This is a genomic window from Vibrio cincinnatiensis, from assembly GCF_022113815.1.
In the GTDB taxonomy this organism is placed as follows: Bacteria; Pseudomonadota; Gammaproteobacteria; order Enterobacterales; family Vibrionaceae; genus Vibrio; species Vibrio cincinnatiensis_A.
Genome location: NZ_SGOM01000002.1, coordinates 403699 through 461369, shown reverse-complemented (window position 1 = coordinate 461369; position 57671 = coordinate 403699). Strand labels below are relative to the sequence as shown.

Below are 57671 nucleotides of genomic sequence, written 5' to 3'. Positions count from 1 at the left end.
CGATCCATCATCAATGGGCCTTTTACTTCTTGGTAGCCATATTCATTCAATTTATGACGAATAAAGACTTCAAGATCGCGGAAAATGGACCACCCATTATGATGCCAAAACACCATCCCAGGAGCTTCTTGCTGCATGTGAAACAAATCAAGCTGTTTACCAATTTTACGGTGGTCACGCTTAGCCGCTTCTTCTAAGCGAGTAAGATGTGCTTGTAACGCTTTTTTGTCGTGGAAAGCGGTGCCATAAACACGCTGTAGCATTTTGTTATCGCTGTTACCACGCCAATAAGCGCCCGCAACATTGAGCAATTTAAAGTGTTGGCAAAAACCCATATGTGGAACATGAGGCCCACGGCACATATCAATATATTCTTCATGATGGTAAAGACCTGGGCGATCATCTCGTGCCACGTTTTCGTCCAAGATTTCCATCTTATAAGGTTCACCTCGAGATTCAAACGTATCTCGAGCTTCCTGCCAACTGACTTTCTTTTTAACGACTTGATATTTTGTTTTCGCCAGCTCTTTCATTCGAGCTTCAATGGTGTCGAGATCTTCTTGTGAAAGAGAATGATCGAGGTCAATATCGTAATAGAAGCCGTTATCGATCGTTGGGCCAATTGCCATTTTTGCTTGTGGATACAATTGTTTAAGAGCATGACCTAGCAAGTGTGCACAAGAGTGACGGACAATTTCTAACCCATCAACGTCGTCTTTTGTGGTGATGATTTCAAGGCTTGCGTCATGTTCAATTAGATCGCATGCATCAACACGAACGCCATCAACACGGCCAGCAATGGTAGCTTTCGCAAGACCAGGGCCAATAGATAGAGCGACATCCATAGTAGAAATAGCTTGGTCAAACTGACGTTGACTGCCATCAGGAAGAGTAATAATAGGCATGATAAATCCTTACAGTGGTGTTGCATACCAAGCAACACGTGTTCAGTATGTGGAAAATAAACATCGATGGTCACTCGGTAACACGAATACCGGATCATCAATGGGCGTGAATTGTACCTAGGTCACATGAGTAATGTAAAGAAGGAATCATAAAGAAACGACAAAGCCCGTAGTTTAAACTACGGGCTTACTGGTATCGCTAAAGATTATGCTTCGCTACGACGACGAGTACTCTGCCCTCGCTCACCGGTGCGCTCACCGCGGAAGTTTCCGCGATTGTCGCCACCACGATTACGATCAAAACGACGTTCACCATCACGAGCAGGACGAGAAGAATCACCACGTCCACGGCCACCACGGTAACCACCACCTTCTCGATTACCTTCTGGGCGACGACCACGTGACTCACGGAAGTCATCAAAATCGCATACAACCGCACCCACTTCTTTTTGACGAATACGTAGTTTACGAAGTTTACCGGTTACATCAGCGGACATGCTTTTTGGCAGCTGAACAAATGTATGGCCTTGAGCCAGTTTAATTGCACCGATTGAACCTTTGGTCAAACCAAGTTCATTGGCTAAAGCTCCCACGATATCTTTTACTTGAACGCCTTGATCACGGCCTACTTGCAACTGATAAGTATCCCAATCGACGTTACGAGCACCATCACGTGCACCAAATTCACGACGACTACCACCGTCACGGCGATCACCATCACGACGATCACGACGACGTAACTTATCACGTTCAATCATAGGGTCTTCACCCGTATAGAATAATGGGCGTTTACCTTGTTGACGTTTCAGTAAAATTGCGGCAAGTGTTGTTGCATCAATTTCTAAAGAAGACTGCAGTTTTTCCACTAATTCTACAAATTTTTCTAGTGCAACATGTCCTTTATCAGCTTCAAGTTCCACCGCAAGTTTTGTTAAACGAGATTCAGCAACTTTATCACGATGAGGAAGCTGAATTTCTTCCATTGAAGAACGTGTAACACGTTCAATTGTACGTAGCATACGGATCTGGTTAGTACGAACTAATAGAATCGCTTTACCTTTGCGTCCAGCACGCCCTGTACGGCCAATACGGTGAATATAAGATTCTACATCAAATGGAATATCGTAGTTAAACACGTGAGTAATACGCGGAACATCAAGGCCTCGAGCAACAACATCCGTTGCCACTAAAATATCAATGACACCTTGTTTGATGTGATCAACGGTACGCTCACGTAAAGATTGAGGAATATCACCATGTAGTGCAGCCGCTTTAAAGCCTCGAGCACTTAACCAATCAGCTAAACGTTCAGTATCTTGGCGAGTGCGAACGAAAACAATAGAAGCGTCGGTTTCTTCTGTTTCAAGCAGACGCGCCATTGCTTCGTCTTTTTCAACGCCTTTTACCACCCAGTATTGTTGTTCAACTTTCGCAACCGTCTGGTTTGAGCCAGCAACATCAACACGCGCAGGATTACGTAAAAAGCGATCAACAATGTCTTTCACCATCGGTGGCATTGTTGCAGAGAAAAGAACGCGTTGAGCCGTATCTGGTGATTGTTCCATAATCCAAGTAACGTCATCGACAAAACCCATTTTAAGCATTTCATCGGCTTCATCCAAAACAAAAGTATGACATTCATCAAGATGTAAACGTTCACGAGTGATTAAGTCTTTCACACGACCAGGAGTACCCACAACAATATGAGCTCCTGTTTTTAAAGCACGCATCTGATCAACGATGGAAGCACCACCGTAAATTTCTAACACTTTTAGGCCTTTAATATTTTGACCGAGTGTTTTAACTTCAGCTGCAACTTGAATGGCCAACTCGCGGGTTGGGGCCATCACAATTGCCTGAGGTTTATATTGATTAAGATCCAATTTGTTCAATAGTGGCAAAGAGAACGCGGCGGTTTTACCCGTACCCGTTTGAGCTTTACCTAACGCATCACGGCCTTCAAGTAGAAAAGGAATGGCAGCAGCTTGGATTGGAGTTGGTGAAACAAAGCCCATTTCGTTTAGGGCGGAAAGGATGGCACTGTTTAGTGCTAAGTCACTAAATTGAATGACGGTTTCTTGCATGGGGTTCCCACTAAAATAAAAAATAACTAAGGTCCCACGTGCTATACCATTTTCCAACCAATCCTAAAGAAGAGCTGATTCCGTTCAGATGCGGATGAGTATTAAAAAGCATCAAGCCACTAGGGACATCTAAGGGACGCGGATTATTCCTTAAAAGCATAAAAAAAGCCAGAAAAAATTGAAATTCATCACATATTTTTTCTTAATGACGGAAAAACACTTAAGTCATTGGATCTTGTTTATATACATTCATCACCTGATTTATTGATTCTTACTCTTATGTCTAATTCAGCTTGGTACTATACTCTTCTACTCCCACTTTACCGATTTAACCATGACATTGGTTGATATTTCTAGCCCCTTTCTTTACCCAATCTCCCCTCCACTTTTCAAGTGAGATAATACGTAAATGCTTCATAAGATAACTATACTTTTCTAGCTTAGCCCAGTACCATAACCCCGCAGACGCGAGCCGCCTTTCCTCGAAAAACTCAAGCGTCATACGCTGTGGGGTATGCCTATCGGAGAGGCTGAGGAAACCGAATCTCCTAACGACAAATCATAGGTTTATAAATAAGCATGTTCCAAAATAACCCGCTACTTGCCCAGCTCAAACAACAAATTCAAGAAAATCTCCCTAAAAAAGAGGGCCAGATCAAAGCGACAGATAAAGGCTATGGTTTTCTTGAAGTAGATAATAAAACCAGCTTTTTTATACCACCACCTTATATGAAAAAGTGCCTACATGGCGATAAAGTCGTCGCCATTATTCGTACCGAAAACGAGCGTGAAGTAGCGGAGCCACAAGAACTGCTAGAGCCAGCTCTGACTCGATTTATTGGCCGGGTTAAGCTTCATAAAGGGAAACTTAATGTAACGCCAGACCACCCTCAGTTGAAGAAAAACACCTTCAAAGCCAAAACACAAAAAGGCCTAAACCCAGAAGAAATCAACGAAGGTGATTGGGTCGTAACAACACTCACTCGTCATCCGCTTAAGGGAGATAGTGGTTTCTTTGTCGAAATTACAGAAAAAATTACTGACGCTGACGATAAAATTGCCCCTTGGTGGGTCACATTAGCGGAAAACGATTTGCCAAATTCAGAACCTGCTGGGTGCGACCACTGGCAGTTACAAGATGACGACGACTTACAACGTGTCGACTTAACTCATCTACCTTTTGTGACGATTGATGGTGAATCAACCAAAGACATGGATGATGCACTGTATGCTAATAAGCGGGAAGAAGGAGGTTTTGAAGTCACGATCGCTATCGCCGATCCTACTGCTTATATTACCGCGAATAATCCGATGGATAACGTTGCCCGGGAACGAGGATTTACTATTTATCTACCGGGGAGAAATATTCCGATGCTCCCCCGTGATTTAGCCGATAACTTATGCTCTCTGATCGAAAATGAAATTCGCCCAGCGCTTTGTTGTACATTAACCGTCAATGAAGATGGCACTATCAATGATGATATGCATTTTTTTGCTGCCAATATTCGCTCACACGCTCGCCTCGTTTACGATCAAGTCTCTGATTGGTTAGAAACAGGTCACTCAACTTGGCAACCCTCTGAGACTATTGCCCAAGTCGTCCAAGACCTTTATGAATTTTCTCAGCTACGATCCGCTTGGCGTGAAACCCAGGCCGTTGTATTCCCTGATCGCCCAGACTACCGCTTTGAATTAAGTGAAGACAATGACGTAATTGCTATTCACGCCGATCTAAGGCGTAGTGCTAATCGCCTAGTAGAAGAAGCGATGATCACAGCGAATATCTGTGCGGGTAAAGTATTACAGTCAACGTTTGGTTGCGGCGTATTTAATACTCACGCAGGTTTTAAAACCGACAAAATCGCCGATGTGGTAACTCTGGTGAAAAACCATGGGGCGGAGTTTGATGAAGCCACCCTGACAACCCTTGACGGTTTTGCTGCTTTACGTCGCTGGCTTGCGAAACAACCTACATCATACCTTGATAACCGAATGCGAAAATTCCAAAGTTACAGTGAAATTGGCAACCAGCCATTACCTCACTTCGCTATGGGGTTAGACATTTATGCGACGTGGACTTCACCTATCCGTAAATATGGCGATATGGTGAATCACCGTATGCTTAAAGCACACATAATGGGAAAACAACCTGAACAAATTCCTGATGAAAACCTAGGAGAAGAGCTGGCCCTCCACCGTAAACATCACAAAATTGCAGAACGAAATGTGGCCGATTGGTTATATGCCCGAACACTGGCGGATGAGCCGAATAAGCAAACCCGCTTTATGGCTGAGATCTTTGATATCAACCGACCCGGGATGCGTGTCCGTTTATTAGACAATGGCGCAATGGCCTTTATTCCTGGAGCACTGATTCTTGATAATAAAGAACGTATTGTCTGTAATGGTGAAGAGGGAACGGTAACCATTGATAATACTTTAGTTTATCAGTTAGGCGATACCTTAGAAGTCGTGTTGAGTGAAGTGAATCTAGACAACCGTAACATTATCGCGAAACCCACTCAGGTCTTTGCAGATTCTCCTTCTGCTCAAACTGAATCAGCCAGCCCGGCAGCATAAATAACATCACCAATGTTCGCTTACCACCTAAACAGGCACTATATGTGCCTGTTTTTTATTCAACAATTAATAAAAAGTTAGTAAAACAACATTCCTATGACCAAAAATAAGATTTGGGGTCTTTTTCAATTTCACGAATCAGAGCGGTTAAATCAATGCTTTTCGATAAATAAGGGTAGGGAATCCATTGATACTCAGCCCCTGTTGGCTCAGCCGGTACATACAAAGCCCACAGGCTATCTTCTTCTTCCCAAATCACTCTGGCAACAATACTGGTATAATCACACTGGTTTGAGTCAAGCTTGTAGTGATGCAAGATAAACTGCACCCCATTATCAATGGGCTCGTAGCTTGATTTCCCCAATTCTACTGGCAAACTTTGGTTTCGGCTTTGGCAAACCCATTCCGCCCTTTTCTCTATCTGACGTTGCAGCAAATTAATGACCGCCATAACTCCCTCTGATGCCATTGTGTTTCATTGAGTATCACCCGAATAAACAAAAGAGTCTATGATCCGAATACGATTATCTCATTCATACAATAAAGGGGAGCCTAAGCTCCCCTTCTAATGCTATATCTAAATTAAAAATGTAGCTGGATCACAGAAACCACAATACAAGCTGGCCGCCGAACTCCTTCAATCTCCACCTTAATCTCACGCTCAATTTCTAACCCTTTTCTCACAGGGGTCACTTTTGACAACGTGCTCACAGCCCGAAGACGATTACCCGCCTTAACAGGATAAGGAAAACGAACGGAATTCAACCCAATATTAACCACCATTTTAGCAGAAGGAAATAACGGTTTATCCGCATCAACACTGTCCGTTAATTTAGGCAACAATGCTAGCGTCAAAAATCCATGAGCAATGGTCGTCTTAAATGGGGACTCTAGCGCCGCACGCTCAGGATCAGTATGAATCCACTGCAAATCTTCGGTTACATCACCAAACTGATTGATACGCTGTTGATCGACCATAAGCCAATCTCCAGTATGAATGACTTCACCCAGCTTACTCGTCAATTCTTCATAAAGCGCTTGAGCTTCTGGCTTTAATTCAATCTCAGGAACCAGATTGACTTCTTCATTGGCGGGCTGGTGAAATTCTTTTACCCATGAAAAAAGCTGACGACTGTTCGCTCTATCTAAAAAGCCATCCCAATACTCACGTACGGTTGGCGACATCCATTGCTTAAATTCCGTGTTCTTGACCAAATTTTCAGCTCGATGCTTTAAAAGATCGGTAACTTTCATCAAAACCTCATTCTTAACAAAGAAGCACTGCTAATGAAGTAATTTTGAAGTACTTCACAGTAATTCGCAAACACTTTATAGCGTACAAGTGTATACCAAACCACTATTTATTCTTAATAAACAATTGGTTATTAATAAAACATTATTTTATTAGAAACTCATACTTTAGCGTGCTTACTTAATTGATTTATACAAGAATCAGAATCTTGAATAAAAAGAGTACCAATCTATTTTTAACTTGAATGTACCTATTTTCAACAAATCACAACGATAATCCGATGAACAGCTTTACAAACCATATGCCAATCAATATGATAGCACCCGAAACGGAGAGATGGCTGAGTGGTTGAAAGCACCGGTCTTGAAAACCGGCGTACGTTAATAGCGTTCCTAGGGTTCAAATCCCTATCTCTCCGCCACATTCTAGCCCTTGATTTATCAAGGGCTTTTCTCGTTTTTAAGCAATCAAATGTCACCTAACACACATAGGTGATACATATGTATCGGACGAAATTGCACAGCAACTAATTGGTTTTTTATTATCTATAAATCTAATTTAGGCTGAATAAAATCGATAAAGGCAGAAATTCGCTTAGCAACAGAAGAAGATTTATAGTAAACCGCGTTAATTTGCTCCCTACCTGAGTTACCCATTTTTTCGCCTTCCAACAAAGAAATTAATCTTCCATCAGCAATATCTTTCTTCACCATAAACCCTGATAGGCACGCGATGCCATTTCCCATTAACGCGAGCTGTCTTACTGTTTCTCCATTACTTGAGAGCAGCGTTGGCGTCTGGCGCATAAATCCTTTAAGAGGCCAATCATTGAGTGTTTTCGGTGTTGAAAACCCTATCGTTTCATGATGAGCTAAGTCGCTACTTTTTGTTGGAAAACCCCGCTTTGCTAAATAGTCAGGTGAAGCAACAATATAAAGTAAACTTCTGCCGAGTGGCCTAGCATGTAACGTTGAGTCATTTAATGCACCAATGCGAATGGCGATATCGGTTTTCTTTTCTAGCAAATCGACAAAACCTTCATTAGAGGTTAATTCCAACTCAATGTCAGGGTAGGCTTGATGAAATCGCTGTACTAAGGGAACTAACTGATGAAAAATAAACGGGCTGGCGGCATCAACACGCAGTCGCCCTTTGGGTAATTCCCCACGAGAGATGATTTCTTCTTCTGCCTGCTGTAACTGCATTAAACCTATTCGAACAGAATCAACAAATTGCCGCCCTTCATCCGTTAATTCGATCCGTCTTGTGGTTCGGTTTAATATCGTTACTCGAAGTTGGTTTTCTACCTTGCTCACGGCTCTCGATACCCGTGCGACTTGTATACCAAGGCTTTCTGCGGCAGATGAAAATCCACCGGTATCAACAACGGAAAGTAGAATTTCTAAATCATCCGATTTTGTTCGCATACCGCCACTCCATGTATTTTAAATTTCATTAATTATTGCATTTATAACAAATATCATTTGTTAAATGTCCTATTTTTTACAATAAAATTTCCACGCAAAATACCTCTCTATCGAATCACGACACAACCATACTTTGATGGACAAATACGTTGTTGTGTTTTAGAACCTAACAAAAAAGAGTAAATGATATGCCTTTAGCACTACTTGCATTGACGCTCAGCGCCTTTGCTATCGGAACAACAGAGTTCGTCATCGTGGGGCTGATCCCAACTATGGCTTTTGACTTAAATGTCTCATTACCATCTGCAGGACTACTCGTGAGCCTTTATGCTCTTGGGGTGGCGATTGGTGCGCCAGTTTTAACGGCTCTAACGGGAAAGTGGAACCGTAAACATGTACTACTTGCTGTTATGTCATTATTTGTCATTGGCAACTTATTGGCATGGCAAGCCCCCGGTTACAATACCCTTATTGTCGCTCGTATTTTGACAGGTTTAGCCCATGGTGTATTTTTCTCCATTGGATCAACGATCGCCACTGGGCTCGTATCAAAAGAAAAAGCGGCGAGTGCGATTGCGATAATGTTTACGGGATTAACCGTTGCTCTAGTCACCGGAGTTCCATTAGGCACTTACATCGGTCAAACCTTTGGTTGGCAATCGACTTTTCTGATTGTTGCATTGTTAGGTATTATTGCTTTGATCGGCAGTGCTTTCTTAGTTCCAAGTAACCTCAAACAGCCTGCTGCAGCGAAATTATCCTCTCAACTTAAAGTGCTGGCTCACCCCAGATTACTACTCGTGTATGCGATCACAGCACTAGGTTACGGCGGTACATTTACGGCGTTCACTTTTCTTGCTCCGATTTTGCAGCAGGAGACAGGGTTTAGCGCTAATGCCATCAGTTTAATCATGTTGATATACGGCGTGTCAGTGGCGATAGGCAATATTTGGGGAGGTAAAATGGCCGATAATATGGGGCCGATAAAAGCACTGACAGTTATTTTTGTAGGACTCGCAACTGTCCTAGTGGTATTTAACTTTACTGCCGTTAACCCTATCGCAGCAGTAGCGACCATCTTGGTTTGGGGAGCATTTGCTTTTGGTAATGTTCCTGGCCTGCAAGTTTATGTTGTCAAACTGGCTGAAAAATTTACGCCAGATGCTGTAGACGTTGCATCTGGTTTAAACATCGCAGCATTTAATGTTGGCATTGCTTTCGGCTCTTGGGGCGGTGGTGTGATTGTGTCAAAAATAGGATTGATGCATACCCCTTGGATTGGTGCAGTGATCGTCCTAATAGCGCTGATTTTAACTCGAATGAGTGGCCGCCTTGATAACCGTACAGCAAATTATTGGGCACACAAAAGTGTGCTTATGAAGTAAACGTCACGGCTAGCACTTCCCTCTTTCCCTGAATATGGAAATACTGTAGTGAAGTAGTGACGATTTAGTTTGTACAACATTCCATCACTCATGTTGAATTAGGTTTAGTAAGATAAAATCATAGAGCAACGTTAGAACTCATAATGGTGCTGTAACGAAATATGATAGAAGCATGCTAGCCATGTTTACGTCGACATTTAGCTATAACTGATATTGTTTTACTAAGCTTAATTTTTTCTGATACGACTCCATCAGTTCTTCTTTGCTTTTCCCTTCATTATGGAAAAATAAAGCATCTTGTTCTTGAAGTAGCGGATAGAAATTGTCGACCATCTCAAGAACGATATTGACTCGTCTGATCGTGGTTGATGTGCAGCTTTTACCATTGAGGTCATCTTCTATATCGAAAACATGCGAGCGGAACATCTCTACTGTAAATAAGTTTTCTAAAGCCTCATGGCTTTCAAGGGCGGTTAGATATTGCTTTCTTAATGACTCTACACAATCTGAGATAGCACTATCGGCATGATGACGTTGAAGCCATAATTTCTTTTCTTCTAAAACAGTTACTGCTGCTTGTTTGACGTAACGAAATATCTCGATGGACTGGCGGTGTGAATATCCTTGCTCGAGTAACCAACCAGAGAAGAATCGAGTTTCAAAACGCTCACAAAACTGGAACAAAGGAGCATTGACTCCATCACTATTAAACTCAGTAAGTGGATCAAATTCATACATATAGCCGAAATCAAATAGCCATAATTTCTGGTTGCTATCGACTAATAAGTTCCCAGAACATAGATCCCACTCGAACAAGCCAACTTTTTCACACTCCGTTAATGTAGAAAAAAGTTGCGATAACAGGAGCGGCGTAATCTTTTTTATTGGTTCACCTTCAATCCAATCGGACAAGATAATACCAAGGCGATAATCTGCGTAAACCGTCTCAACGATGCATCTGAATGCTTCTGATGTTTGAGGATCATCTTTAAGCTTTTGAAAATCTGAGCGCCGCTGCACTTCATTAAGAAAAGAGAACTGACCATCAAGGTTTTGCACTCGAGCCACTGGACGCTTCTTCTTTAATGTGTAGTCCTGTCCATTAAGACGGATACGATAGACTTCTGCTGTCAAACCATGTTTGAATGTTTGCACTACGTATGGTGAATCACTGGTGGTTAATGCTAGTTGCTTAGGTGATATCGGACTTTTTTCAATATGACCAACGATCAAATTAGCATCACTTTTCTCAAATTGTTGTTGTTTTTTGCGACGTTTATTCATTCTACTTTCCATAGTTGCACGTCTTGGAATAACGACGTTACAGAAACAACAACAGTGACACATCACCCACCATCATGATCCGTTAGGGCTTAGATATGGGGAGGAATGGGATGATACATGGGTTGGTTTTTCTTCATTGCATCAGACCAAAAATGAATATTGAACTGCGCATCCTCACTCAGTTCAATACGATGCCAATATTGCGGTGGACTAGTCGCAAATTGCCCAGCATTAATGACCACCACAACTTCAGGTTCTGTTGCATGCTCATCGGAAAAACCATAGTAAGTCACTTGTCCTTCCATCACACACAACAGGCCAAATACCCCTTCCGCTGTGTTGTGGTAAGAAAGTAAAGCTTGAGGCACATTCTCTTTGGTGAAAAAAGGTGTTGAGCGTTGAACGGTCCAATTTTTCGGAATACGTAGATGTGACATAGTCATCTCTCCTCTCATTTTATAATAGAGCCAGCTTAAGAATAAACAGTGGCTTGTGATAGCTCACGAAGTAATGGAAATGCCTGTTTGATTTGTTCACCAGTAACAATGAAACCAACGAATTGCTCCATGTCATCTTTCGCTTTCGCCACAACACCAGACATTGAAATGCTTACCTCCCAATGCACAACATCGTTTATCTTTCCTGCGAGTTGAATTGGGTAGTGAGGCGTTTTTACCTTGATCATCATTGGTGGCAATACCAGTTGTGCCTCTTGGCCAAGTAACTGCTTACCTAACACATTGGCGCTTAACACAATAGGCTGAAGGTATGGCATCATTCGTCCTTGAATTTCAGCGCAATCCCCCAATGCAAACACATTCTGAATGGAAGTTTGTAAATGATGATCAACAATGATGCCTTTGTTTACTGCGATAGTAGAATCTTGGGCTAATTGCGTATTAGCACATAAACCAGCAGCCGAAATCACAGCATCGGTTTCAACGATTTGTCCACAACTCAATGATACTGCTAATGCGTTCTCTGAATGATTGACTGCAACGACACTATTTTCTAACGCAAGTTGAACGCCTTGCTGTTTAAGCTGCTTCTCAAGCGGTAGAGCAATAAATTCAGGGATCAAGTTCATGAGTAAGCGCTCATTGGGTTCGACAATGGTGACGTCTTTCCCACTATTGGCTAGGTCCATAGCGATTTCAACACCGATTAACCCGCCACCAATCACCAACACCTGCTTTGCTCGGCTAATGTACGCCTCAGCAGCTTGATACTCTTGCAATGAGTTCAACGTCAACACCTCTTCCACAGCATCACCACTCATTGGTGGCACAAACGCTTTTGCACCGGTAGCAAACACCAATTTGGCATAAGGGTAAATCCCCCCATTTGCTGTCACTTGTTGAGACTGAACATCCACCTTTTCAACCATGGTGTTGGCAAACAATTCGATTTTGTATTCTTGGGCAAACGCCTCGCCCGTTTTGACGACCAAATCCAATGCTGTTTGTTTTTTACTAAAGACATGGCTCAAGTCTGGTTTGTTATATTCCGCCCCCTCTTCAGCGGTAAAGAGTTGAATTGGAATATGTGCGTCCATACGACGCACAGTTTTAACTAATTGGTAAGCAGCAAAACCACTACCAATAATTACGATGGGTGCCTGCATGCTGCCTCCTTATGATTTATGCTCAATAAAAACGTCTTTGCCTAAGTGACATTCTGGGCATAAGAAGTCATCGGGTACGTCAGACCAGACAGTTCCAGGCTCAATACCTTGGTTAGGCTCACCTAACGCAGGGTCATACACCCAATGGCATACCGTACAAATCATACATTGACAGCCTTCAGGATGCGGCTGTTCATGTTGAACAACAGGCAGAGCCTCTTTCGCCTTTTGTGGAATCACTTGAAGAGCCGGAGATTCGTGGTCAGGCTTTGGAGAAAAAACCTCGGTAAGTTTTGATAAATCGTTATTGGCCCACAACTTAGCAATGCTCTGACCGTGTTCACGGCATTCGCGCATCGCTTTTCCATCTGGTCGCCATTTGGTTTTCAAGCTGATCGCCGTTTCAAACCCAGCATCGGTCAAACGCGCATGTATACGATCAACCGCACCACCATTCCAACCATAGCTACCAAAAGCCGCCGCTTTTTTTGCTTTAAAACGAAGCCCTGTAATTTCTTCTAGCATGCCTGCAATTTTTGGCATCATGACATTATTCATGGTTGAAGATCCCACCAGAATGCCTTTAGAGCGGAAGACATTCGCTAGAATTTCGTTCTTATCATGCTTAGAGACGTTAAAGACCTTAACGGCAACAGTAGGGTCAACATCATGAATGCCTTGAGCTATAGCGTCTGCCATCATACGTGTGTTATTCGACATCGAATCATAAAAAATGGTAATTCGATCTTCTTGATAGTTATCTGCCCACGCTAAATATTGCTCAATAATTTGAGCCGGGTTGTCTCTCCACACAATGCCATGGGAGGTTGCAATCATATCGACAGGGAGATTAAAGCTTAATACCTCTTTAATTTTTGCCGTCACGAAGCGGCTAAATGGCGTTAAGATGTTGGAGTAATAACGCAAACATTGTTCCATCAGTTCATTCTGATCGACTTCATCGTTAAACAATCGTTCATCACAATAGTGCTGACCGAAAGCATCGTTACTAAATAGCACCGCATCACCCGTTAAGTAAGTCATCATACTATCGGGCCAGTGAAGCATTGGTGCTTCAACAAAAACTAATTGTTTACCGTTACCAATATCAATACTGTCACCTGTTTTTACCGTTTTAAAATTCCATTCAGGATGATGGTGATGCCCAACAATCGAATCTATTGCCGCTTCGGTACAATAAATCGGCGTGTTTGGGATTTTCTCCATTAATGCGGATAAAGCGCCTGAGTGATCTTCTTCAGCGTGATTAACAACGATAAAATCAATAGACTTAAGATCAATTTCCATCTCAAGGTTTTGTAAAAACTGATGACTGAATCTATGGTCAACCGTGTCAATCAGTACCGTTTTTTCTTCACGAATGAGATAACTGTTATAGCTGGTACCTTTGGTCATTTTGTATTCTGTACCATGGAAGTTCTGTACTTCCCAATCGCGTTGACCGACCCAATGAATGTTGTTTTTTACGTGAATTGTCATAGTGACTACCTTAGGTGACGATTTAAGTTAATTGAATTCTTGAACACCTCCAATACTGCACACGCCGTGCCAGAATTTTTAATTATTAAAAATCAATCAGTTAAAACAAATCACCCAATGGAATTGTCAAAATGACAATAATTGACTTCTGTCAATATAACAGTAACATTGTCATATTGACATAATTGGTATCAGCTATGACCTCATTAATCGCCCAATGGTTACATATTACTCAAGATCTGAACTCCGCACTCACTCGACAAGCACGTTTCGACACCTTGTTAACCACCATCCGAGAGGTTTTAAAATGCGACGCATCTGCTCTACTTCTTTATGAAAATCAGTTATTTAAACCACTAGCCATCAATGGTTTGGCAAAGGAAGTGTTAGGTCGCCGCTTTTCTATTGATCAACATCCTCGGCTAGAAGCCATCGCCCGAGCTGGCGATATTGTCCGTTTTCCATCCGACAGTCACTTACCGGATCCCTACGATGGCTTGATCCCCAATCATGATGATAAATTGCATGTTCATTCATGCATTGGATTGCCGTTATTAATTGATGACCATCTGATTGGTGCAATCACCATTGATGCTTTTGACCCAAATCAATTTGATGGGCTTTCAAACCATGAATTACGTTTTATCAGTGCGTTAGCTGCAGGTGGACTTCATACCGCATTACTTCTTGAACAATTAGAAACACAAACCAGTTTGCCAAGAGAATCGTATACCGAAAAGCGGGCATTGAATGATGACATCATTGGTGAATCAAATGGAATCAAGTCACTACAGCAGCAAATTGATGCCGTTGCTGATACTGAACTGTCCGTATTAGTCATGGGTGAGACTGGGGTCGGAAAAGAATTGGTCGCCAATGCTATTCATCACCGGTCTCACCGAGCAGATAAAACATTGGTCTATCTAAATTGTGCGGCTTTACCTGAATCCGTGGCAGAAAGTGAGCTGTTTGGACACATAAAGGGGGCATTCACAGGCGCAATCAGTAACCGAAAAGGCAAATTCGAGCTGGCTGATGGGGGCACTCTCTTTTTAGATGAAGTGGGTGAACTCTCGCTTGAATTGCAAGCAAAGCTGCTGCGAGCTTTGCAGTATGGGGACATTCAACGTGTCGGAGACGATCGGCATATCCGTGTAAATACTCGTATTGTGGCCGCGACCAACCGAGTTTTACATGAAGAAGTGACCGCCGGGCGATTTCGAGCCGATTTATATCACCGCTTGAGTGTCTTCCCACTTCACGTCCCTCCACTACGTGAACGTGAAGAAGACGTGATATTGCTAGCAGGCTTCTTCGCAGAGCAGTTACGAAGCAAATTAGGGCTAAATAGCATTCGTTTCTCACCCACTCTGATTCAAGTATTCAAACAATATTCATGGCCAGGAAATGTGCGAGAGTTGGAGCATATGATCAAACGCGCAGCGGTATTGTCCAGAGCTCGCACGCAGTCTACAGACATTGAATTGTTAGCGTCAGACTTTGATATCGATACCTCATGGCATTCAAATTCAGGTGGATTGAATACGCCAGAAATTCCGCTGATGACCCAATCCAATTTGAGCCTTAAAGACGCAACCGATCGGTTTCAAAAAAACGCAATTATTGAAGCTCTCAACCATAATCAAGGAAATTGGGCAGCAACCGCTCGTCAATTAGTATTAGATAGTGGAAACCTACACCGTTTAGCTAAACGTTTGGGTATTAAGTCATGATTATTTAGAGATACTTAGTACGCATGAGGCTTATGTAAAGGTCGGAGATCGGTTACTTACCACCTTATAGCTCGGTAACCATAGCGCCCAATAAAGAAAAGATAATTTGATCTTAATCAATCATCAGACATTGCGATTGAACGTGACACGATTTTGTAAGAAATCATTCATCTTTGTCACTTAGCGTGTTGAATAGAAACCACACTAACAGCATGGAAATAGCGTAATGTCAAAATTTAACTATGCCACTCTCACGGCACTGACCTTATTAAGTAGTTCTGCATTAGCCGATGCACCCAAACATGTCATTTATCTGATTGGAGATGGCATGGCCACAGCCCAACGCCAAGTCGCAGAGTATTATCTGCAAGAGAAAACCGGCGATAAAAATACACGTTTAGCCATGAACAGCCTGCCAATTACCGGAATAAACACGACACACTCAGCCGACTCCCTTGTCACCGACTCAGCGGCATCGGCAACGGCTTTAGCCACAGGCATGAAGACCGATAACGGTATGATTGGCATGTTACCCAATGGAACGAAAGTTACCTCTCTGCTCGAAGGCGCTCAAAAAAAAGGCATGGCCACGGGCCTTATTACTACAACCCGCCTTACGCATGCCACGCCTGCCGCTTTTATTGCTAAAAATATCAGTCGAGATAATGAAAATGAAATTGCTCAAGACTATGCCAATTCCGGCATTACTTATTTCGCTGGCGGCGGTTATCGACACTTTGTGACAGGGAAAAATTCCAAACGTAAAGATGGAAATGATCTGGTTGCAACGATGAAGAAAAATGATTACCGAACTTTTGTCAGTAGTGAATCAGTCGCCAGTTTCCGCGGTTATCACCCTAAAGCTGGCGATAAAGTATTTGCCGCGTTTAGCGCCTCACATGTGCCTTATGAAATTGATCGAATTAAAACGAATCACCTCCCATCGCTCGCAGAGATGACAGAAAAAGGGATTGATCTCCTCGCAAAAAATAAAGAGGGATTTTTCCTCATGATCGAGGGAGGACGTATCGACCATGCTTCACACGCTAATGATATTGCAGGCACGATTCTCGATACCCTCGCGTTTGATCAAGCCGTACAAAAAGCGCTCGATTTTTACCACAAAAATCCAGATGACACATTAGTGATCATTACAGGCGACCACGAAACTGGCGGTATGGGCATGGGATTTGGTAAAAATTATTTCATGAATCTCGATAATGTTACTCACGCTAAAGAGTCTATCGAAGACAAACTGCAAGGCGTCTATCAGGGTAATCGCACCGCTTTCTACCAACATATTGCCGCGCAATTTGACTTGATCACACTCAGCGACGAAGAAAAGTCACTGATTGAAACCGCAATGAACGCGGTTGATAAACAAGAGCCTAACCTCAAAAATCTTTATGGCGGTTATGATCCCGTGGCTATTGCGGTGGCTCATATTACCTCAAAACGCGCTGGGGTTTATTGGACATCTTATGCCCATACCGCAACACAACTGCCTCTCTCTGCTATCGGGGTCCAGGCAGATAAACTAGGAGGCTTTAAAGACAATACCCAAGTGGCACAAACCATCGCGGAGATCATGCAAGTCAATATTGGCCGTCAAGGCTAATCAGCAAAACCAAATTGAATGCGGAAGCCAACTGCGCTTCCGTTTTCTTATAAGGAGAAATTCATGCGAGGCATCTACCTAGCCGTCATCGTGTTACTCTGTTTTACTGTATACGGGGCGATGGGATCCGGGAAAGGTCAACAACCCGAACACGTTGCCACCGTGCTTGCTTGTGATGACAGCCAACTCACGGTCATTGGCAGTAACCGCATTGGTATGCAAACCCTGAGCATTGAGTTAAAAAAACACCCCGGTAAGCCTTACTCTGCTTTCAATTTACTCACTGGAACGCTTGAATATGATGAATTTTATCAACCGGGGGATACGATTTTAGTCGCCATACAGTTCAATCCAAACGGGCAAGTTCACCATATCAAAGCGCTCTCTCATTATCGGCTACCTTATTTAATGATGTTATTTGCACTTTTTGCGATTGCGCTGCTCGCTTATGCTCGCCATATTGGTTTGAGCGCGCTGATCTCTTTTGTTGGTTCAGTGCTGATTATTTGGCAACTATTAATCCCGGGGCTCGTCGCCGGTTATCCCCCGATGTTCATTACGACCGCAACACTTATCGCACTCAGTGCGCTTATCATTTTTTCCATCGCAGGCTGGACAAATAAAGGAAAAGCCGCATTTACAGGAACACTCATTGGTTTGATGATCACCGCGTTACTTTGTCTCATGTGTGGGAAATTACTCAAACTTGATGGTATGACACAACCCATGGCCCAGCTCCTACTTTTTGAAACTGGGATGCATCTCAATATGCTTGATGTGCTTTATGCGGCTGTTCTTATTGGAGCCAGTGGCGCGGCCATGGATGTAGCGATGGAAATGGCCGCAACGATGGAAGAGCTCAAACTCACCAATCCAGAAATGAATAAAAAACAGCTCCTTCGCTCAGGCTTTAGAGTTGGAAATGCAGTAATTGGTACCATGACAACCACCCTATTACTGGCATACTCAGGTGGTTTTCTGACACTATTAATGCTGTTTATTAGCCGAGATACCAGCTTAATGCAGATTTTCAATATGAAATTAGTCGCCAGTGAAGTAGCAAGAACATTAATGGGAAGTTTATCCCTCGTGATTGTCGCGCCCTTAACGGCTTGGATCGCTAACAGTATGTTATTTCGTACTCAGTTATACGACCACCATGTTACCTCTTCGGTACTCACCGAAAAGCTCACGGCCTCATGTAATGATAAGTAGGCAATAAAATGTTGGCGATGGCTCAGTAAATGGCATCGCCTGCGGTTTTTTCACACTCTACGCAACCTTTTCCCTTGAACTTCTAGTCGTAGCCCTCATTTATCATAATAAGCACAAGCGATGAAAAACATCCATGATGTACCAGCCTTGCTTAGCTTTGATGATAGATAGAGAAGAACCCGTGTTCTCCTCAATCAGGAGAGGTGAAAATGAATCAATACCCCACAATCCATTTGCAAATCGTTGAATCAACATCAAAAGCCGTGAACACTCAATGGCCCGCAGTCATGACATTTCCACAGCGTTGCCAAGATACTATTTTTTCTTTGCCTCAGCAGCCCATAACGCTGGCTCACCCCGTACGTTGGGTCATCCATGTGGATTTGAGAAAATTAGCACAATGGTTAGCACCAACCATTCACTAATATTGCTCATTCAAACAGCACGGGTGGAAAGAGAAAAAACAAAACCCCCACTGATTAAGATCAATGGGGGTTGACGACTCAAGCAAGTTTAAGCGGCTTTCACTTTATTACTTTGTTTACTGTCACTTTTGGCAACGATCAACGCTTGGTGTAACGCACAAATCGCACTGTTATAATCACTGTCTTCAACCACAAACTGAACGTTAACATTTCGCATTGAAGAATGGGCTGCCATGGGGTTCACATTGGCTTCAATCAATGCTTGCATGCCTTTACCTAATGCAAAGTTGGTATTGATTGATGAACCAATCGCAGAGATTAGCGCCACCATTTTCCCAGAAATGGAGGCATTAGGGTAACGTTTTTCCGCTTTATAAAGCACATGGTTAAGGTTATCACTCGTGCCGCTTAGGTAGTAAGTCATTGAGTTTGCATTCATTTCTTTACCGACTAAATGCACTTTCGCTTCAGCAATAATTTCCATCAATTCATAGCTGGCATTATCAACACTCCCCACCATGCTTTGGTCAAACATGTGCAGTGCGAATACTTTATTACGTCCAGCGATGATCTCAACGTTGTTCGCTTCTGGCTGATAATGATTAGAAATCAGAGTTCCAGCATGCTCAGGCTCAAAGGTATTTTTAACGCGAAGCTCAATCCCTTTATTTCTCAGCCCAGCGGCAGCATTGGGGTGAATCGCTTCCATTCCTAAGTTAGCCAGTTGATCGGCGACATCAAAGTTAGTTAGCCCCATCGGGCGTACTTTTTCCGGCCCAACGACACGAGGGTCAGCAGAACTTAAGTGATACTCTTTGTGAATAATCGCTTGATCGGCTTCGGTTAATACCGCAATCCGGCTAAAGGTCATTTCACTATAACCACGATCATAGGTTTTCATCAGTCCTTCGTCACAATAGGCATAGCCAGTCACAATCGGTAATTCTGTCGTAACATCAATATCGGCAAAGGCACGCTCAATCACTTCATCTAGCTTACCGCGAGTTTCTTCATTCCATCCTGATAGATCGACAAATCGAGCATTAATACCCAGCGCTTTCAATTTCAGAGCCGTATTATAGGCACTGTGCGCTTCCCCAATCGAAGAGAGGAACTCTCGGATCTGCGGTAAATAATGGCGTAGAGAAAACTGCCCATACTGACAGGTTTCCAAAATATTATTAACGCAATTTACCGCTTCTGAGATTCGTGAACGGATAAATTTATCGGCCCGCATTCGACTCATTGGGTCGGCAAATAAATTTTCGTTGATCATCAGCATGCGCTGTTCAAGCTCATACATCGTTTCTTGCCAGCCTTCATCACGCTTAGCAATCATCTGATAAATGCCTGGTTTACCCGTACGTTTACATTCGAGTAAGGCATCAGTCATCCCTGAATAAGCTGAAACCACAAATACTCGACCATAAGGATTATTCGGCTTCAGTAAAATATTATCGAGGACTGCATCAAATGCAGACATCGAAGTACCACCGATTTTTTCTACGGTGTAAGACATGGAGTCTCCTTGTATTAAATACGGATTGATGTTATTCGACGATGGGATAGACGCCATCTTCATCATGGACTTCAGCACCGGTCAACGGTGGGTTGAAGACACACGCCATCACCATATCCGCCTCTTTATAAGCACGTAGGTAATGTTCATCATGCTTATCAAGAATATATAAAGTGCCCGGTTTGATCGGATACGTTTCTCCGCCGACCACTTCAATTTCACCTTCCCCAGATACGCAATACACGGATTCTAAGTGGTTTTTATAGTGAATATGCGTCTCGGTTCCTTGGTAAATATTTGTAATATGGAATGAAAAACCCATATTATCGTCTTTGAGTAACATGCGAACACTTTCCCATGTTTTTGCCACAACACGACGTTCGCTTTGACGACACTCTTCTAATGTTCTAACAATCATGATTTTTCCTTAAGACGCTTTTTGAATAAAATTGGGGGCAACATTTTCAACCGCTTGTTGGAAAATGCTCAGACCTTGTTCTAGCTCATCTTCACTGATCGTCAGTGGGCAGAAAAATTTCACCACTTCATCATCAGGGCCAGCCGTTTCAATCACCATACCGAGGCGAAAACACTCACGAGCCACTTTGTCGGAAATATCCCCATTTTGACATTCGATACCTTGCATCAAGCCTCGCCCTTTCAAACGAGTAAACAAACTAGGAAAACGACGAAGTGCTTGCTGGATCGTATTCGTCACTTGCTCAGCACGCGCTTTGATATGTTGCTCAAATTCATCATTCGACCAATACGTTTCCAACGCTTTAGTTGCTGTCACAAACGCATGGTTATTACCACGGAAGGTGCCGTTATGCTCACCCGGTTTCCACGCATCCAGCTCGGGTTTAAATAGAACAACCGCCATCGGTAATCCATACCCACCAATTGACTTGGATAAGGTCACAATGTCAGGCTGAATACCTGCTGGTTCGAAACTAAAGAACGTCCCTGTCCGGCCACATCCAGCTTGAATGTCATCAACAATCATTAAAATGTCATGAGCCTTACAGATTTTGGCTAATTTTTGCAACCAACACTTAGAGGCAGCATTCAGCCCACCTTCACCCTGTACCGTTTCTAATAGCACTGCAGCGGGTTTATCCAGACCCGAAGAGTGATCATTCAGCATCGTTTCAAACAGAGCTAAACCGTCAATATCGGCATAACCATCATAAGGTAAGCGCGTCACACCCGATAAGCCTAAGCCAGCACCGCCACGGTGGTGCTGGTTACCCGTCGCGGCTAATGCGCCATAAGTACAACCATGGAAACCATTAGTGAATGCCACAATGTTAGTACGCCCCGTTACTTTACGAGCCAGTTTCATCGCCGCTTCAACCGCATTGGTTCCAGTGGGACCAGTAAACTGAACTTTATAGTCCAATCCTCGTGGTGCAAAAATCAGATTTTGCAGCGCTTGTAGAAAGCCAGCTTTCGCTTCTGAGTGCATATCTAAGCCATGCGTAATGCCGTCTTTATCAATATAATCAAGCAATGCCTGTTTAAAGATAGCGTTGTTATGGCCATAGTTCAGCGAGCCTGCGCCCGCGAGAAAATCTAAATAGGCATCACCATCTTTGGTATACAGCCAGCTTCCTTTTGCCGTAGAAAATACGACAGGAAAATTATTGGCATAAGATTGAACGTTTGATTCTTTCTTTTTAAAGATATCCATAACGATGGGATTTATCCTTTTTGGTTAGTTCGTGAATGTAGCGGAATGCGATATAAATATTCGGTATCATGCTCACCATGAAAATGGCGGGTTTCATCAAGAAACGTTGATACTTCACCGCGTTCGCCATGTGCTCGGTCAAGTTTCTTAAATAGGCTCCAAGAGCCTTGATTGTCACGAGTAATGGTCGTTTCTAACACTGTAATGTCACGTAAGTCATCACGAGTTAGCAGTTCGTTCAGCATATGGAAAGCCAGACCCATACCACGAGCGGTTTTACTCACGGCAACTTGCCAAATGAAGAGCTCATTAGGCTTATCCGGCTTGCGATAGGCTGAGACAAAACCCACCATTTCTTCGTTACGTTCAGCAACCACACACGTATTGTGAAAGTGCGTCGATTGCAAAAAGTTGCAATAAGCGGAGTTCTCATCCAGCGGTGAACATTGCGCGATAAGCTCATGCACACGCTTTCCATCTGTTCGATTTGGAGTACGAAACGCCCACTCATCCTGAGTGTTTTGCATAATGTCTGGGTATGCGACCCAAGGTGATGCTGTAATCATTGTTTGCCACATTTTCAATTAGAACTCTAAACAAATTCCTTTTATAAACTAACAGTTCGAAAGAGAATTTCAACCCTACATTGATCGCTACAATTAAAGAATTACATGCAAACCATTGTTTTAACTAAATAAAAAAATATGAAAAAATATCAATCAATAGAGAAAAATACTTAGATGTGTAAATGTAATGACAATGATATGAATGAGAAATGACGAATTTATGATGTAAAAAAAACCATATCTGTCACCGAACAGATACGCATATCGCAATGAATGAGAGCATAAAAATAGAGGGAAAAGAGAGGAAAAATAGGTAACAATACCCAGTCACGAAACTATCGTCCACTGGGTATCAGTAAAGGAATATTGTTATTTTTGGCCAAGCCCCATCAGCACGCTTTTTATACCTTGAGGAGTCTGAATATCAAAAGCATGGGCAACGTCGATGCGAGCAAAACCGGATCGAGTTAAGACATTAGCGATCTCGGTCTCACTGAGTCCATATTCTAATGAGGTATTGTCTTTAGACCAATCCCATAAGATAAACTGTCCACCTTCCTCTAATAAGGTGTAGGCAATATCAGCAACCTCTTGAAAATTAGTAAGAAATCCACAAACAGAGGCTGCAAGAACGAAGTCAAATTGTTTACGAAAAGCTGGGTGCTGCGCAACAAGCCCCCGGGTTAAATGATCCACCACAGGTTCAACATTAGTCAGCTCTTTTTTATCCAGCTCTTCAATCATGGCTTCAGACTTGTCCAACGCCACAATATCTTTACACAACGGGGAAAGGTATTGACTCAGCAACCCCGTGCCACAACCAAAATCAAGTATATGTTTTCCATCCAATGGCGTCATTGTTTTTAACTGCTGAAAAACATGGCGAGAAAACTCGAGGTTTGCTTGATCATTTTCCCAATTTGCAGCGTAGTTGTCCCATTCGTGTACCATCATGGTCTCCGTATTACTTCATGTAGTCGGGCAATGTGCCAAGATTAAACCAAAATAGAGTAGACTTCATAGAGTTAGAGTGCAATCTTCATCAAGAAAATAGGATTTTAATGAAGATAATGTCAAAATCTTCGGCCTAACTCTGCTGCCCATTTTTCTTTTACTGAGAATGCTATGAATCTGTCACAAATAGAAGCATTTTGTACTATCGCCGATACAGGCTCGGTATCCGAAGCCGCTCGTCAACTGGAATGCAACCGAACCAAACTCAGCATGGCGGTTAAGGCGCTAGAAAATGAACTTAAAGTGGAATTATTTATACGCAGCGGTAATCAAGTGTCTCTATCTGAAGCAGGAAAAGCCATTTATAAAGACTGCCAAAGTTTATTGATTACCGCGACCCGCATTAAACATACTTGCTCTCAGGTTTCCGATGAGTTTGCCGCGGAGATGTGGATTGCTCGTGACGATTCATTACCCGATGTTCTTTGGCAAGATCTTGCTCATTCATTGAATAAATTATTTCCTAATACCTCATTTAACTTAGTGCTTGCTTCAAGTGGAGACTTAGCCAATCTAGTGGCAACTCAACAAGTCGACTTTGCCTTTGGTGTAGACTACGAACGTTTAGATGATCCTCGTATCAGTTATCACCCCCTAGGTAAAATCCGCATGATGTCAGTATGCAGCCCTCACCACCCACTAACAAAGTTAAAACCTGTCACAGATGAAGATTTAAGAAAATCCATGCAGGCCGTTATGGTCTATCTGAATGAGCAAGATAACTCCAACTTAGAACCGTTCTCTCGTCGTTATATCGGTTTCTCAAGCTTTGAATATATGCTTGGAACCATTTTGACAGAAAGTGCATGGGGCGTGCTCCCTGAACCACTGATTCGGCATCATCTACGTGAGCAAAGACTCACCGTTATTCGTCATACTTATGGGCTCACACAGGAAGATTATTGCATGTTTACCACTGCCGGAAGTGCAGAAAATCCGGCCATGCTTTGGCTGGCAGATAAGATCAGTGATTACTTATTTGATTTTTAAATAAGCAAGAGCAGTCAGCGCCAAAAAAAATGACACCAAAAATAACATCTAACTCACTGTTATATAATGAATTTTATAGTAAAACCTATTTCATGGTGAGATTGGGTAGTAAATAGCCATTGTATTAACCTTAGTTTGAGCCACAATAACCCTAGTTTTTTATTGGTAAGTGTTTTATGTGTGCCCGAACAAGTTTAAATGAAAATCGCGTATTGACGTTCTCAGCCCTTATTGCCTCTATATTTGCTGGCGGAGGTCTCATTGTTGGTTTACTTGTAGGTTCACTGGTTATCGTCTTTGACGGCGTCTACTCCTTAATCAGTTTACTGTTAACATTATTGTCGCTCGTCGCTTCTCGCTATATCCGTAAGCCTTCAGATCAACAATTTCCATTTGGACGAGCGTTATTTGAACCCGCTGTTATTGCGATAAAAGGGATCGTCATTTTATTGGTTGTATCCTATTCCTTATATTCCGCAGTCAGCTCACTGCTTACAGGAGGACGAGAAGTCGATGCCTCCATTGCCACCTTATTTGGTGCCATTAATGTGATCGGTTGTGGTTTAGCATGGTGGTATATGGCAAAACTCAGTCAGCGTTACGCATCCGGCTTAATTAGTGCAGAGGTAAAACAATGGCAAATGGATACTATGTTAAGTGTGGTGGTTACCGCTGGATTTATTGTTGCTCTAGCCATCAGTATTTCCCCTTGGGCTAAGTATGCGGTTTATGCAGACCCATTGATGATGCTTGCCATGTCATTTTATTTCTTAAAAGTACCATACGGGATGGTCAAATCCGCCTTAAGAGAGATCTTCCTCATGGCGCCAAGCAAAGAAATTTGTAAAAAAGTGGACCAAGGGGTTATTGCGGCGGGTAAAGAGTCCGAACAAGACATTGAATTAGCGGGAGTGACGAAAGTTGGGCCAGAACTTTGGGTCGACATAGACCTTTACCCAGAAGATGATAGTAACGTCATTCTTGTTGAAGATATTGAGCATACTCGTCGCACGATTGAAAAGCGTTTATCTAACCTACCGCTGAAATTACAAATTACCGTCAATATCACTCGTTAACCGAAATAAACCCGCCAAGGCGGGTTTATTTTATACTTAGTATTACGCGGTGGCCTCTGCTACAACAGGCTTTTCTCTGGTGAACCACCAACACATTAATGACCCCATTGTCACCATAACGACACCTTGCCAAAAACTAACACCTAATACCACACCAAGAATAACGGAAGAAAGCAACGTTGAAATAACCGGAGTAAAATAAGATAAGGTCGCCAGTAACAACATATTTCCACGCAAAATGGCAAGGTTCCACAATGCATAGCCACTGCCCATCACAACCCCTGTAAGTAATAAATAAAGCGTCGCAATCGGTGTAAATATCAATGGTCCTTCTTGGCTTAGCGCATACTGCCCCCATAGCACAACAGCCGTTGCAATAAAAAATACACTAATTGCATTTTCTCCTTTCGCTATCACTTTGGTTACATTGCAGTATATAGCCCAAATCATTGCGCCAACAAAAGCCAAAGTATAGGTAGTGGGGTTTGTTTTTATATTTTCCATTATCGCTGAGATCGAAAAGCCCATTTCACCAGTTATTGTCCAAGCAACACCGATGAATGCCAGCAGAATACTGGGATAAACCCAAAAATTCGTCGTTTTTTTTCCAATCAACACCGCTAATAACACAGTGAGCGCTGGCCACAAATAATTGATAACGGCCATTTCTAATGCTTGATAGCGGTTATTCGCCATGCCTAATGCTAAAGCTAGGCAAATTTCATAGCTCACAAAAAGAAAACCACCGATCACTAAATACCGAAAAGAAAAGTGGCGTAGTTTCGGTACCCCCATGACACATACAAGAAAAATCGATGCCACGGTGTAAATAAGCGCGGCACCACCCAGTGGACCAAAGCTTTCAGTAACGGTACGAACTAACCCTAACAGCCCACCCCAAAGTAAAATGGCGCAAAGACCAAAAAAGGTATATTTGTGCTGATTCACCTCATCTCCCTTAACTCGTTACTCTTCCGTAATTTCCCAACTGTGCGTCATTTTTACGCTCTCACCAAGCATAAGGCAGACTGAGCAATATTTTTCTAATGAATTGGTGACCACGCGTTCAACCACGTCCGAATCTATATTGGCCCCCCGAACAACAAAATGTAGGTTTATTTGAGTAAAAACCCGAGGTGCGCTTTCACGTCTTTCCGTAGTAAGAGAGGCAGTGCAACCATAGACTTCTTGCTGGGCCTGTTTTAAACCATTAATCACGTCAACGGAGCTGCACCCTCCCGCTGCCATTAACACCATCTCCATTGGGCTTGGGGCCGTCGTGCCACCATTACCATCCATAACAATTGAATGACCTGACGATGAGTGACCAATAAAGGTTAATCCATCCACCCATTTCACTTGTGCTTCCATACTCAGTCCTTACTTTCAGTTTTTTATCTCTTTAAACAGATTCTCATTATCAAGAGTTGCCAAGAAAATCACAATAGAGGGTGAAAAAGAGGGATAAAAAATAATAACCATTCAGCAAAGAATGAAATAAAGAAAACCCCACCAAGCTTACGCTTAGTGGGGTTCTGTTCTTGCTCGCAGCAATCCGGCTACTAATAGGTGCTCCCTGCATCTATTCCTTGATAGTCTGCTATATCCTTTAGCACAATCCGTTTCATCGCCTTCCTAGCGGTGTCCCTGCCTCTGTCTTCCTGACAGATGTGCCTTATTCCATTAAGGTGTCCATTAATTTTCCGTAGTTAACCATCCTAGTTAATCGCGTCCAGCTAATGTCCTTCGCTTTCCGTGCCGATTCTTCATCCTGAATCATCGAATCTTCTTCCTGAAGATGACCTATCCCTGGGTCTTTCCTGTTCCGTGTCTGCTTCCTGCTGACAACTAGAGATTACGGCATCCACACTTTTCAGCAAGTTGAATAAAAAATAAAATCCCGAACCATTAAAGAATAAAGAATAAAAAATAAAATAAAAACAAACAGTTAACAAGAACCACTCTTCATTATCCTTTATATCAAACATCAATTTCGCACATGATGTGTAAGAGATCTCGCACAATATAGATCCTAAAACAGCCCCTCAGCATTTTTATGATTAAAAATAAACCTTGATGGAGATCTCATTTCTATTTCCACCATCCACCTATACCTCAATACAAAGAGCATTCAGATTAAGTCAGGCTAAATTTCCCTAGACTCTATTGATAAAAATAAGGATCATGAGGGCTTCAGTTACCCATCACATTGCGATTGACTATTTGTTAAGGAAACCAAACCATGATTTCGAAATGGGCACAGCGCTTTTACCAAATGGCAGAATTAGTCGGTTCTTGGAGTAAAGACCCGTCTACTCAAGTCGGGGCCGTCATTACTAAAAAGAATCGTATCGTGTCTGTTGGCTTTAATGGCTATCCACACGGCATTTCAGACAGTGCCAACACCGATGATCGTGATATGAAATATTTAAAAACTTTGCATGCCGAAGAGAATGCCATTTTATTTGCTAAACGCGATTTAGATGGCTGTGAAATTTATGTCACCCACTTCCCATGCCCAAACTGCGCAGCCAAAATTATCCAAACAGGTATCTCTGCCGTTCATTGTCCAGAACAGTCTGAGGACTTTCTCTCTCGCTGGGGAGATAAAATTAAGGTTAGCCAAGATATGTTTTTACAAGCTGGCGTAAAAGTTAATTGGTTGCCCGTTAAAGATCTTCAACCTATTAGTGAAATTCACACCGCTCAACCTTAATATATGGCCTCTCTCCACATTGAAGATGTCAAACAACATGTTCAATGTGGTCAATCACCCAATTCTTGAACCTAGTTTCCCCTTCTTTTTCTATGAGGTTTATTGGATTTTAACCTCATGTAAAGCGGTGATCTTTCTATTTGAAATTCAGCTCTTTTTTCTCATTGATTTGTTTACTTTTTCATATTAAAAGCCAACGTTAATCACAACTTAAATGAAATCTTTTAATTTATTTTCCACGATTCACTTGATCTAACACGTTATTAATACGAAATAAGTCACTTTTATTACACTTGTCAATCCCCATCGCATTGTACATTTCTTTTCATTTCCACCATTTATACGAGAAAATAAAGCAAAAAATGTGGTCATTAATTTTCCTAGCAGAATAACCTGTTAGCCTTTACAATCTCGCCACATAAGAATAACAAGCTTATTCATACCAAACACAATAGAAATTGTGGGTATGAACACCCCAAACGGCTTGATGCAGCAAATAGATGAAAGATTCCTTCATTCCATATGTGCTTCTATGCGTTTCACTGAGATGAAGGAACTTAACCAAATGCGCTGCAACTTAAGCAGAAAAGGTGAAGTGCTTCATGTTCATGCTCTAAAGCTGAACGTCTTGCTCAACAAAACGTGAAAGGTCCCCAAGTGAAAATGAGTCCAGAGAAACATCTTTTAGACTGGCAAATTAGCCAAACGATTGCTGAATCCATGTCCCCCCTCATTGGTCAACTTTACCGCCAACAAGGCGTTGAAACTCTCCTATTTGGTAAAACACTGATTAATGCCACAACGATTGATATCATCAAAACTCACCGAGTAGTACGGCACTATACTGGGGAGCCGTTAGCGCTTAAACATACCCTACCACTTTTGGCCTCACTCTCTAAAATGGTATTGTCTCCCTGCCGGGTTGATATCGGTCAGTTAGCCCATCAATACTGGCAGCAACATGATGATCAAAGTGCATTACAAGATTACTTACAAACCGCACTGCAAGAAGTGTTAGATGGCGAAGCAATGACCCAACCCAAAACGGTTATCTTGTATGGTTTTGGACGCATTGGCCGTTTACTCGCACGTTTGCTGATCGAAAAAAGTGGCCCTGGTTACCCACTTCGCTTAGGTGCCATTGTCGTTCGAGGGGGCAAAGCTGGCGATCTTGAGAAACGAGCGAGCTTATTACGACGAGACTCGGTTCATGGTCAATTCAATGGCAGCATTGTGGTTGATCATGAACAAAGTGCCTTAATCGCCAATGGCAACTTTATTCAAGTGATCTACGCAAACTCTCCTCAAGACGTTGATTACACAAAATTTGGTATTCATGATGCTCTCGTCGTCGATAACACGGGAGTTTGGCGTGATAGTGAAGGGCTAAGCCGACACCTTGTTTCGCCGGGCGCAAGCAAAGTGTTACTCACCGCCCCCGGTAAAGGGGATATTAAGAACGTCGTCTTTGGGGTCAATGAATCGATCATTCAACCGAATGATACGATTATTTCTGCGGCCAGTTGCACCACCAATGCCATTACGCCTATTTTAAAAGCAATGAATGATCAATATGGCGTGCTATCAGGACACATTGAGACGGTTCATTCCTATACTAATGATCAAAATCTCATTGATAACTTTCATAAAGGGGAACGCCGTGGCCGTTCTGCTTCGCTCAATATGGTACTAACCTCAACGGGCGCAGCAAAAGCGGTGGCTAAAGCCCTTCCAGAACTTTCAGGTAAGTTGACTGGAAATTCCATTCGAGTGCCAACGCCGAATGTTTCTATGGTGGTCGCAAACCTCAACCTCCAAAAAGAGACGACTAAAGAGGAATTAAACGAATACCTACGCGGTATTGCCATTCACTCCCCCTTATCGGCACAAGTTGACTACACCGATTCGACCGAAATTGTTTCAACCGATTTGGTAGGCTCTCGTCATGCTGGTGTGGTTGATGGGGCCGCCACCATTGCCCAAGGCAACCGCTGCGTGCTTTATGTGTGGTACGACAACGAATTTGGTTATAGCTGCCAAGTGGTCCATTGTATGGAGCAAATAATGGGGGTTCGTTACAACACTTACCCAAAGCAGTAAAAAATTAAACTCCACAACATAATAAAAATAAACCCTAACGAGCTGAGCCACTCATCTTAATTGAGCACTCAGCTCTGATGGGATTCACCCCCGTACTTGCCGCCGATCCCTGATGTTGGCGGCTTTTTTACATCAACCTATCAGAAGTTTCTAGAGTAACGCGATATCAACGTCCGACTCCAGTACCGTTGAACACGCGAGCACATAGCCTTGCGCTATCTCTTCACTTGTCAACGTTTCTTGACTGGTTGAACGGACAGAACCTTGCTTGACCTGACATTTACATGAGCCACAAATTCCACTGCGACAAGCTGCAATGATCGGCAATTGCCCCGTTTCTAATGCCTCTAATAATACGCTGTTACTCGGTGCATCCACCTCAATACCAAAAGCCGGAACCTTGACGGTAAACTGTGAAATAGTTTGAGGCGAAGTCGGTTGCTCTTGGGTACTAGGGGTAAAGCTTTCCTGATAAAAGTTCTGCATATTAAATTGGAGTGCTTGTAAATAGTGCTGAACATCTTGCATAAAGCTCACTGGACCACAAAGGAAAACCGTACGCTGATGAAGATCAGGAATCAATTGCTCTAACCATACTTGATTTAACCGACCTTGTGGGTGCTCCGTTCCCACTGCATCTTTCAGTAGTAAGTGAAGATGAAATTGCGAGTACTGCTCATTGAGGCTTTCTAATTCACTAAAATAAATAGTATGCGCTTTGTCACGGGCAACGTGTAGAAACGTGATATCTATATCCCCTTGCTCAAGCCAGCTTTTTGCCATTGACATCACAGGGGTGATACCACAACCAGCGCTGATCAGCAGAACTTTCTTTTGTTCAACCGCACAATCGATGCTATTAAATTGCCCTTGTGGTTTCATCGCTTGAATCGTATCACCGACTTTTAGCCTTTCAACCACATATTGCGAGACTTTCCCTCCTGCCACTTTCTTCACCGTAAAACACAACGCCTTCTGGTTTGGCATTGAGCTAATAGAATAAGAGCGATATTGTGTTTGCCCATCAATTTCAAACCCTAAATTTGCAAATTGACCCGGTTTAAAGTCAAAGGGAAGCGATGAGCCACTGACCAGCTCAAAGCTGACAACATCGGGAGTTTCTTGCCATTTTTCTTGACACACAAGATCCAATATTTCTTGATCTGCCCATGCAGACATAGTCATCCTCCTCAGATTAAATAGGCTCTGCCACTGCAGAGCCTAAAAACATAGTGCATGTATCTCTCACTAAGCCGCGAGAATGGTATTCAAATCGTTTTCAACCGTTGAAATACTGCGTAAGTCAAACTGCTCTTGCAAAATAGCCATTAAGTTTGGGGTTAAAAATGCAGGTGCGGTCGGGCCGGTATAAATGCCTTTTACACCTAAAGCCAGTAAGGTCAGCAGCACCACAATCGCTTTTTGTTCAAACCAAGAAAGAACCAGCGTCAGAGGAAGATCGTTTACCCCGCATTCAAACTCTTTTGCTAATGCCAGAGCCAGTTGAATAGCAGAATAGGAATCATTACATTGGCCGACATCCAGTAGACGGGGAATACCATTAATGTCCCCAAACTGGTTTTTATTAAAGCGGAACTTGCCGCAAGCCAGCGTTAAGATCACACTATCTTGAGGAACTTGAGCGGTAAAATCGGTGTAGTAGTTACGCTCTGCTTTATCGCCATCACACCCGCCAACTAAGAAGAAATGCTTAATATTTCCTTCTTTTACTTGCTCAACCACCGCCGGAGCTGCGGCCATTAAAGCGTTACGTCCAAATCCCACAGTAATGTAATGCTCGATTTCGTCATGCTTAAAGCCTTCTTGGGCCAACGCACAATCAATAACAGCGCTAAAATCATCCCCTTCAAGGTGCACGACCCCTGGCCAACCAACAATACTACGAGTAAATAGACGGTCCGCATACTGACCCACATCTGGGTTAAGTAAGCAATTGGAAGTCATCACAATCGCGCCAGGGAAATTAGCAAATTCTTTCTGTTGATTTTGCCAAGCACTACCATAGTTACCCACTAGGTGAGGATATTTATTGAGTTCAGGATAACCATGAGCCGGTAACATTTCACCATTGGTGTAAACATTAATACCAGTACCTTGGGTCTGTTGTAGAATTTTTTCTAGATCATGTAAATCATGGCCGGAAACTAAAATGCATTTACCTTTAACAGGCTTAACATTTACTGCTGTTGGCACAGGATGACCAAATGTATCCGTTTCTCCTTTATCCAACATTTCCATAATGCGATAGTTCATTAAACCAATTTGCATTGAAGTATCGAGCAGCGCACTTAAATCGGTTGGATCACTGCCCAACCACGCCATGATTTGATGGTATTCACCATAAACCGCCTCATCCATTTGGCTTAGTACTCGTGCATGTTCTAGATAAGCAGCCGCACCTTTTAGCCCATAAAGGCACAATAAACGTAGGCCAATCACATCTTCATTCAGGCTTTCTTTACCGCGGTTAACCGCAGCAGTAGGGGCAAAAGCAAGTAGATCGGCTTTCTCTTGGGGTAAATCAAACTGTGCAGCGGGCGTTAATTCTGGAATCACAAAGCCGGTCAACGTCGCGGCCGCTCTCACTTGCTGCTCTAATTGTTGTTTATATTGAGAAGAAAGCTTCGCCAATTCAATAATGCGCTCTGGGTCAAAGTTCACATTGGTCAATGTTGAGAAGAAGGCTTTAGGAGCCCATTGGTCAATTTCAGGAATGATCACTCCGCAGGTTCGGCCGAGGTTCGCCCAAAAAGAAACACCTTGTAAAGAATAGACAAGTACATCTTGTAGATCCGAAACTTCTGCCGTTTTTCCGCACATACCTTGAGAATAGGCGCAGCCTTTCGCTACTGGGGTTTGAATGGTTTGTTCACATTGAATACAGAACATAATGTCGCTCCAGTTATATTTGCGAGTCCATCTCGCTCATTATCTGTAGCGATAAAGGCATAATACATGCCAAAATACATCCGATTGATTTATATGGAATTTATAAACAACACAAACCTAAAAGAGTCAATTCAACACATAAAAACAACATTCAATGACACAACAAAGAGTCTTTATGACATGATAAATTAAAGCGAGCAGCTAAAGTCCCCCCCCAACATGCATTCATGTTTTATTCATTACCAATACGTTATGATGACAACTCATAACGTATTGGAGTCATGACTATGTATCGAATTTTAGTAACCATACTGACACTGATGTGCGGTTTTTTTGCACTCATTTTTAGCTTATTACTGGCCATTCCACTAATCATTGCCGCACTTATCACAGGTAAACGCTTGGAAACACAGTTAAAACGTCGCCCATTCCATCAAGCCCAGAACAATGAAAATAGTGATGTTATCGAAGGGGAGTTCGAAGAAGTATCATGCCGTGAACAGCACTCTGATCGCCAAAGCAATGAGAACCACACCTGATAAACGATCAATAATTACGGCTCTAGCTCGTAATTTATCCAGCAACTTGGGACTAGAGAGTAATAAGGTAATCAAGCTATACCAAAGTCCATCAATCACAAAGGGGGTCACGACGATGATAATTTTACTAGTTAACTCACTACCTTGCGAAACAAACTGACTAAAAAGTGCGATAAAAAATAGCGCAATTTTCGGGTTAAGTAGTGAAATCAATAGCCCTTCTTTCGCGGACTGAATGATACTGACCGACTCACCAGATTCCAACTTTGCCGCCACTCCACCTTTAGAGCGTAACGCATTAATACCCAAATAGGCTAAATAGGCCGCCCCAGCATAACTAATTGAACTAAAAAGCAAAGGAGAACGGTGAAGTAGCACTGCAAGACCGATAAGTGTAATAAATGCATAAAACCCAATCCCCAATGCATGTGCCCAAGCGGTCGCTAATCCATTTTTACGCCCGCCTGCTAAGCTGTGTTTTGCTACCATTGCCAAACTCGGCCCCGGAGACATCGCCCCTAAAATAGAAATACTAAATAGCGAAAACCATACCGTTAACGTCATATCGATAACCTTTACTTAAATAGAAAATATTATCCGCCCTACACACCGTGAAGTTAGGCCTTTGCTGAATTAAAAAAAGCTTTTAGTACAGTATGCGTCCTTAAACTACGCAACTGTGGGTTACGCTGTAGCTCATCTCGAATTGCATTTAATCTCGCCATACTTTCGACTTCAACATACAGCATCAGATCCGTTTCCCCGCTGATCGCATCGCACCACTTAATACCCGGTATTTGGTAGAGCTGCTCAGCATACCGTTCACATGAAGGTAAGCTAGCCGAAGAGTCAAACTGAAGCGCAAAATAGGCGCAGACTTTATCCGCCATTTCTGAAGCAGCAAGATTGGCATGATAACCCAGTATCACTTTATCTTGTTCAAGCTTTTTGATGCGGGCCGTAACCGCCGAACGAGAAAGGTTAACCTCACGAGCAATATCGCTGATTGATATGCGAGCATTATATTTCAACAGATCAATAATCTGTTCATCAAATTTATCCATAACTGCCACTCTCTTCCCTGCTCTTCTCATCACATTAATCAGAAAAGCCACCAACTTATCTCGTTGATTATTCGTTAATTTGACATAAATTAGACGATGAAACCACAGCTTATCACTCCCGCCGGCCGCTTTATCTAGCAAAGTGCTGGTTAAATAGCAAAAAAGTGTCATTTTGGCGGTAAAAGCTGACACTTTGCCTGATGCATATCTCTGAGCTTGAGAGTATCCTCTTCAAAAACACCGCTCTTTTTAAGAGAAAGGTGAAGATTCACTATAGGGAACAACAAGGTGCAACAACTGAGAAAGGATATCACTTTATTGTCTGGTATCGGACAGCTTTCTACAACTCTGATGGGAACAGGGCTATTTATGATCCCCGCTATCGCAGCCGGGATTGCTGGTAAATATTCTTTATGGGCGTGGCTGATCTTATTTATCGCTATCTGCCCAATCGCTCTTACTTTTGCTGAGTTAGGCAAACGCTATCCTAGTGCAGGAGGAACCGCCTATTTCGTACGTAAAGCCTTTAATGCTCGTTTAGAACGCGCCGTCGCATGGTTGTTTGTCAGTGTCATTCCTGTCGGTGTTCCAGCCGCCGTTGCCCTTGCCGCGGGATTTTTGCAAGCATTATTACCCGCACCATTGGCAAACCCCGTTTTTTGCCAAGCGCTGACTATCGCACTTTTAATCGGAGTTAACCTCGCTGGAACAAAATCATCAGGACGCCTACAAACTGGGATCGCATTGAGTGTTTTCGCTCTAGTGGCCAGCTTTTTCTGGGTTGGAGAAGTTACGACACAAGATTTAATCATGCCAGAGTTAACTCACGATTCTCTTTGGTCAATCGGGGCTGCTTTAGGTGTCATGTTTTGGTGTTTTGTGGGAATAGAGGCTTTTGCTCATATGGGCGAAGAATTTAAAAATCCGCAGCGTGATTTTCCGATTGCCATTTTAGTGGGCTGTTTCGTTGCAGGGGCCACCTATTGGGCTTGTTCAGCCGTTATTTTAAAATTTGGTGCCTACGGAAGCCCTGAGTTTGACAGTGCTTCCATTCCATGGTTAAGCGATCAACTGTTTGGCCCCCGATTAGCTGCCGTCATTAGCCTAATTGGATTCTTAGCCTGCTTTGCCAGCATTAACCTCTACACCCAGAGTTTATCCCGTATGGTTTGGGCACAAGCCAGAGAATACCGTCCGAACAGCGCAATTGCTCGACTATCCATTCGTGGCGTTCCAGCGAATGCTACTTGGGTTGTGGGTTTTATTTTGCTTATCTCGTGTATTTTAGGGGAGCTGTCAGGTATTGATCTTGAGTTTTTCCTTAAATTGGCCAACGGCATTTTTATTTTGGTTTACCTGCTGGCAATGTTTGCTGCCTATAAGCTTTTAAGTGGTTTTGCCAAACTGCTGGCAACGATCGCCTTATTCTTATGCAGCGCGGTATTTCTTTGTTTAGGCTGGTCGATGCTCTATGCATTAGGCATTTTTCTCCTCCTCGTTTTTCCTTGGAAAAAGGCTGAGAAAGCTCCCTCTCCGGTTGCCTAAGCCAATAGAAAAGGCTCTCGAATACACTCGAGAGCCTTGATTACTCTGTTAAACATCGGTTGGTTTTTGAGCCAATACCCTATCAATATCAGCAGCACAATGCCGCTCTGGCAGTTGCTCCCAACTCTCACCCCAAGCACGGTTTACAATACGACCTCGTTGTACCGCGTGACGCTCTGCAATCTGATTCGCCCAACGTTGTACATGTTGATAACTTTCTACATCCAGAAACTCCGCCGCATCATAGGCATGCCCTAACACTAGGTTACCGTACCAAGGCCAAATGGCGATATCAGCAATGGTATATTCGTCACCAGCAATGTAACGATACTTTGCCAATTGCTTATCCAATACATCTAACTGGCGTTTTGCTTCCATTGCAAAGCGGTTAATCGGATACTCAAATTTTTCTGGTGCATACGCATAAAAATGACCAAACCCACCACCAAGGTAAGGAGCACTGCCTTGCAACCAAAATAACCAGTTCATCACTTCCGTTCTCGCCCCCCATACCTTTGGAAGAAAATAACCAAACTTTTCAGCGAGATAGAGCAAAATATTCCCTGATTCAAACACACGTATCGGCTCTGATGTGGATTGATCGACCATAGCAGGAATTTTGGAGTTTGGGTTAACCTCAACAAACCCTGAGCCAAATTGATCTCCGTCTCCTATTTTGATCAAAAAGGCATCATATTCAGCATCTGTTATGCCTAAGGCAAGTAACTCCTCCAGCATGATCGTTACTTTTTGTCCATTCGGCGTTCCCATCGAATACAATTGAATGGGGTGTAGCCCTTTAGGTAATGCTTTATCAAACCTAGCCCCTGAATCAGGCCGATTAATACTGGCCCATTGACCACCATTATCATTCTCCATCGCCCATACTTTAGGGGGTACATACACGTGAGTCATGCTGCTTTCCTTTTGATTAAGAGTCTTGTTGAATATGAGAGATTTGTTGCTAAAAAATCTTATCACCTATAAATAAGTGTAGCTATTTGTTCCACACCGTGTATAGTAAATCTCGGCTCCTAAGAAGGGCTGTTAATGCGATATTAAGTGTAAGTTTTTTCTCAGAAAACCATCGAACCCTTTCGTTTAGTGCCTGTGCAAGTTTACCCTCATCTACCGTTTAATAGCTTATCTACCAGCCAATTATCGTTTAGTGTCATTAAAATATAGAGGTAACTATGTCAGCTAAAGTGACAGGTTCAGTAAAATGGTTCAACGAAACTAAAGGTTTCGGCTTTCTAACTCCAGACAACGGCGGAAGCGATGTGTTTGTACACTTCAACTCTATCGTTTCAGATGGTTTCAAAACTCTTGCTGAAGGCCAAAAAGTAAGCTTCAGCGTAGAGCAGGGCAAAAAAGGCCCTCAAGCAGAACAAGTTGTGGTTCTGTAAATAGAATCATGAATGGCGCGATAGTTTATCGCGCCATTTCTTTTTATACGCTTCCCCACCACACATTTTTCCAGTTAGATTCCCTCTTTTGATCAGCCATACCGACTTCCCATCAAGTTAAGTTGAAAGGTTACAACTTCCCTAGTTGGTAGGAAATTCAACATTCTGTTCTACACATTGTGTGGGATGCTGCGAATAAAGAAGATATTTGACTAGTATTTAAACCTCATTAGTGTACTAATGAATTCCATTTTAATTTTAATTGATGATGACTTATGGCTAAAAATCCGAAGAAAGTGAAAAACCCACCACCGCAAAATACGAGTAGTGAAAAAATACCATTAACGCAGCACCAGACCCGCAAGAGAATTGAAGATATCTTAGAGCAGCGAGAATTTGATAAGCAGTACGGTGCGTAGCTAACATCACGTATGGTTTACTGCCTTTTAGTCTGTTTTCTCTTTATTCAGCATACTGAAAGGCTCCCATCGTTGCCGTCCTGAGTTTATACCTTTCTCTTGCTACACTAGCCAAATTTTTAGTTGTTTTTTAGTCTCTTCATTTTATTCCCCTCTCTTTTGCCGATTTATTCCTATAAAATTTTGTGCCCTGCTGCACATTTGTATACCATACCTCCCCTTAAAAATATCTAGACTGGGAGAAATTGATGACTCCACAAGCTCGTATCACGCAACAAGCTCACCGAGAGGCGCTGGCTGCCATTGCCTTAGCACTTGGTTACTTTCTCTGGTGGTATGCTTCTGCCTATGGATTTTCTGCCCCTCAACAAGACATGAGCATGCCGGAACTATACTTCGGCTTGCCACTTTGGTTTGTGCTCGCTTGTGTTATCGGCCCTATTCTCTTTACTGTTTTGTGTGCGGTTATGGTGAAAATATTTTACCGTGATATTCCACTTGACCCCGTTACTCGTGATAGCCATGAATAACCTATTGATTATCCCTCTAGTGATTTACCTCATTGGGGTATTTGCTATTGCTTTTTTCACTCGCCGTCATCAAGTAAGCGGCAATTTTCTTAGCGAATATTTTCTGGGTAGTCGCAGCATGGGTGGCTTTGTTTTAGCCATGACATTGGCGGCTACCTATGCCAGCGCCAGCAGCTTTATTGGTGGGCCGGGTGCAGCTTACAAAATGGGATTAGGTTGGGTGTTATTGGCAATGATTCAACTACCTGCAACATGGTTAACACTCGGAGTATTGGGGAAAAAATTCGCCATAGAAGCTCGTAAACATAATGCCGTCACACTCAATGACATGCTTTATGCTCGCTTTAAAAGCCGCTCAGTCGTTATTCTTGCTTCACTGGCCTTACTTTTGGCTTTCTTTGGTACCATGGTTGTCCAATTTGTTGGTGGTGCGCGTTTATTGCAAACGGTAACGGGACTATCGTACCAACATGGGCTGCTAATTTTTGCTGGTACCGTGGGGCTTTATACCACCATTGGCGGCTTTAGGGCAGTGGTATTAACCGATACCATACAAGGTATTATGATGCTGATCGGAACGGCAATTTTACTGATTGGTGTCATTCATGCTGGCGGAAGTTTAGGTGCGTTAGTCACTGAGTTGCATCACATTGATCCAGCATTAATCACCCCCTATGGCCCAGACCAGTTTCTTAGCCAACCGTTTATGCTCAGCTTTTGGGTGTTGGTCTGTTTTGGCGTTATTGGTCTTCCTCATGCAGCTGTTCGTTGTATGTCGTACAAAGACAGCTCTTCTTTACATAAGGGAATGGTAATTAGCACCATTATGATTGCTCTGCTGATGTTTGGGACTCATATCACCGGAGCGCTGGGACGCGCACTCATCCCTGAATTAGCAAGCCCAGACCAAATCATGCCAACACTCATGATGACGGTGCTTCCTCCATTTGTTGCTGGCATCTTCTTGGCAGGCCCCATGGCGGCCATTATGTCGACCATTGATTCTCAATTAATTCAATCTTCTGCAACCCTGCTGAAAGACTTGTACATCAACTACATCAATCCACAGTTGGTGAATGAGCATAATGCTGAACGAAAACTCAATCGTTTATCGTTATGGATCACGGCTATCTTTGCACTGCTGGTCTTTTTTGCCGCCACCAATCCCCCCGAGATGATTGTCTGGCTAAACTTGATTGCATTAGGCGGGTTACAAGCCGTCTTTTTATGGCCATTGGTTTTGGGCCTGTATTGGAAAAAAGCCTCACCAATTGGTGCATTAAGCTCTATGGTTGTGGGGTTAACCACTTACCTAAGCCTCATGTGGTTTAAGCCAAACCTCGCGGGCATTCATCCGATAGTGCCCACATTACTGCTTGGTCTACTGAGCTTTATTATCATGAGCCTTGTCAAACCTCAGCCAATTGAGTCTAAAGCATCGCTTGAAACCACTAAAATGCCGTAGGTTTGATGTACTGGAGTAAAAAACACGGAGTACTTAAAGATGACGCTGACGATATTCACGAGGCGATATCCCGTAATACTTTCGAAAACGATGAGTAAAATTATTGGGGTCTTGGTAACCCAAACGTAAGGCGATCATTTTGATTGACCAGTCTTTGTGTTGCAGTAAATCCAACGCTTTACGCATTCTCATAGTGATCACATAATCACGAGTTGGCATCCCGGCAATCTGCTTGACGACCCGATTAAGCTGCTCTTCACTTAAATAGCTCTGCGCTGCAATTCTTGATACGGTCCAATCCTGATGTAATTGAGATTGGACCGTATTCAGTACACTCATTACTCGAAGTTGTGTATCAGAGAGTTGATTATCAAGATTAGACAAAATGTTCACCACTTCACTGATCATCAACTGGCGAAAGGCCGCCCGGCCACCAATATCACGATAAATCAAGCTGGCTAATGACCAAATGGCTTCGCAGTTATCAAAACGCATCACCGGACGAGAAAAGTGATGAATATCCTGCCAACGTTCATTGTCGTACAGCAACAGCCAAACCATCGTCCATGTGGGGGCATCACTGGCTATCTCAAAGCGAAAAGGCTGATGGGCAGGTAACACCGTAATCGTATTCGGAGGTATCATCCAGCCGCCATGTTCGGTGCAGACCTTCCCTTCTCCCTCTAAAGTAATTAATACGGTATGAACTTCAGGCATCGTCCTTTCCACCCAATATTGATCAGCGAGATGAGCAAGACCAGCCATAAAAATTCCCTGCGGTTTCATTTCTGGAACATCTGATTGAACAAGAAAGCGTTCCTGACATGCCGGAGCAAGAAAAACCTCATCACGCCATTTTTTCTCACTAAGCAAAGTGGTATCTATGACGGGTTTGCACAGATTTTTGTCATTTGGGAACATTTCACATCCTCTTCTTTCCCTTTACAGTACGCCTAATTCTCATTGCCTTTTAAGATGTTCATTTAGCATGAAAATAATGCGCATAACACCCAGTACCTCATACATTTTGACCCATACATTAAAAATTGGTGTGCCGGTTGCCATTCAGAGTGCGCTGGTCGCCATTTTATCGCTGGCGGATGTGTTAATGGTCAGTAGTTTCGGAAAAGAAGCTACGGCAGCGGTCGGTCTTGCCTCTAAATGGCACTTTGTCGCGATTATGATTATGGCAGGCCTTGCCACAGCCAGTGGGATTCTTGTGGCCCAATTTTGGGGGAAATCCGATACCATAGCCTGTAAAGTCATTACTCTACACGCAGCAAAAGTGGGCGTTGCAATTTTACTCCCAATCAGCATAGCGTTTGTTTGGTTCGCACCTTGGATTTTACAAATACAAACCAGTGACTTGGTGGTGATTGCCCTTGGCAGTGAATATTTATTGTATGCTTCACCTGTGCTCATTTTAACGCATTTAGTGATCATCACAGAGTCAACTATGCGTTCAACCGGCGATAGCCTAACACCGCTGGCTATCGCCGCCTTAACCATTGTGGTCAATATCGCTTTAAACTACCTCTTAATCACAGGGCAGTTGGGGCTTCCTCCTATGGGTGTCGCTGGAGCGGCGTTGGCAACGACTATCGCTCGTTTACTACAAATGCTGACCTATGTGTTTTTCTTCTCTTATAAACAGCACTGGCTCACCACGACATCATTACCGCTCAAAAAGCCACTCTGTCATTTATCACAAACCTATAACCAATTAGCCCTTCCCGCAGTTGCCAGTGCACTGTTATGGGCAATCGGTACGATGATTTATCAAGTCATTTTTGGGCATATGGGAACGTTAGAGCTAGCGGTCTATAGCACTCTGGGGCCATTTGAATCACTTTGTTATGCGTTGTTTTTTGGCTTATCCGTCGCATGCTCCGTCATTATAGGTCAAAACCTCGGACGCAGAGAGTTTGCCACAGCAATGGAAACATCCCAGCTATTTACGAAGATGTTCACCTTACTCGGGCTGGTAACCACTCTACTATTACTGCTCGTTCAGCCATGGCTATTACGGGGATTAAACTTAGACTCTGAGTTATTTCTCCCATTATCCCAACCCGCGATGACAATTTTAAGCATTGCGATCAGTTTGAAGATGCTCAATATGGTCATCATCAATGGGATACTGAGAGCTGGGGGCGAAAATACGTTTTGCTTGAAGATGGATTTCATCGCTATGTGGCTCTTTGGTTTACCTCTCACCGCCATTGCCGCATTTGTCATGCATTACTCTTTTGAACAAGTGTATATGATGATGCTGGTAGAAGAGATCATCAAATTAACGCTCTGTTGGCGGCGCTATCGTACTCGGCTCTGGTTACGGGATTTAACCACCCCCCATAACTTAGCAGATAACCATAGCGAACCGGCTTGTTAATATCCAATGAAGCGGTAAGAGGAGACACCGTCTCCTCTTATGTTTCCGACACTTGCTCTTTGTTCACTTCAGCTTCTAATTCTGCGAGGGTTTTAGGCTTAGAAAAATAAAAGCCTTGGATAATGTCGATATCCAATTCGCTTAACACTTCCATTTGAGACAGGGTTTCAACCCCTTCAGCCACCACTCGAAAACCAAGGCTTTGCACCATGCTCACCAGCCCTTTGATAAAAGCTAAATTTGACGGTTTTTCACTAATATCATTAATGAACGATCGATCAATTTTTACCTCTTTAATAGGCAACCCTTTCAAAAGAGATAAAGAAGAAAACCCTGTACCAAAATCATCCAATGACAAACTAAAGCCAGCACTTTGCAACTCTCTTAATGTTCGATAACTCATTTCTTTATCCGAAATCGCAGCTGTTTCAGTGATTTCTAAGCAGAAGAGAGAAGGGGGCAATCGATAAGCATTAATTTTATCCAAAAGATGCCGAGTAAAGTGGCTATGTACCAACTGACGAGCACTAATATTGACTGAAATATGGTGTAAACTACGCAACCATGGGGATGAAACGACATCTTGGCATACCCGATCAATGATGCAATCACCCAGTTTCATCATTAAAAAACTGTTCTCTGCCACCGCAATAAATTGGTTCGGCGGAACCACGCCTAAGGTCGGTGACGACCATCTTGCCAGAGCTTCGACAGAACAGATCTGTTTACTGCGGTTATCATACAGCGGCTGGTAGTGAACTTTTATTTCACCTTGTTCAATGGCTTGGCTTAGTAAATGTTCGGTTTGTAAATGGCTCTCGAAAGGTTGATGCATTTTTTTCTCGTAATGCATCACCTTACCACCACCCATTTGCTTCGCGCGATACATCGCAATATCGGCATTTTTAATCAGCTCATCGGCATTAATCCCTTGGCTTGGATAAAATGCTACCCCAATACTGGCTTGGCTAACCAACTCAATATTTTGATAACACATCGGTTTTTCCACTGCACGCAATAACCGCAAAGCCAACTCAGAAGCTTGGTGTGCATTAACAACATCGCAGAAAAAGACAAACTCATCACCACCAAAGCGCCCGATCAAATCTTGAGAACGCAATGACTTGGTCAAAGCTTCAGCCACATGACGCAGTAAAGCATCCCCCACTTGATGGCCAAACGTATCATTAATCATCTTAAAGCGGTTGAGATCCATCATCATCACTGCTCTTGGCTGTTCAGGCTGCTCCTTAATGTGTTTTTCGATCACTTCCATAACTTTACGCCGGTTGGCGATGCCCGTCAGTCCATCAAAATAAACCATTTGGTGGATTTTATCGGCCGACTCCTGCTGTTCGGTAATATCAATCATCGAACCAACAATACGTACGGGCAGGCCATGATGATTACGGATCGCAGAGCCATTCATCTGAACCCAAATATAATGCCCATCATCACGTGATAATCGTAGTGTCATTTTGAATGGGCTCATTGTGGTTAAATGTTCTTGGATCATTTGCTCAAACGCCACAATATCTTCAGGATGAATTCGATTAAGGAACAACTGAGGATCAATCACGCCGGACTGATTAGACTGAGTAAAACGCAACATGACACTTAGCCGGCCATTCCAGTAAAGTCTCTGTTGCTGCAGATCCCACTCCCAAATACCATCATTTGAGCTGCTGGAGACAACTTTAAGCTGCTGCAGTAATTGCTGTGATTTTTTATGCCGCTGCTGGCTGGTTTCAATCAGTGCATCTCGCTCAATAAATAGCGATAAAATATCTAAATAGTTATAGAACATCGCCGATTGAGCGATACTACGCTCGCAACTCTGTTTTTCAACCACAGTGACCACATCCCAATCCCCTTGCTCCCCTCGGTTCACTGGTAAAAGGGTGATCACACTGGCTTCTTTTGCCTCCAAATACGGTAGGTTTCGCACATCTTGCGGATCGCTTTCTTGTTGCTTCAACTCATCACTGCTGATTAAACTGCGCTGGGAAGTCAACCGATACTGCTCATAACGGTGCAGCTCTGCTCTTTTCAATTGGCACTGATACAGCGTTTGTGCATCAAGAATGGACTGAAAGCCCCCTTTAGCTAAAGAATAAAGGTTATCAAACAGCTCTGAAGGAGAATGTAGCGCTTCATAAAGTAAAGCGTGGCGAACAGTTTCTCGGTCAAGTTCTAATGATTTATCTAACGGTGAAGACCCACATGACTGGCGAATCACTAAGCTTTGCTCAATATGTGACACTTCCCGGCTAAGTCCGACTCCGGCAATACGCTCTAACGCTCGTTGAAAAACAGCACGGGTTAGCTGTTCTAACTGCTGATCAACCGTGGTTAACGGTGGTGAAATTCGACAACCAGAGAAGATATTATCAATTCCCACGACAGCGAGATCATTAGGAATATCAATATCATGTAACTTAAGTTGCTCTATCATGCCCAGCGCATTTTGATCGGTCGCACAGATAACTGCCGTACACCGGTTAGACGATAGTGTTAACCACTCTTCCGCCGCTTGCCTGCCCCCCGCCAATTGGCAATTTTCCACACTAAACAGCTGAGAGGTATCAAATGTTCGATGATGATAGCGTTCAACACATTGCTTAAAGGCATTGAATCGAGAGCGAATATCTGTGACAGAAAGATCGCCACAAAAACCAATGTATTGATGGCCTAATGAAACCAGCCACTGATATAGCTGCTCAACGCCACTGCTTTGCAAACTAGAAAACTGTTCAACGGGCAAAGGAGAATAGCTTGCCCCCATCGAGATAACAGGAATATCCAACCGAGTCGCGGCTTCCACATAGGTGTTTGCTGCCGCATGCAGCACTACGACCAAAGCATCCATTTGGTGCAATGCAATAGGCAACGAAAAATCACGGCTATCACCAGAGCGAATAATAATAAGATTGACGCCTTCTTGTTCCGCTAACTGGCGGAATGTGGCACTAATTTCTCCCATATAGAAGCCACTAAGCATGGGCATAACAACGCCGATTGTGACTCTACGCGAACTCAAACAGGTAGGCATACAGCAACTCATCCTTGAAAAGAAAAGTTCATAATGCCTAACTGCTTGGTTTTTATAAATGCAATACTGTTAAAAATGACTTCGATCGCACATTTAGTGCACAAACTACCGAGTCATGAATAAACATTGTACAACATTATGCATAAAACCTCAGGCAGATTGACTGATTTCAAAGCGACCAACCAATTGATTTAAACGGTGTAATGAGTTTTGCATCAAGGTCGTACGACGCGCTAGTTGGGCTGACGCTTCCTGTAGTTCGACCACCGTTGACTGTGCCGCATCTGCTGTTTGTCGGTGCTCCTCACTATTACGAGCCAATTCCTGAATTAAGGAAAATAACCCGGTGACAGAAGCTTGTAGATGCTCACTCCGGCTAGAATCATCAATCACTTGGGTATTATTTTCTACATTCGTGATCCCCTCTTGCATATAACGAACCGCTCGTGCAGATTGCTGATGCAATGCTTCCATCAACTCGCCAATATTATTAGCTGCTTGTGAGGTTTTATTGGCCAATACCCGAACCTCATCCGCGACCACAGAAAAACCACGCCCATGCTCACCCGCTCGTGCAGCCTCAATAGCAGCATTCAACGCTAGCAAATTTGTTTGTGCGGTAATTTCCGTAATCAGCCCAACAATGCCACCGATTTTTTGCATTTCACTGTTTACTTCATTGACCGTTTGCGCTGAAGACTGAACAATATTTTTAATGTCTTGCGCACTCTCTGCGGCTTTTTGATATTCCTGCTGTGCCACTTCTACCGCTTGTTGCATAAGTTGATTCATATCTGTTGCGGTATCGTGTGCATGGACGATTTCTTGGCTTTGGATTTGTGCTAAAGAGAGCATCTCGGTGATTGAATTGGCCGTGGTGTCACTCGTAGAAAGAAGTATCTGACTACGTTTTAACATCGATTCAGATACATTTTGCACTTCCTTACTCGCAAAAACCAAATCGTTCACTATCTCTTCTAAACTATCAATAAAGCTGTTTGTCCATCGCCCTAAATCTCCCGTTTCATCGGCTTTAAAATGTTCAGTACTAAGGCGTCGAGTCAAGTTTCCATCCCCTTCTGCCAGTACTTGCATGACCTGGGTCATACTGGATAAATGTTGGGCGATCGGTTTCGCAGTTAATCCATGAAACAGAGCAACCGCGATCGATCCCATTAACATAGACAGTAACAACAATTGCCACTCAGCTAAGGGGTAAAGGTAACTAATCAAAAAAGGCAGTAATAACGGTGCAAAAATACTTAAGGTGAATTGTTGATCTAATTTGAGCGATAAAGAACGGTGTCGATAAACTTCTTCCAAATCTGACTCACACATCATCCCCCAACGGTCAAGTGAACCGGGCATCACAAAGGTCACCCCTTTACCAATTACGGGAATGTGCCGATAATCAGAATAACCCGGATACTCAACGAATAAATTCGAACCTCGCTTAATGGTTTCTCGTACACCGGGATGAAGCTGCTGCGTCGCAGGATCCGTAAACATAATCTCAAATTCCGTATGACGCTGAATTTTTACCGTCCCCCACTGGGTATGAATCCCCTCCTTGAGGTTCTCTCCATGGGAAAAGCGGTTATCTTCAAAGCGCGAGCGAGACAGCGCCGTTCCAGCTCGAATCGAGCGATCAAACTTCGGTTCCACCATAAACAGATAGTTGTCCCCCGATTCGCTGTAAATATGCCCAGCTTCTCGTTGGATTAAATCCCCCACCACGTCATTGGGAACTCGCCCACAAAGACACCCAATAACTTCTCCATGGTGAATCAAGGGCTGGTAAAACATCAGTGTCACTTCATCATGAAACGAGGAGCTAGAAGGGCCAATCGATAGCGTTAATTTATCAATATAAGGGCCATGTAAAAACGGCTTCTTCAACCCCATCTGTAACGCTTCTAGCGAAGGAACTGAACGTCCATTTTGTTGTATGTAAGTCGAGTTCACCACAACACCTTGCGGAGAGACCACAAATAACTCCGAAAAATCGCTCGAGCGTTTCAGCAAACGTTGCAAAGTCTCGTGATATTCCAGCTCACCTTTAGCCGATAGATATAAGGCGGCATCTTGTAAAAAAGACCATTGATTATTCGCCCACGTGGTTAATATATTCACACGAGTATTCGCAATATTCTCAAAGGTTTGCTCAAGCGTTGAGATTCGACTGCGGTTCAAAAAACAGGCTTTACGCATCGCCCATTTACCGGTTTTTCCCAACCAAGGAAGCCAATGTTGTTCTTCTGTTGTTAGCTGCATAAAAATTACTGTCCATGTATTTGATTATTCAGGCTTATAATGCAAAGCCCATTCCATAGACGCTCAAAACGAATGCTATGCTGTGATTCAGCATAAGAATAAACAGCATCACTAGCCTCAGAACATTTTGCTAGTGAATACGACTAGTGAGAGACACCATCGCTCATGCTTTTATGCACCAAACCTGTGCAGAAAAAGAGACGTACGAACCAAAATGCACCAATTAGGTGCTACTTCATAGAGAGGGGATCAGTAAAGCCAACAAGAGGGTTGGCTTTGTGCTTTGACTAGCATTTATTGACTCATCGCCACTAACGACTTACCAATTAACCATTCCACTTGCTTATCACTGTCAGGCCCCAACTTCTCTTGGGCCAGTTTATAAAGACGCTCAATGGCTAGCTGAGAAAAGGTTTCTGCGCGTTCTGTCGCAACCACATGATGAAAAACCAAGCGGAGAATGGACAAAAATTGTTCATTTTCTTGCAGGGCGTGTAACCAACTATGAGTAAAGGCATCGATCCCTTGCTCAAATTCTAAATGTGCGACAAATAGATTAAAAATTTTCCCATCAAGGGCTAATGCAAAATCCGTTTTCTTGGGAAAATGATGGCTGATCCCAGTTCTGGATACTCCCGTTTGCTGACTTAATGTCGTATAAGACATTTTGTCATAACCCAACCTTAATAGTTGATCGATCACCGCATCCATAATCCTTTGGATGGTGATCTCTGTTTCTTCTTTACTACGTTTTGGCATGGTTTAGACTCTTCTATAAATTATTCGTATATCTTTAGTTTTAAACCGACAATATTTGCATCAGTGACGTTGAGCCGAATGATTTTTTATATCCTCACAGCGTAAAATTACAGGATAAAACCCGTGCTACCTACAGATCGTTTATGATTTATTGCCCAAGTAAGCCAAGCGATGAAATCATCATTCGTAATAATTTTATACGTCAAAAGAATCATCTTATAATCCATTGGTTAAGACAATGAAACAAATGCCATTCTGACAAAATACTGGCACATTGTGTGATAAATATTAGATATGAGTCACATCACCCATTTTTTCATTCGCCAAAATTCTGTTGCGCATCGAGAAAAGTCAAATTTATTAATCATTCACTCTCATTAATACACTCAGTTATTTGATTGGCATCACTGGTTAAGGAGAGGTAAAATAGCCTTAAATTTTGTAAGAGGATAATGAGATGAGTGATCAATGCTACGTAGAAAATGAAGTCTGTGAAGCATGCGGTGTTGCGGGTGAAATGGGCTTTATCATCAAAGAAGGGGATGAAGTGGCTGAAGTAACCGTTATCGCAGATAGCCAAGCACTTCTTCAGCAAGAATTGGATAAATATATTCAATTAGCTAAAGAAGTATGCACCAATGTTGAGCACGAAGTGCTACCAATGGCTGATAACGCACAGGAATTGCATGCTCGCTTTAAATTTGAAGTCAGTGCAGAAAAGCTGATCTTTGAACTTAAATCACGCTCTCTAGCGCGCTAAATCATTAAAAGTGAGCGAATCATCGCTCACTTCTTTCCCTTAAACGAAACAGTTGAACCCCACCTGATTGCCAGTAATACTGTAGCCCACCTATCCATATTAAGAGAATAGATTATGCCTCGCTGGTTAATTTACACTTTAAGCCTACTCTGCTCTTTCCCTTTGTTGGCCAGCACCCTTGATCAATACAAAATCCTTAACCATTTAGATAACTACGGAAATCTCAATCTACGCAATAAACCCTATACCCAACTCCCTGAGGGTTTAGAACTCAAAGGCAACTTAAATATCGCTAAAACAGCTATACGAACGTTACCTCAACAGCTGCGTATTGAAGGAAGTTTAGAAGCATCAAACAGCCAACTATCACGGATTCCTAAGGGCACCGTCATTCGGGGATATGCAAATTTACTGGGCACACAAATTGCTCAGTGGCCAGCGGGCGTAAAAGTGGGAGGGTATTTAAACCTGACCGACACACCTTTGGTTCGTTTACCGCCAAGGCTAAAGGTTAAAGGTGATTTAAGTGTGGTGCGCACCCCATTGGAAACATTGCCAGAAGGGTTAGTTGTACAAGGTGACCTTTATATTGGCGGCTCTAAGATTACCCACTTTCCAGACACCATGACCGTTAATGGCAATCTCTTCTTAGGGGGCAATCAAATCCAGCAATGGCCTACAAATTTAACGCTCGGCGGAGTGGTCGTTAGATAGCTAATTTACAGAGGCTTCCCCAAAATAAGCTGACATAACTGATGATACTGTTCACATTGCCCACTGAATAATTCATCAATAATACTTTGCTTCTTCCCCCCAGAGAGACGGCGTTTCACGGCTTCTCGAATCAGCAAAACAACATGCTGCTCTTTACTAACATGGCCAGATTGCATCGGATGCCATAAATTCAAAGCTTGACTTAAAGGCGTCATTTTTAGTTTGGGTTCAAAGTTCTGTACTTCATATTTTAGAACTTGGTGTAAATGAGGATACACTGCATCACTGGCAGCACTTTCACGCAATCGATTCATGATCGCTAAACTAAGCTCGCTATGTTTAATCACGCCCGCTTGACGAGGAAAAGAGTCTCGTAGTCGTACGGAGAAATCAATCTTAGTGATCTGAGTATTGGGGAAGAAAGTGAGTGCTGACAAACAATCTAAAGGAATCCAGAGTGCTTGATTGGCTTCGATAGCGTATTCTTGTTTACCCAGCTTAAAGAGCACTAAACCTTGATCCACTTGTATCAAGCTATGTTTAATCGCACGTTTTCGCGCCGTCACTTGCAAATAGGGGAAGGAGCAAGTTTCTGACTGAATAGCGTAGTTCATGATTCGCCTCATCTCATTGGAGGGCGCTAAGAGTAACGCTTCTCGATAAAAAAGCCAACTGAACTGAACCTTATCAGCCCGATTCTGGTCTGACCTTATAAATTATGTGCTAACGGTAGCTGCGAGTACTCGCTAGTATGCGTAGAATAAGCCAGCTTTTTATTTGATGTACAAAACTATGACTTCAACAAACGATCCCTATATTGATATTCGTCCTTACAATGACGAGGAAATTCCCGCAGCCATTGAGCGTTTAATCAATGATGAAGAATTTATTTCCGCGATTTTACAGCATCGCTTCGCTCGTCAACCGGCTTGGCTAAAACCTCTCATGGTGCCAATCGTCAAGATTTATCTTAAATTTAAATGGGCCAAACTGACTTCCATTGAAGCGATTCAACTGGAAGTAAAAAAGTATCTTGACCAGACATTAGCGCACACGACTCAAGGGGTTACTTATAGTGGGTTAGATAAACTAGATAAAAACACCTCATACCTGTTTATCTCTAATCACCGAGATATCGCTATGGACCCCGCACTGGTCAACTACGGCCTGCACACCAATGGTCACAGAACGGTGCGGATTGCGATTGGCGATAATTTACTTAAAAAACCCTGTGCAACGGAATTAATGCGCTTGAATAAAAGCTTTATTGTCAAACGCTCCGCGAAAGGCCCACGCGAAATGATGAAAGCGCTCAGCACGCTCTCAGCCTATATCAAGCACTCATTGGATACTGGTAATTCTATCTGGATTGCACAAAAAGAAGGGCGCGCCAAAGATGGGAATGATTTTACGGATGCCGCTATTTTAAAAATGTTTCATGTCGAAGGCCGTAAACAAAAAATTGAGTTTGCCGATTATATTCAATCGTTAAAGATTGTTCCTGTTTCAATCTCTTATGAAAATGACCCTTGCGATGTGGCGAAAGCTCGTGAACTGTATGAGAAAGCCACACATGGTCAATATCAGAAAGGCGAATTTGAAGATATAGAAAGTATCATTCAAGGTATTGTTGGTGAAAAAGGTCGTGTTCATGTCGCTTTCGGTGATGTGATTAGTGAACCCTTTAGCACACCGGAATTGTTAGCTAAAGAAATTGATCGACAAATCCACCATCATTACCGCCTCTATCCCATCAATTACCTTGCAGCACAAATGGATAACGAAGGCATCACCGCCCAGCACCAAGCACAACTTACCGAGAAGTTACAGCACTTACCTGAAGGCGCTCATCGCTATTTGCTGGATAGCTATGCAAATCCCGTCCGTAATAAAGCTTAATCTATTTTCACCTGAAGAGCCGTTAACACTGGCTCTTCAGGTAAAAGTGACATCAACCATCGCGCCTAGTCGCTGACCACTTCGATGTCCGTTTCTGGTATGCAACTACACGCCAAAGCTTTCCCTAGATACCGTTCCTCTTCTAGTAATGCCGGAAGTTCGGGGTAAGAGACCTTGCCTGACGCCACGGTGACTTTACAAGCACCACAAAATCCAGCTCGACAACTATTTGCCATCGATATTCCAGCAGCTTCGGCTTGTTCAAGTAAACTGGATTGGTTATTCCCTTGAAAAACGTGCCCATCCAGACTAATTTTCAGAGTTTTATACGCTTTGCTGACCCATTGTGTCACTCCAAATTCCTCCTGATGATACCTCTTTTTTTCTTGCAGCCCTTGTTTTAACAATAAATTCTTGGCCGTTGTTTCACGCTCTGTACCGAGCCGTACCTGCCCATGATCGACATACACTTCTTTCTCTTTATATTCCAGCACTTCTATTTCATCGCCAACATGAATCATACCTTCATTTTTGGCAATCAAGTTTTGACCGAAAAACACCCCACCCTGTTCATTGGCACGAAACTGAGACAATGTTTGCAAAGGCTCTTTCGATGCCCGAAACGCGCCTTTCTCTACATCTACCGTGGTCAGAATACAGCGTTCACAAGGTTTTACTGCTTCAAATTCTACTTCCCCAATTCGAATACGCTTCCAACCATCTTCAGCAAAAGGTTCCGTTCCGGAAACGACCAAATTGGTTCGAAACTGATCCATACTGTGCGTTTCAGAGCTCCGACGATTCAGCTCATCTAATGAGCTTTGACTGATCACTAAAACAGGATAACCATCCGCAAAACTGACATTACTCCCCACTTTTTCACGTACGCGATTAGACTGCTCTCCAGTGAACAACAACTCAACACGCCTGCCCAGTACAGCACTAAACCAATCACAGGCTTCGTCGGTGGTGGTATAAGCAGTAAAACTGTCTTTCCATACTTGAGCTTGGGTTGGCTGCATTTTAAATGTCTGGTAACAAACCTTTAATGATGGCCTATTGGGGGCTGAAAATATCAGACCATCCGGCGTCAATACAGAACGAATGTTAACCATGGAGGGGTACTTTCTCGCCGTCACCATTCCGCCATCAGCAAAAGCCAGCATAAAGCGGCGATCAAACAACAAACCTTGTTTTTCAACCCAAGCACTGGAAAGAGACAATCCACCAATGGACTTTACGGGATAGAGCGAAATTTTTGAAAGTAGAGCGGACGACATGACAATTCCTTATTCATTATTATTCTCTGCACTGGCTATAGTAAAACAAATGAAGCAAGATTCCATCATCGCCCCAATAAGCTCATTAAGTACCTTCTGACTTCTCTGGTTTCAAGAAAAGGATGATATTGTGCCGTTTTTCCTCTATCATCCTGTCGCCTAAACGGAACCGTTTGCGTCATATGAAACGGCCAGGTTTAGGCTCCAATCATTCAACTTATCCATGGTGGGAGCAATTCATGACAACACTTACGATCACTCGTCCTGACGATTGGCATGTTCATCTGCGTGATGGCGAGGTTCTAACCGATACGGTACGTGATATTAGCCGTTACAATGGGCGAGCTTTGATCATGCCCAATACCGTCCCACCCGTCACCACCACAGAAATGGCGCTGGCCTATCGTGAACGCATTATGGCGGCAAAACCTCAGGCTCATTTTGAACCATTAATGACGCTTTATTTAACAGACAACACTTCAGTTAAAGAAATTCGTAGCGCCAAAGCTTCAGGAGCAATTGTGGCGGCAAAGTTGTACCCAGCAGGTGCAACCACCAATTCAGATTCCGGCGTTACCGACCCCAAAAATATTTATCCAGTTTTACAAGCCATGCAAGAAGAAGGGCTGCTGCTCTTGATTCATGGGGAAGTGACCACGCACAATGTCGATATCTTTGACCGAGAAAAAACCTTCTTAGAAACGGTGTTAGCCCCTATCGTGCAAGATTTTCCAAAGTTAAAGATAGTGTTAGAACACATCACCACCGCCGAAGCCGTTAACTTTGTCAAAAATGCGGGTGAAAATCTCGCGGCAACCATCACCGCACATCACCTACTCTTTAATCGAAACCATATGTTAGTTGGCGGTATTCGCCCGCATTTTTATTGCTTACCGATCCTCAAACGTGCCACTCACCAAGATGCGTTGATTACCGCAGCCACCTCCGGCAATAAAAAATTTTTCTTAGGGACCGACTCAGCCCCCCACGCAAAAGGCAATAAAGAAGCCGCTTGTGGTTGTGCAGGCTCTTACACCGCACATGCGGCCTTAGAGCTTTATGCAGAAGTATTTGAAAAGGCAGGAAAACTAGACAACTTGGCCGCATTTGCTTGTCATAATGGACCTGATTTTTATGGGCTACCACGTAATAGCGATACCGTCACACTCATCAAAGAAGCTTGGAATGTGCCTGCTTCTTTGCCATTTGGGAAAGAGATAGTAACACCTATTCGTGCAGGTGAAACAGTGCAGTGGGTCGTTAAATAACTCCCTTTATTTAACGATTGATATACCCTACCCACAAGTTATAACAAACGGTTTTTATACTGCTCCGGCGTTTGGCCGGAGTATTTTTTAAACATGGTAATGAACGGACTGGCTTGGTTATAGCCCAGAGTTAATGCCACTTCTTTCACCGAATGTCCATGCCGTAGCAATTCCATCGAATAAAGATAACGCACACGTAACCGCCACTCGGTAAAGCTCATTCCCAGTTCGGTTTGACAATAACGAGCAAGGGTTCTTTCTGTGGTATGAATCCTTTGTGCCCATTCCGATAAACTGGTTTCATCCGTTGGCGTTTCTTCTATCGCCTTCAATATGGGGGATAAATATTTATGGGTGCTGGTCGGTAAGAAATGATGCTGAGTCTCTTGGGTGGCTAATTGATCTAATAACACTTGCACCAAACGCTTATCCTCCACACTCTGAGCAATGCTCACTTCACGTTGACGAAAATCATCAATAATCGCCGACACAATCGGTGTCACTTTGATAAGGCTGGTTTTATTCGGAAACGCTTGAGTCATCTCAGTTGCAATATTGAGAGAACAGTACTCCAGCGGCCGGCGGTTATAACTTTTATGACGAATACCCGCTGGCACCCAAATCGCTAAATGAGGCGGCGCTAAAAACCGCGTATCTTCGGCTTCCATTTCTAAAATCCCCCCCGAGATTAACTGTACTTGACCCCAATGATGGCTGTGCTCCCGAGTTTCAGTATTAGAAAGAAAAGCTTCAAAATTCATAAATACATCAGATGGTGCACGTTCGATTGATAATGAGGGGTGAAGGTTTCTCGCTGGCTTCATCAAACTTGTCTTCCTATCGCTCAAAGTGTCTTTTTAAAGATATATATAATTATATAGACCTGTCACACTACCGCCAATACTTAACTGGCAATGAGGCACCGATGATTTATTTACTTCCTTTGTTTACTGTGCTGATTTGGGGAGGCAACTCCATTGTTAATAAGTTGGCCGCCAGTGTGATTGAACCCAGCGCCATGAGTTTTTACCGCTGGTTTATTGCGATGTTGATTTTAAGTCCATTTTGTTTACCCAGCGTGCTCAAACAGCGCCACCAAATCAAACCCTATTTACCCAAACTGGCCTGCTTAGCTCTGCTAGGAATGGTACTTAACCAATCATTAGGTTACTACGCAGGGTTAACCACCACAGCCTCGAATATGTCGTTAATCACTTCTCTCGTTCCCTTACTGAGCGTGTTTATTAGCGTACCTTTATTACGTAAATCTATCTCTGGGTTGAGTATTGCTGGCGGTATCCTTTCATTACTTGGGTTAGCTTTCATGCTTGGACAAGGCGATATGCTATTTTTCTTTCATCAACCCATCACTCAAGGCGATGGATTGATGGTGCTTGCTGCTCTCGTTTACGCGCTTTATTGCGTGTTACTCAAACGCTGGAAAATGCCTTTTAGCAGTTGGACGTTGATCTACTTACAAGGGGTGTGTGCGGTGATTATGCTCACCCCGCTCTGGTTAACCAGTGAGCATTTGCTTCCAACGAAAGGCTCCTGGGTTCTGATTACATATGCCGGTATGGCGGCTTCATTGCTGGCGCCTTGGATGTGGATCAAAGCCATTGATGCGATTGGCGCAGACTCTTCTGCCATGTTTATGAATTTATTGCCTGTGGTCGCCCTCACTTTAGCAGCAACCTTGTTGGGTGAACAAATACATGTCTACCATTTGTTCGGAGGCTTAATGGTGATTAGTGGCGTGATTTTATCGCAAATAAAAATTCGCCGACGAGTGATATTAAAACCGATAGAAAAAGCTTCACCACTTTAATATCCCTTATTGGTTTCATGTTCGTTTTGTCTGAAACGAAGCTTAAAACGAACGAATTCATTGAATTTTATTGAGTAAACCGTACACTTGTATGCTCAAGTGACCTCAAGATGTCTCTTTAGATGAAAGTTGAAATTTCTTAGGTATAACACTTCAATGTATAAGGATATGCCAGTGAAAGCGGTTAAACGCCACCAAGAAATTATTGAGCTTGTTCAAACTCAAGGTTTTGTTAGCACGGAAGAGTTGGTCGAACGGTTTAACGTGAGCCCACAAACCATCCGCCGAGATCTTAACGAATTGGCCGATGCCAATAAATTACGACGAAATCATGGCAGAGCAACCATTGCAACTAGCTCTGAAAATTCGTCGTATCACACGCGTCAAGTGACTTTACAGACAGAAAAAGAAACCATTGCTGCCGCTTTAGTCAAACATATTCCAGATGGTGCAACCCTTTTCATTGATATTGGCACAACCCCAGAGGCGATAGCTAAAGCATTGATGGCCGAACACCATCAGTTACGAATTGTGACCAATAACATCAACGTTGCAACCATCCTCATGGGAAAACCCGATTTTAGTATTATTCTCGCAGGAGGAGAGGTACGCAACAAAGATGGGGGAGTTACCGGTGAAGCGACATTAGATTTTATTTCTCAGTTCCGGCTCGATTTCGGGATTTTAGGGATCAGTGGTATTGATTACGATGGTTCATTACTTGACTTTGATTATCATGAGGTACGGGTTAAACGTGCCATTATTGAGAATAGCCGCTGTGTTTATTTAGGCGTCGACCACAGTAAATTTGGCCGTAATGCCATGGTTAAGCTGGGAACACTTGCTGATATTGATTTGGTG

51 protein-coding genes and 1 tRNA gene (2 of these 52 only partly in view) are annotated in these 57671 nt (G+C 43.0%); 24 read left to right on the top strand and 28 right to left on the bottom strand.

Going from position 1 to position 57671, the window contains the following annotated elements; translation table 11 throughout:
• On the bottom strand, positions 1 to 905 hold the 5' end (the start) of the coding sequence (thrS, locus tag EXA13_RS04985; RefSeq protein ID WP_238132171.1) for a threonine--tRNA ligase. Its footprint begins 1024 nt before the window's first position; the window shows 905 of its 1929 coding nt (coding positions 1-905); its start codon is at positions 903 to 905; its stop codon lies beyond the left edge, outside the window.
• Between the two features lie 206 nt (positions 906 to 1111).
• Entirely contained in the window at positions 1112 to 2989 is a 1878-nt protein-coding gene (locus tag EXA13_RS04980) for a DEAD/DEAH box helicase (protein WP_238132170.1), read from the bottom strand.
• Between the two features lie 579 nt (positions 2990 to 3568).
• Between EXA13_RS04980 and rnb the strand changes: the two genes are divergently transcribed.
• On the top strand, positions 3569 to 5569 hold the full coding sequence (gene rnb, locus EXA13_RS04975; RefSeq protein ID WP_238132169.1) for an exoribonuclease II: 2001 nt from the start codon (positions 3569 to 3571) through the stop codon (positions 5567 to 5569).
• Positions 5570 to 5663: 94 nt separating this feature from the next.
• Here rnb and EXA13_RS04970 read toward each other — a convergent pair whose 3' ends face one another.
• Complete coding sequence (locus EXA13_RS04970) at positions 5664 to 6020, bottom strand: DUF3024 domain-containing protein (protein ID WP_078925950.1); 357 nt, start codon at positions 6018 to 6020, stop codon at positions 5664 to 5666.
• Positions 6021 to 6151: 131 nt separating this feature from the next.
• Positions 6152 to 6823 carry a MaoC family dehydratase gene (locus EXA13_RS04965; protein ID WP_238115353.1) on the bottom strand — a complete coding sequence of 224 codons (672 nt, stop codon included), beginning with the start codon at positions 6821 to 6823 and terminating at the stop codon, positions 6152 to 6154.
• 328 nt (positions 6824 to 7151) lie between these two features.
• On the opposite strand from EXA13_RS04965, the gene EXA13_RS04960 reads away from it, so the two are divergent.
• Positions 7152 to 7242: transfer RNA gene (locus EXA13_RS04960), tRNA-Ser, on the top strand.
• 124 nt (positions 7243 to 7366) lie between these two features.
• On the opposite strand, the gene EXA13_RS04955 is transcribed toward EXA13_RS04960, so the two are convergent.
• Positions 7367 to 8248 carry a LysR family transcriptional regulator gene (locus EXA13_RS04955; RefSeq protein WP_238132168.1) on the bottom strand — a complete coding sequence of 294 codons (882 nt, stop codon included), beginning with the start codon at positions 8246 to 8248 and terminating at the stop codon, positions 7367 to 7369.
• A 188-nt stretch (positions 8249 to 8436) separates the two neighbouring features.
• On the opposite strand from EXA13_RS04955, the gene EXA13_RS04950 reads away from it, so the two are divergent.
• Positions 8437 to 9633, top strand: coding sequence for an MFS transporter (locus EXA13_RS04950; RefSeq protein ID WP_238132167.1), 1197 nt, complete (start codon positions 8437 to 8439; stop codon positions 9631 to 9633).
• A gap of 201 nt (positions 9634 to 9834) precedes the next feature.
• On the opposite strand, the gene EXA13_RS04945 is transcribed toward EXA13_RS04950, so the two are convergent.
• The 4 genes from EXA13_RS04945 to norV form a co-directional block, all read right to left on the bottom strand.
• A complete protein-coding gene (locus tag EXA13_RS04945; RefSeq protein WP_238132166.1) occupies positions 9835 to 10917 on the bottom strand; it encodes an AarF/UbiB family protein in 1083 nt (360 codons plus the stop codon).
• Between the two features lie 89 nt (positions 10918 to 11006).
• The gene (locus tag EXA13_RS04940) at positions 11007 to 11354 is read right to left on the bottom strand and encodes a DUF1971 domain-containing protein (protein ID WP_238132165.1); all 348 of its coding nucleotides are present in this window, start codon (positions 11352 to 11354) and stop codon (positions 11007 to 11009) included.
• Positions 11355 to 11389: 35 nt separating this feature from the next.
• A complete protein-coding gene (gene norW / locus EXA13_RS04935; RefSeq protein WP_238132164.1) occupies positions 11390 to 12541 on the bottom strand; it encodes an NADH:flavorubredoxin reductase NorW in 1152 nt (383 codons plus the stop codon).
• 9 nt (positions 12542 to 12550) lie between these two features.
• Positions 12551 to 14041: an anaerobic nitric oxide reductase flavorubredoxin gene (norV, locus tag EXA13_RS04930; protein ID WP_238132163.1), complete on the bottom strand. Its 1491-nt coding sequence runs from the start codon at positions 14039 to 14041 to the stop codon at positions 12551 to 12553.
• Between the two features lie 197 nt (positions 14042 to 14238).
• Between norV and norR the strand changes: the two genes are divergently transcribed.
• From norR to EXA13_RS04910, 4 genes are all read left to right on the top strand, one after another.
• Positions 14239 to 15774 carry a nitric oxide reductase transcriptional regulator NorR gene (norR, locus tag EXA13_RS04925; protein WP_238132162.1) on the top strand — a complete coding sequence of 512 codons (1536 nt, stop codon included), beginning with the start codon at positions 14239 to 14241 and terminating at the stop codon, positions 15772 to 15774.
• A 226-nt stretch (positions 15775 to 16000) separates the two neighbouring features.
• Positions 16001 to 17392 (top strand): alkaline phosphatase, encoded by a 1392-nt coding sequence (locus tag EXA13_RS04920; RefSeq protein ID WP_238132161.1) that lies wholly within the window; start codon positions 16001 to 16003, stop codon positions 17390 to 17392.
• A gap of 63 nt (positions 17393 to 17455) precedes the next feature.
• Positions 17456 to 18607, top strand: coding sequence for a YibE/F family protein (locus tag EXA13_RS04915; protein WP_238132160.1), 1152 nt, complete (start codon positions 17456 to 17458; stop codon positions 18605 to 18607).
• A 209-nt stretch (positions 18608 to 18816) separates the two neighbouring features.
• Complete coding sequence (locus EXA13_RS04910; protein WP_154116474.1) at positions 18817 to 19032, top strand: hypothetical protein; 216 nt, start codon at positions 18817 to 18819, stop codon at positions 19030 to 19032.
• 88 nt (positions 19033 to 19120) lie between these two features.
• Here EXA13_RS04910 and EXA13_RS04905 read toward each other — a convergent pair whose 3' ends face one another.
• The 5 genes from EXA13_RS04905 to EXA13_RS04885 all read right to left on the bottom strand — a co-directional run bounded on the left by EXA13_RS04905 (position 19121) and on the right by EXA13_RS04885 (position 23761).
• Positions 19121 to 20551, bottom strand: coding sequence for an aspartate kinase (locus EXA13_RS04905; protein ID WP_238132159.1), 1431 nt, complete (start codon positions 20549 to 20551; stop codon positions 19121 to 19123).
• A gap of 31 nt (positions 20552 to 20582) precedes the next feature.
• Entirely contained in the window at positions 20583 to 20969 is a 387-nt protein-coding gene (locus EXA13_RS04900; RefSeq protein WP_078925936.1) for an ectoine synthase, read from the bottom strand.
• A 9-nt stretch (positions 20970 to 20978) separates the two neighbouring features.
• Positions 20979 to 22244 carry a diaminobutyrate--2-oxoglutarate transaminase gene (ectB, locus tag EXA13_RS04895; RefSeq protein WP_238132158.1) on the bottom strand — a complete coding sequence of 422 codons (1266 nt, stop codon included), beginning with the start codon at positions 22242 to 22244 and terminating at the stop codon, positions 20979 to 20981.
• Between the two features lie 11 nt (positions 22245 to 22255).
• Positions 22256 to 22822, bottom strand: coding sequence for a diaminobutyrate acetyltransferase (ectA, locus tag EXA13_RS04890; RefSeq protein WP_238117276.1), 567 nt, complete (start codon positions 22820 to 22822; stop codon positions 22256 to 22258).
• Positions 22823 to 23179: 357 nt separating this feature from the next.
• Positions 23180 to 23761: a class I SAM-dependent DNA methyltransferase gene (locus EXA13_RS04885; RefSeq protein WP_238132199.1), complete on the bottom strand. Its 582-nt coding sequence runs from the start codon at positions 23759 to 23761 to the stop codon at positions 23180 to 23182.
• 174 nt (positions 23762 to 23935) lie between these two features.
• Here EXA13_RS04885 and EXA13_RS04880 point away from each other — a divergent pair, with 174 nt between their 5' ends.
• Together EXA13_RS04880 and EXA13_RS04875 are read left to right on the top strand one after the other, a co-directional pair.
• Complete coding sequence (locus EXA13_RS04880; protein WP_238132157.1) at positions 23936 to 24814, top strand: LysR family transcriptional regulator; 879 nt, start codon at positions 23936 to 23938, stop codon at positions 24812 to 24814.
• Between the two features lie 176 nt (positions 24815 to 24990).
• A complete protein-coding gene (locus EXA13_RS04875) occupies positions 24991 to 25890 on the top strand; it encodes a cation diffusion facilitator family transporter (protein ID WP_238132156.1) in 900 nt (299 codons plus the stop codon).
• Between the two features lie 42 nt (positions 25891 to 25932).
• Here the strand turns inward: EXA13_RS04875 and yddG are convergent, their stop codons facing one another.
• Together yddG and EXA13_RS04865 are read right to left on the bottom strand one after the other, a co-directional pair.
• On the bottom strand, positions 25933 to 26838 hold the full coding sequence (gene yddG / locus EXA13_RS04870) for an aromatic amino acid DMT transporter YddG (RefSeq protein ID WP_238132155.1): 906 nt from the start codon (positions 26836 to 26838) through the stop codon (positions 25933 to 25935).
• Positions 26839 to 26856: 18 nt separating this feature from the next.
• Positions 26857 to 27261, bottom strand: coding sequence for an OsmC family protein (locus tag EXA13_RS04865; RefSeq protein ID WP_238132154.1), 405 nt, complete (start codon positions 27259 to 27261; stop codon positions 26857 to 26859).
• 871 nt (positions 27262 to 28132) lie between these two features.
• Between EXA13_RS04865 and EXA13_RS04860 the strand changes: the two genes are divergently transcribed.
• On the top strand, positions 28133 to 28606 hold the full coding sequence (locus tag EXA13_RS04860) for a dCMP deaminase family protein (RefSeq protein WP_238132153.1): 474 nt from the start codon (positions 28133 to 28135) through the stop codon (positions 28604 to 28606).
• A gap of 663 nt (positions 28607 to 29269) precedes the next feature.
• On the top strand, positions 29270 to 30706 hold the full coding sequence (locus tag EXA13_RS04855; RefSeq protein WP_238132198.1) for a glyceraldehyde-3-phosphate dehydrogenase: 1437 nt from the start codon (positions 29270 to 29272) through the stop codon (positions 30704 to 30706).
• Between the two features lie 150 nt (positions 30707 to 30856).
• On the opposite strand, the gene EXA13_RS04850 is transcribed toward EXA13_RS04855, so the two are convergent.
• Complete coding sequence (locus tag EXA13_RS04850; RefSeq protein ID WP_238132152.1) at positions 30857 to 31885, bottom strand: hybrid-cluster NAD(P)-dependent oxidoreductase; 1029 nt, start codon at positions 31883 to 31885, stop codon at positions 30857 to 30859.
• A gap of 69 nt (positions 31886 to 31954) precedes the next feature.
• A complete protein-coding gene (gene hcp, locus EXA13_RS04845) occupies positions 31955 to 33616 on the bottom strand; it encodes a hydroxylamine reductase (RefSeq protein WP_238132151.1) in 1662 nt (553 codons plus the stop codon).
• Between the two features lie 287 nt (positions 33617 to 33903).
• Between hcp and EXA13_RS04840 the strand changes: the two genes are divergently transcribed.
• Positions 33904 to 34155, top strand: coding sequence for a hypothetical protein (locus EXA13_RS04840; RefSeq protein ID WP_238132150.1), 252 nt, complete (start codon positions 33904 to 33906; stop codon positions 34153 to 34155).
• On the opposite strand, the gene EXA13_RS04835 is transcribed toward EXA13_RS04840, so the two are convergent.
• On the bottom strand, positions 34105 to 34719 hold the full coding sequence (locus tag EXA13_RS04835) for a LysE family translocator (protein WP_238132149.1): 615 nt from the start codon (positions 34717 to 34719) through the stop codon (positions 34105 to 34107). The two genes, EXA13_RS04840 and EXA13_RS04835, sit on opposite strands and share 51 nt — an antisense overlap.
• A gap of 53 nt (positions 34720 to 34772) precedes the next feature.
• Positions 34773 to 35219, bottom strand: a complete 447-nt coding sequence (locus EXA13_RS04830; protein WP_238132196.1) for an Lrp/AsnC family transcriptional regulator — start codon at positions 35217 to 35219, stop codon at positions 34773 to 34775.
• A gap of 288 nt (positions 35220 to 35507) precedes the next feature.
• Here EXA13_RS04830 and yjeH point away from each other — a divergent pair, with 288 nt between their 5' ends.
• The gene (gene yjeH, locus EXA13_RS04825; RefSeq protein ID WP_238132148.1) at positions 35508 to 36764 is read left to right on the top strand and encodes an L-methionine/branched-chain amino acid transporter; all 1257 of its coding nucleotides are present in this window, start codon (positions 35508 to 35510) and stop codon (positions 36762 to 36764) included.
• Positions 36765 to 36812: 48 nt separating this feature from the next.
• On the opposite strand, the gene yghU is transcribed toward yjeH, so the two are convergent.
• Complete coding sequence (gene yghU, locus EXA13_RS04820) at positions 36813 to 37679, bottom strand: glutathione-dependent disulfide-bond oxidoreductase (RefSeq protein WP_238132147.1); 867 nt, start codon at positions 37677 to 37679, stop codon at positions 36813 to 36815.
• Between the two features lie 278 nt (positions 37680 to 37957).
• On the opposite strand from yghU, the gene cspE reads away from it, so the two are divergent.
• The 4 genes from cspE to panF all read left to right on the top strand — a co-directional run bounded on the left by cspE (position 37958) and on the right by panF (position 40584).
• A complete protein-coding gene (cspE, locus tag EXA13_RS04815) occupies positions 37958 to 38170 on the top strand; it encodes a transcription antiterminator/RNA stability regulator CspE (protein ID WP_078925922.1) in 213 nt (70 codons plus the stop codon).
• Positions 38171 to 38445: 275 nt separating this feature from the next.
• Entirely contained in the window at positions 38446 to 38589 is a 144-nt protein-coding gene (locus EXA13_RS04810) for a hypothetical protein (protein ID WP_167514860.1), read from the top strand.
• Between the two features lie 248 nt (positions 38590 to 38837).
• Positions 38838 to 39119: a YhdT family protein gene (locus tag EXA13_RS04805; RefSeq protein WP_238132146.1), complete on the top strand. Its 282-nt coding sequence runs from the start codon at positions 38838 to 38840 to the stop codon at positions 39117 to 39119.
• Positions 39112 to 40584, top strand: a complete 1473-nt coding sequence (panF, locus tag EXA13_RS04800) for a sodium/pantothenate symporter (RefSeq protein WP_238132145.1) — start codon at positions 39112 to 39114, stop codon at positions 40582 to 40584. The genes EXA13_RS04805 and panF overlap by 8 nt, the downstream gene beginning before the upstream one ends.
• 33 nt (positions 40585 to 40617) lie before the next feature.
• On the opposite strand, the gene EXA13_RS04795 is transcribed toward panF, so the two are convergent.
• On the bottom strand, positions 40618 to 41505 hold the full coding sequence (locus EXA13_RS04795; protein ID WP_238132144.1) for a helix-turn-helix transcriptional regulator: 888 nt from the start codon (positions 41503 to 41505) through the stop codon (positions 40618 to 40620).
• Positions 41506 to 41572: 67 nt separating this feature from the next.
• Here EXA13_RS04795 and EXA13_RS04790 point away from each other — a divergent pair, with 67 nt between their 5' ends.
• Positions 41573 to 42976, top strand: coding sequence for an MATE family efflux transporter (locus EXA13_RS04790; protein WP_430794464.1), 1404 nt, complete (start codon positions 41573 to 41575; stop codon positions 42974 to 42976).
• 37 nt (positions 42977 to 43013) lie between these two features.
• Here the strand turns inward: EXA13_RS04790 and EXA13_RS04785 are convergent, their stop codons facing one another.
• The 3 genes from EXA13_RS04785 to EXA13_RS04775 all read right to left on the bottom strand — a co-directional run bounded on the left by EXA13_RS04785 (position 43014) and on the right by EXA13_RS04775 (position 49061).
• Positions 43014 to 46028 carry an EAL domain-containing protein gene (locus EXA13_RS04785; protein ID WP_269136869.1) on the bottom strand — a complete coding sequence of 1005 codons (3015 nt, stop codon included), beginning with the start codon at positions 46026 to 46028 and terminating at the stop codon, positions 43014 to 43016.
• Positions 46029 to 46178: 150 nt separating this feature from the next.
• Positions 46179 to 48302, bottom strand: coding sequence for a methyl-accepting chemotaxis protein (locus EXA13_RS04780; RefSeq protein WP_032480817.1), 2124 nt, complete (start codon positions 48300 to 48302; stop codon positions 46179 to 46181).
• A 294-nt stretch (positions 48303 to 48596) separates the two neighbouring features.
• On the bottom strand, positions 48597 to 49061 hold the full coding sequence (locus EXA13_RS04775) for a TetR family transcriptional regulator (protein ID WP_238132141.1): 465 nt from the start codon (positions 49059 to 49061) through the stop codon (positions 48597 to 48599).
• Positions 49062 to 49518: 457 nt separating this feature from the next.
• Here EXA13_RS04775 and EXA13_RS04770 point away from each other — a divergent pair, with 457 nt between their 5' ends.
• Together EXA13_RS04770 and EXA13_RS04765 are read left to right on the top strand one after the other, a co-directional pair.
• On the top strand, positions 49519 to 49821 hold the full coding sequence (locus EXA13_RS04770; protein ID WP_238132140.1) for a YfcZ/YiiS family protein: 303 nt from the start codon (positions 49519 to 49521) through the stop codon (positions 49819 to 49821).
• Between the two features lie 114 nt (positions 49822 to 49935).
• Positions 49936 to 50535: a hypothetical protein gene (locus EXA13_RS04765; protein ID WP_238132139.1), complete on the top strand. Its 600-nt coding sequence runs from the start codon at positions 49936 to 49938 to the stop codon at positions 50533 to 50535.
• A gap of 5 nt (positions 50536 to 50540) precedes the next feature.
• Here EXA13_RS04765 and EXA13_RS04760 read toward each other — a convergent pair whose 3' ends face one another.
• A complete protein-coding gene (locus EXA13_RS04760; RefSeq protein ID WP_238132138.1) occupies positions 50541 to 51149 on the bottom strand; it encodes an AraC family transcriptional regulator in 609 nt (202 codons plus the stop codon).
• Positions 51150 to 51327: 178 nt separating this feature from the next.
• On the opposite strand from EXA13_RS04760, the gene EXA13_RS04755 reads away from it, so the two are divergent.
• Positions 51328 to 52434, top strand: coding sequence for a 1-acyl-sn-glycerol-3-phosphate acyltransferase (locus tag EXA13_RS04755; protein WP_238132137.1), 1107 nt, complete (start codon positions 51328 to 51330; stop codon positions 52432 to 52434).
• 65 nt (positions 52435 to 52499) lie between these two features.
• Here EXA13_RS04755 and EXA13_RS04750 read toward each other — a convergent pair whose 3' ends face one another.
• Positions 52500 to 53714, bottom strand: coding sequence for a YcbX family protein (locus tag EXA13_RS04750; RefSeq protein ID WP_238132136.1), 1215 nt, complete (start codon positions 53712 to 53714; stop codon positions 52500 to 52502).
• A gap of 239 nt (positions 53715 to 53953) precedes the next feature.
• Here EXA13_RS04750 and pyrC point away from each other — a divergent pair, with 239 nt between their 5' ends.
• Positions 53954 to 54982, top strand: a complete 1029-nt coding sequence (gene pyrC / locus EXA13_RS04745; protein ID WP_238132135.1) for a dihydroorotase — start codon at positions 53954 to 53956, stop codon at positions 54980 to 54982.
• 38 nt (positions 54983 to 55020) lie between these two features.
• Here the strand turns inward: pyrC and EXA13_RS04740 are convergent, their stop codons facing one another.
• Positions 55021 to 55809 carry an AraC family transcriptional regulator gene (locus EXA13_RS04740; protein ID WP_238132134.1) on the bottom strand — a complete coding sequence of 263 codons (789 nt, stop codon included), beginning with the start codon at positions 55807 to 55809 and terminating at the stop codon, positions 55021 to 55023.
• Positions 55810 to 55907: 98 nt separating this feature from the next.
• Between EXA13_RS04740 and EXA13_RS04735 the strand changes: the two genes are divergently transcribed.
• Positions 55908 to 56810: a DMT family transporter gene (locus EXA13_RS04735; RefSeq protein ID WP_238132133.1), complete on the top strand. Its 903-nt coding sequence runs from the start codon at positions 55908 to 55910 to the stop codon at positions 56808 to 56810.
• Positions 56811 to 56984: 174 nt separating this feature from the next.
• On the top strand, positions 56985 to 57671 hold the 5' portion of the coding sequence (locus EXA13_RS04730; protein ID WP_238132132.1) for a DeoR/GlpR family transcriptional regulator. It continues 78 nt past the right edge of the window; the window shows 687 of its 765 coding nt (coding positions 1-687); the start codon lies at positions 56985 to 56987; its stop codon lies beyond the right edge, outside the window.

Coding starts and splice junctions, on each gene's coding strand:
- EXA13_RS04755 (WP_238132137.1), top strand. CDS start 51,328: ATGACTTCAACAAACGATCCCTATATTGATATTCGTCCTTACAATGAC.
- EXA13_RS04775 (WP_238132141.1), bottom strand. CDS start 49,061: ATGCCAAAACGTAGTAAAGAAGAAACAGAGATCACCATCCAAAGGATT.
- yghU (WP_238132147.1), bottom strand. CDS start 37,679: ATGACTCACGTGTATGTACCCCCTAAAGTATGGGCGATGGAGAATGAT.
- EXA13_RS04855 (WP_238132198.1), top strand. CDS start 29,270: ATGAGTCCAGAGAAACATCTTTTAGACTGGCAAATTAGCCAAACGATT.
- EXA13_RS04885 (WP_238132199.1), bottom strand. CDS start 23,761: ATGGTACACGAATGGGACAACTACGCTGCAAATTGGGAAAATGATCAA.
- norR (WP_238132162.1), top strand. CDS start 14,239: ATGACCTCATTAATCGCCCAATGGTTACATATTACTCAAGATCTGAAC.
- EXA13_RS04880 (WP_238132157.1), top strand. CDS start 23,936: ATGAATCTGTCACAAATAGAAGCATTTTGTACTATCGCCGATACAGGC.
- EXA13_RS04970 (WP_078925950.1), bottom strand. CDS start 6,020: ATGGCGGTCATTAATTTGCTGCAACGTCAGATAGAGAAAAGGGCGGAA.
- EXA13_RS04830 (WP_238132196.1), bottom strand. CDS start 35,219: ATGGATAAATTTGATGAACAGATTATTGATCTGTTGAAATATAATGCT.
- EXA13_RS04810 (WP_167514860.1), top strand. CDS start 38,446: ATGGCTAAAAATCCGAAGAAAGTGAAAAACCCACCACCGCAAAATACG.
- ectA (WP_238117276.1), bottom strand. CDS start 22,822: ATGTGGCAAACAATGATTACAGCATCACCTTGGGTCGCATACCCAGAC.
- EXA13_RS04865 (WP_238132154.1), bottom strand. CDS start 27,261: ATGGAAGCACAAGTGAAATGGGTGGATGGATTAACCTTTATTGGTCAC.
- EXA13_RS04840 (WP_238132150.1), top strand. CDS start 33,904: ATGTATCGAATTTTAGTAACCATACTGACACTGATGTGCGGTTTTTTT.
- EXA13_RS04780 (WP_032480817.1), bottom strand. CDS start 48,302: ATGCAGCTAACAACAGAAGAACAACATTGGCTTCCTTGGTTGGGAAAA.
- EXA13_RS04905 (WP_238132159.1), bottom strand. CDS start 20,551: ATGTCTTACACCGTAGAAAAAATCGGTGGTACTTCGATGTCTGCATTT.
- EXA13_RS04950 (WP_238132167.1), top strand. CDS start 8,437: ATGCCTTTAGCACTACTTGCATTGACGCTCAGCGCCTTTGCTATCGGA.
- EXA13_RS04750 (WP_238132136.1), bottom strand. CDS start 53,714: ATGTCGTCCGCTCTACTTTCAAAAATTTCGCTCTATCCCGTAAAGTCC.
- EXA13_RS04760 (WP_238132138.1), bottom strand. CDS start 51,149: ATGAACTACGCTATTCAGTCAGAAACTTGCTCCTTCCCCTATTTGCAA.
- EXA13_RS04945 (WP_238132166.1), bottom strand. CDS start 10,917: ATGAATAAACGTCGCAAAAAACAACAACAATTTGAGAAAAGTGATGCT.
- EXA13_RS04920 (WP_238132161.1), top strand. CDS start 16,001: ATGTCAAAATTTAACTATGCCACTCTCACGGCACTGACCTTATTAAGT.
- pyrC (WP_238132135.1), top strand. CDS start 53,954: ATGACAACACTTACGATCACTCGTCCTGACGATTGGCATGTTCATCTG.
- norV (WP_238132163.1), bottom strand. CDS start 14,041: ATGACAATTCACGTAAAAAACAACATTCATTGGGTCGGTCAACGCGAT.
- EXA13_RS04835 (WP_238132149.1), bottom strand. CDS start 34,719: ATGACGTTAACGGTATGGTTTTCGCTATTTAGTATTTCTATTTTAGGG.
- EXA13_RS04735 (WP_238132133.1), top strand. CDS start 55,908: ATGATTTATTTACTTCCTTTGTTTACTGTGCTGATTTGGGGAGGCAAC.
- EXA13_RS04875 (WP_238132156.1), top strand. CDS start 24,991: ATGTGTGCCCGAACAAGTTTAAATGAAAATCGCGTATTGACGTTCTCA.
- panF (WP_238132145.1), top strand. CDS start 39,112: ATGAATAACCTATTGATTATCCCTCTAGTGATTTACCTCATTGGGGTA.
- EXA13_RS04790 (WP_430794464.1), top strand. CDS start 41,573: ATGAAAATAATGCGCATAACACCCAGTACCTCATACATTTTGACCCAT.
- EXA13_RS04765 (WP_238132139.1), top strand. CDS start 49,936: ATGCCTCGCTGGTTAATTTACACTTTAAGCCTACTCTGCTCTTTCCCT.
- EXA13_RS04770 (WP_238132140.1), top strand. CDS start 49,519: ATGAGTGATCAATGCTACGTAGAAAATGAAGTCTGTGAAGCATGCGGT.
- cspE (WP_078925922.1), top strand. CDS start 37,958: ATGTCAGCTAAAGTGACAGGTTCAGTAAAATGGTTCAACGAAACTAAA.
- ectB (WP_238132158.1), bottom strand. CDS start 22,244: ATGGATATCTTTAAAAAGAAAGAATCAAACGTTCAATCTTATGCCAAT.
- EXA13_RS04910 (WP_154116474.1), top strand. CDS start 18,817: ATGAATCAATACCCCACAATCCATTTGCAAATCGTTGAATCAACATCA.
- EXA13_RS04940 (WP_238132165.1), bottom strand. CDS start 11,354: ATGTCACATCTACGTATTCCGAAAAATTGGACCGTTCAACGCTCAACA.
- norW (WP_238132164.1), bottom strand. CDS start 12,541: ATGCAGGCACCCATCGTAATTATTGGTAGTGGTTTTGCTGCTTACCAA.
- EXA13_RS04785 (WP_269136869.1), bottom strand. CDS start 46,028: ATGCCTACCTGTTTGAGTTCGCGTAGAGTCACAATCGGCGTTGTTATG.
- EXA13_RS04915 (WP_238132160.1), top strand. CDS start 17,456: ATGCGAGGCATCTACCTAGCCGTCATCGTGTTACTCTGTTTTACTGTA.
- EXA13_RS04850 (WP_238132152.1), bottom strand. CDS start 31,885: ATGTCTGCATGGGCAGATCAAGAAATATTGGATCTTGTGTGTCAAGAA.
- hcp (WP_238132151.1), bottom strand. CDS start 33,616: ATGTTCTGTATTCAATGTGAACAAACCATTCAAACCCCAGTAGCGAAA.
- EXA13_RS04795 (WP_238132144.1), bottom strand. CDS start 41,505: ATGTTCCCAAATGACAAAAATCTGTGCAAACCCGTCATAGATACCACT.
- EXA13_RS04965 (WP_238115353.1), bottom strand. CDS start 6,823: ATGAAAGTTACCGATCTTTTAAAGCATCGAGCTGAAAATTTGGTCAAG.
- EXA13_RS04980 (WP_238132170.1), bottom strand. CDS start 2,989: ATGCAAGAAACCGTCATTCAATTTAGTGACTTAGCACTAAACAGTGCC.
- EXA13_RS04900 (WP_078925936.1), bottom strand. CDS start 20,969: ATGATTGTTAGAACATTAGAAGAGTGTCGTCAAAGCGAACGTCGTGTT.
- EXA13_RS04860 (WP_238132153.1), top strand. CDS start 28,133: ATGATTTCGAAATGGGCACAGCGCTTTTACCAAATGGCAGAATTAGTC.
- EXA13_RS04955 (WP_238132168.1), bottom strand. CDS start 8,248: ATGCGAACAAAATCGGATGATTTAGAAATTCTACTTTCCGTTGTTGAT.
- EXA13_RS04805 (WP_238132146.1), top strand. CDS start 38,838: ATGACTCCACAAGCTCGTATCACGCAACAAGCTCACCGAGAGGCGCTG.
- rnb (WP_238132169.1), top strand. CDS start 3,569: ATGTTCCAAAATAACCCGCTACTTGCCCAGCTCAAACAACAAATTCAA.